This is a genomic window from Klebsiella sp. JN_Kp121 (assembly GCF_040062145.1).
Classification (GTDB): Bacteria; Pseudomonadota; Gammaproteobacteria; order Enterobacterales; family Enterobacteriaceae; genus Klebsiella; species Klebsiella aerogenes.
The window spans coordinates 1-56,895 of record NZ_JBEAHX010000001.1 but is presented as its reverse complement, the minus strand read 5'-3'; the positions used below and the strand labels follow the sequence as shown (position 1 = coordinate 56,895).

At 55.3% G+C, this 56,895-nt stretch carries 54 protein-coding genes, 2 tRNA genes and 2 rRNA genes; 31 read left to right on the top strand and 27 right to left on the bottom strand.

All coding sequences use genetic code 11. The annotated features are described in order from the left end of the window. Positions 1-6: 6 nt before the first annotated feature. The 4 genes from gabD to csiR all read left to right on the top strand — a co-directional run bounded on the left by gabD (position 7) and on the right by csiR (position 5,005). Positions 7-1,455, top strand: coding sequence for an NADP-dependent succinate-semialdehyde dehydrogenase (gabD, locus tag ABLU86_RS00290; protein WP_015368063.1), 1,449 nt, complete (start codon positions 7-9; stop codon positions 1,453-1,455). Between the two features lie 14 nt (positions 1,456-1,469). Then, entirely contained in the window at positions 1,470-2,753 is a 1,284-nt protein-coding gene (gabT, locus tag ABLU86_RS00285; protein ID WP_163282124.1) for a 4-aminobutyrate--2-oxoglutarate transaminase, read from the top strand. 113 nt (positions 2,754-2,866) lie between these two features. Further along, positions 2,867-4,267 carry a GABA permease gene (gene gabP / locus ABLU86_RS00280; protein WP_015704496.1) on the top strand — a complete coding sequence of 467 codons (1,401 nt, stop codon included), beginning with the start codon at positions 2,867-2,869 and terminating at the stop codon, positions 4,265-4,267. A gap of 45 nt (positions 4,268-4,312) precedes the next feature. Continuing rightward, the gene (gene csiR / locus ABLU86_RS00275; protein ID WP_015368060.1) at positions 4,313-5,005 is read left to right on the top strand and encodes a DNA-binding transcriptional regulator CsiR; all 693 of its coding nucleotides are present in this window, start codon (positions 4,313-4,315) and stop codon (positions 5,003-5,005) included. A 1-nt stretch (position 5,006) separates the two neighbouring features. Here the strand turns inward: csiR and ABLU86_RS00270 are convergent, their stop codons facing one another. Beyond that, complete coding sequence (locus ABLU86_RS00270) at positions 5,007-5,375, bottom strand: hypothetical protein (protein WP_023325096.1); 369 nt, start codon at positions 5,373-5,375, stop codon at positions 5,007-5,009. A gap of 108 nt (positions 5,376-5,483) precedes the next feature. Next, complete coding sequence (locus tag ABLU86_RS00265; protein ID WP_015368059.1) at positions 5,484-6,377, bottom strand: LysR substrate-binding domain-containing protein; 894 nt, start codon at positions 6,375-6,377, stop codon at positions 5,484-5,486. A gap of 149 nt (positions 6,378-6,526) precedes the next feature. On the opposite strand from ABLU86_RS00265, the gene ABLU86_RS00260 reads away from it, so the two are divergent. The 16 genes from ABLU86_RS00260 (at position 6,527) to ABLU86_RS00185 (ending at position 23,176) form a co-directional block, all read left to right on the top strand. Continuing rightward, the gene (locus tag ABLU86_RS00260) at positions 6,527-7,537 is read left to right on the top strand and encodes an aldo/keto reductase (protein ID WP_045413104.1); all 1,011 of its coding nucleotides are present in this window, start codon (positions 6,527-6,529) and stop codon (positions 7,535-7,537) included. Between the two features lie 44 nt (positions 7,538-7,581). Then, positions 7,582-8,379 (top strand): SDR family oxidoreductase, encoded by a 798-nt coding sequence (locus ABLU86_RS00255; protein WP_032713939.1) that lies wholly within the window; start codon positions 7,582-7,584, stop codon positions 8,377-8,379. A 32-nt stretch (positions 8,380-8,411) separates the two neighbouring features. Next, entirely contained in the window at positions 8,412-8,828 is a 417-nt protein-coding gene (locus ABLU86_RS00250; RefSeq protein ID WP_015368056.1) for an SRPBCC family protein, read from the top strand. 157 nt (positions 8,829-8,985) lie between these two features. Continuing rightward, entirely contained in the window at positions 8,986-9,198 is a 213-nt protein-coding gene (locus ABLU86_RS00245) for a DUF1471 domain-containing protein (RefSeq protein ID WP_015368055.1), read from the top strand. 371 nt (positions 9,199-9,569) lie between these two features. Further along, the gene (locus ABLU86_RS00240; RefSeq protein WP_015704489.1) at positions 9,570-10,973 is read left to right on the top strand and encodes an undecaprenyl-phosphate glucose phosphotransferase; all 1,404 of its coding nucleotides are present in this window, start codon (positions 9,570-9,572) and stop codon (positions 10,971-10,973) included. Next, a complete protein-coding gene (locus ABLU86_RS00235; RefSeq protein ID WP_015704488.1) occupies positions 10,963-12,249 on the top strand; it encodes an outer membrane beta-barrel protein in 1,287 nt (428 codons plus the stop codon). Before ABLU86_RS00240 ends, ABLU86_RS00235 begins: the two co-directional genes overlap by 11 nt. Then, positions 12,246-12,800, top strand: a complete 555-nt coding sequence (locus ABLU86_RS00230) for a polysaccharide biosynthesis/export family protein (protein ID WP_015368052.1) — start codon at positions 12,246-12,248, stop codon at positions 12,798-12,800. Before ABLU86_RS00235 ends, ABLU86_RS00230 begins: the two co-directional genes overlap by 4 nt. Position 12,801: 1 nt before the next feature. Further along, complete coding sequence (locus tag ABLU86_RS00225; RefSeq protein ID WP_045413107.1) at positions 12,802-14,889, top strand: polysaccharide biosynthesis tyrosine autokinase; 2,088 nt, start codon at positions 12,802-12,804, stop codon at positions 14,887-14,889. A gap of 5 nt (positions 14,890-14,894) precedes the next feature. Further along, the gene (locus tag ABLU86_RS00220; protein ID WP_015704485.1) at positions 14,895-16,112 is read left to right on the top strand and encodes a capsular polysaccharide biosynthesis protein; all 1,218 of its coding nucleotides are present in this window, start codon (positions 14,895-14,897) and stop codon (positions 16,110-16,112) included. Beyond that, the gene (locus ABLU86_RS00215) at positions 16,103-17,485 is read left to right on the top strand and encodes a hypothetical protein (protein ID WP_020079551.1); all 1,383 of its coding nucleotides are present in this window, start codon (positions 16,103-16,105) and stop codon (positions 17,483-17,485) included. The genes ABLU86_RS00220 and ABLU86_RS00215 overlap by 10 nt, the downstream gene beginning before the upstream one ends. Continuing rightward, complete coding sequence (locus ABLU86_RS00210; protein ID WP_015704483.1) at positions 17,478-18,503, top strand: glycosyltransferase; 1,026 nt, start codon at positions 17,478-17,480, stop codon at positions 18,501-18,503. Before ABLU86_RS00215 ends, ABLU86_RS00210 begins: the two co-directional genes overlap by 8 nt. Continuing rightward, positions 18,484-19,698 carry a glycosyltransferase family 4 protein gene (locus ABLU86_RS00205; RefSeq protein ID WP_020079552.1) on the top strand — a complete coding sequence of 405 codons (1,215 nt, stop codon included), beginning with the start codon at positions 18,484-18,486 and terminating at the stop codon, positions 19,696-19,698. The genes ABLU86_RS00210 and ABLU86_RS00205 overlap by 20 nt, the downstream gene beginning before the upstream one ends. Continuing rightward, positions 19,695-20,795, top strand: a complete 1,101-nt coding sequence (locus ABLU86_RS00200; protein ID WP_015704481.1) for a glycosyltransferase family 4 protein — start codon at positions 19,695-19,697, stop codon at positions 20,793-20,795. Before ABLU86_RS00205 ends, ABLU86_RS00200 begins: the two co-directional genes overlap by 4 nt. 11 nt (positions 20,796-20,806) lie before the next feature. Then, the gene (locus ABLU86_RS00195; RefSeq protein WP_015704480.1) at positions 20,807-21,220 is read left to right on the top strand and encodes a hypothetical protein; all 414 of its coding nucleotides are present in this window, start codon (positions 20,807-20,809) and stop codon (positions 21,218-21,220) included. A gap of 7 nt (positions 21,221-21,227) precedes the next feature. Further along, positions 21,228-22,643, top strand: a complete 1,416-nt coding sequence (locus ABLU86_RS00190; RefSeq protein ID WP_348796059.1) for a DUF4832 domain-containing protein — start codon at positions 21,228-21,230, stop codon at positions 22,641-22,643. 11 nt (positions 22,644-22,654) lie between these two features. Beyond that, positions 22,655-23,176, top strand: coding sequence for a serine acetyltransferase (locus ABLU86_RS00185; RefSeq protein ID WP_348796060.1), 522 nt, complete (start codon positions 22,655-22,657; stop codon positions 23,174-23,176). 87 nt (positions 23,177-23,263) lie between these two features. Here the strand turns inward: ABLU86_RS00185 and crl are convergent, their stop codons facing one another. The 3 genes from crl to gpt all read right to left on the bottom strand — a co-directional run bounded on the left by crl (position 23,264) and on the right by gpt (position 25,530). Continuing rightward, entirely contained in the window at positions 23,264-23,662 is a 399-nt protein-coding gene (gene crl / locus ABLU86_RS00180; protein WP_015368042.1) for a sigma factor-binding protein Crl, read from the bottom strand. 57 nt (positions 23,663-23,719) lie between these two features. After that, positions 23,720-24,964 carry an esterase FrsA gene (gene frsA, locus ABLU86_RS00175; protein WP_015368041.1) on the bottom strand — a complete coding sequence of 415 codons (1,245 nt, stop codon included), beginning with the start codon at positions 24,962-24,964 and terminating at the stop codon, positions 23,720-23,722. Positions 24,965-25,071: 107 nt separating this feature from the next. Then, positions 25,072-25,530, bottom strand: coding sequence for a xanthine phosphoribosyltransferase (gene gpt / locus ABLU86_RS00170; RefSeq protein WP_002889733.1), 459 nt, complete (start codon positions 25,528-25,530; stop codon positions 25,072-25,074). A 257-nt stretch (positions 25,531-25,787) separates the two neighbouring features. Between gpt and pepD the strand changes: the two genes are divergently transcribed. Next, the gene (gene pepD / locus ABLU86_RS00165) at positions 25,788-27,245 is read left to right on the top strand and encodes a cytosol nonspecific dipeptidase (RefSeq protein ID WP_015368040.1); all 1,458 of its coding nucleotides are present in this window, start codon (positions 25,788-25,790) and stop codon (positions 27,243-27,245) included. 19 nt (positions 27,246-27,264) lie between these two features. Continuing rightward, the gene (locus tag ABLU86_RS00160) at positions 27,265-27,402 is read left to right on the top strand and encodes a hypothetical protein (RefSeq protein ID WP_072205692.1); all 138 of its coding nucleotides are present in this window, start codon (positions 27,265-27,267) and stop codon (positions 27,400-27,402) included. Positions 27,403-27,826: 424 nt separating this feature from the next. Here ABLU86_RS00160 and ABLU86_RS00155 read toward each other — a convergent pair whose 3' ends face one another. After that, on the bottom strand, positions 27,827-28,288 hold the full coding sequence (locus ABLU86_RS00155) for a GNAT family N-acetyltransferase (protein ID WP_348796061.1): 462 nt from the start codon (positions 28,286-28,288) through the stop codon (positions 27,827-27,829). A gap of 2 nt (positions 28,289-28,290) precedes the next feature. Beyond that, entirely contained in the window at positions 28,291-29,346 is a 1,056-nt protein-coding gene (gene dinB / locus ABLU86_RS00150; RefSeq protein WP_015704475.1) for a DNA polymerase IV, read from the bottom strand. A gap of 159 nt (positions 29,347-29,505) precedes the next feature. Here dinB and ABLU86_RS00145 point away from each other — a divergent pair, with 159 nt between their 5' ends. Continuing rightward, complete coding sequence (locus ABLU86_RS00145; RefSeq protein WP_348796062.1) at positions 29,506-30,366, top strand: glycerophosphodiester phosphodiesterase family protein; 861 nt, start codon at positions 29,506-29,508, stop codon at positions 30,364-30,366. Between the two features lie 56 nt (positions 30,367-30,422). On the opposite strand, the gene nqrM is transcribed toward ABLU86_RS00145, so the two are convergent. Genes nqrM through ABLU86_RS00110 form a run of 7 tightly spaced genes read right to left on the bottom strand, consistent with a single transcriptional unit; the run spans position 30,423 to position 36,486 of the window. Next, positions 30,423-30,638 (bottom strand): (Na+)-NQR maturation NqrM, encoded by a 216-nt coding sequence (gene nqrM / locus ABLU86_RS00140; RefSeq protein WP_015368113.1) that lies wholly within the window; start codon positions 30,636-30,638, stop codon positions 30,423-30,425. Between the two features lie 2 nt (positions 30,639-30,640). Beyond that, the gene (nqrF, locus tag ABLU86_RS00135; protein WP_015368114.1) at positions 30,641-31,864 is read right to left on the bottom strand and encodes an NADH:ubiquinone reductase (Na(+)-transporting) subunit F; all 1,224 of its coding nucleotides are present in this window, start codon (positions 31,862-31,864) and stop codon (positions 30,641-30,643) included. A gap of 12 nt (positions 31,865-31,876) precedes the next feature. Then, positions 31,877-32,473: an NADH:ubiquinone reductase (Na(+)-transporting) subunit E gene (nqrE, locus tag ABLU86_RS00130; RefSeq protein WP_015368115.1), complete on the bottom strand. Its 597-nt coding sequence runs from the start codon at positions 32,471-32,473 to the stop codon at positions 31,877-31,879. A 6-nt stretch (positions 32,474-32,479) separates the two neighbouring features. Next, positions 32,480-33,118: an NADH:ubiquinone reductase (Na(+)-transporting) subunit D gene (locus ABLU86_RS00125; RefSeq protein ID WP_002889716.1), complete on the bottom strand. Its 639-nt coding sequence runs from the start codon at positions 33,116-33,118 to the stop codon at positions 32,480-32,482. Next, entirely contained in the window at positions 33,111-33,905 is a 795-nt protein-coding gene (locus tag ABLU86_RS00120; protein ID WP_015704472.1) for a Na(+)-translocating NADH-quinone reductase subunit C, read from the bottom strand. Before ABLU86_RS00120 ends, ABLU86_RS00125 begins: the two co-directional genes overlap by 8 nt. Then, on the bottom strand, positions 33,898-35,136 hold the full coding sequence (locus ABLU86_RS00115; RefSeq protein ID WP_015704471.1) for an NADH:ubiquinone reductase (Na(+)-transporting) subunit B: 1,239 nt from the start codon (positions 35,134-35,136) through the stop codon (positions 33,898-33,900). Before ABLU86_RS00115 ends, ABLU86_RS00120 begins: the two co-directional genes overlap by 8 nt. A gap of 3 nt (positions 35,137-35,139) precedes the next feature. Then, the gene (locus ABLU86_RS00110) at positions 35,140-36,486 is read right to left on the bottom strand and encodes a Na(+)-translocating NADH-quinone reductase subunit A (RefSeq protein WP_348796063.1); all 1,347 of its coding nucleotides are present in this window, start codon (positions 36,484-36,486) and stop codon (positions 35,140-35,142) included. Between the two features lie 409 nt (positions 36,487-36,895). Here ABLU86_RS00110 and dpaA point away from each other — a divergent pair, with 409 nt between their 5' ends. Beyond that, positions 36,896-37,636: a peptidoglycan meso-diaminopimelic acid protein amidase gene (gene dpaA / locus ABLU86_RS00105; protein WP_015704469.1), complete on the top strand. Its 741-nt coding sequence runs from the start codon at positions 36,896-36,898 to the stop codon at positions 37,634-37,636. Here dpaA and ABLU86_RS00100 read toward each other — a convergent pair. Continuing rightward, positions 37,607-38,374: a class II glutamine amidotransferase gene (locus tag ABLU86_RS00100; RefSeq protein WP_015368120.1), complete on the bottom strand. Its 768-nt coding sequence runs from the start codon at positions 38,372-38,374 to the stop codon at positions 37,607-37,609. The two genes, dpaA and ABLU86_RS00100, sit on opposite strands and share 30 nt — an antisense overlap. A gap of 96 nt (positions 38,375-38,470) precedes the next feature. Next, complete coding sequence (lpcA, locus tag ABLU86_RS00095; RefSeq protein WP_004099149.1) at positions 38,471-39,052, bottom strand: D-sedoheptulose 7-phosphate isomerase; 582 nt, start codon at positions 39,050-39,052, stop codon at positions 38,471-38,473. Between the two features lie 240 nt (positions 39,053-39,292). On the opposite strand from lpcA, the gene fadE reads away from it, so the two are divergent. Then, positions 39,293-41,737, top strand: coding sequence for an acyl-CoA dehydrogenase FadE (fadE, locus tag ABLU86_RS00090; RefSeq protein ID WP_015368121.1), 2,445 nt, complete (start codon positions 39,293-39,295; stop codon positions 41,735-41,737). Positions 41,738-41,906: 169 nt separating this feature from the next. Beyond that, positions 41,907-42,677, top strand: a complete 771-nt coding sequence (locus ABLU86_RS00085; protein WP_042895758.1) for an amidohydrolase — start codon at positions 41,907-41,909, stop codon at positions 42,675-42,677. Positions 42,678-42,707: 30 nt separating this feature from the next. Here ABLU86_RS00085 and eamB read toward each other — a convergent pair whose 3' ends face one another. After that, positions 42,708-43,298 (bottom strand): cysteine/O-acetylserine transporter, encoded by a 591-nt coding sequence (eamB, locus tag ABLU86_RS00080; RefSeq protein ID WP_032707488.1) that lies wholly within the window; start codon positions 43,296-43,298, stop codon positions 42,708-42,710. A 103-nt stretch (positions 43,299-43,401) separates the two neighbouring features. Here eamB and ABLU86_RS00075 point away from each other — a divergent pair, with 103 nt between their 5' ends. Beyond that, positions 43,402-44,283, top strand: coding sequence for a LysR family transcriptional regulator (locus ABLU86_RS00075; RefSeq protein ID WP_348796064.1), 882 nt, complete (start codon positions 43,402-43,404; stop codon positions 44,281-44,283). A gap of 60 nt (positions 44,284-44,343) precedes the next feature. Here the strand turns inward: ABLU86_RS00075 and ABLU86_RS00070 are convergent. Both ABLU86_RS00070 and dnaQ read right to left on the bottom strand, forming a co-directional pair. Further along, positions 44,344-44,420 (bottom strand) — tRNA-Asp (locus tag ABLU86_RS00070). A gap of 133 nt (positions 44,421-44,553) precedes the next feature. Next, entirely contained in the window at positions 44,554-45,285 is a 732-nt protein-coding gene (gene dnaQ / locus ABLU86_RS00065; RefSeq protein WP_015368125.1) for a DNA polymerase III subunit epsilon, read from the bottom strand. Between the two features lie 64 nt (positions 45,286-45,349). On the opposite strand from dnaQ, the gene rnhA reads away from it, so the two are divergent. After that, positions 45,350-45,817 carry a ribonuclease HI gene (rnhA, locus tag ABLU86_RS00060; protein WP_015368126.1) on the top strand — a complete coding sequence of 156 codons (468 nt, stop codon included), beginning with the start codon at positions 45,350-45,352 and terminating at the stop codon, positions 45,815-45,817. Here rnhA and ABLU86_RS00055 read toward each other — a convergent pair. Beyond that, positions 45,814-46,536 carry a class I SAM-dependent methyltransferase gene (locus ABLU86_RS00055; protein WP_015704466.1) on the bottom strand — a complete coding sequence of 241 codons (723 nt, stop codon included), beginning with the start codon at positions 46,534-46,536 and terminating at the stop codon, positions 45,814-45,816. The genes rnhA and ABLU86_RS00055 overlap by 4 nt on opposite strands. A 33-nt stretch (positions 46,537-46,569) precedes the next feature. On the opposite strand from ABLU86_RS00055, the gene gloB reads away from it, so the two are divergent. Both gloB and mltD read left to right on the top strand, forming a co-directional pair. Further along, entirely contained in the window at positions 46,570-47,325 is a 756-nt protein-coding gene (gloB, locus tag ABLU86_RS00050) for a hydroxyacylglutathione hydrolase (RefSeq protein ID WP_032712668.1), read from the top strand. A gap of 71 nt (positions 47,326-47,396) precedes the next feature. Beyond that, the gene (gene mltD / locus ABLU86_RS00045; RefSeq protein WP_032705449.1) at positions 47,397-48,764 is read left to right on the top strand and encodes a murein transglycosylase D; all 1,368 of its coding nucleotides are present in this window, start codon (positions 47,397-47,399) and stop codon (positions 48,762-48,764) included. A gap of 54 nt (positions 48,765-48,818) precedes the next feature. Here mltD and ABLU86_RS00040 read toward each other — a convergent pair whose 3' ends face one another. The 3 genes from ABLU86_RS00040 to ABLU86_RS00030 all read right to left on the bottom strand — a co-directional run bounded on the left by ABLU86_RS00040 (position 48,819) and on the right by ABLU86_RS00030 (position 51,767). Further along, complete coding sequence (locus ABLU86_RS00040; protein WP_045366732.1) at positions 48,819-49,589, bottom strand: class I SAM-dependent methyltransferase; 771 nt, start codon at positions 49,587-49,589, stop codon at positions 48,819-48,821. Positions 49,590-49,675: 86 nt separating this feature from the next. Beyond that, positions 49,676-50,473, bottom strand: coding sequence for an endonuclease/exonuclease/phosphatase family protein (locus tag ABLU86_RS00035; protein ID WP_015704463.1), 798 nt, complete (start codon positions 50,471-50,473; stop codon positions 49,676-49,678). A 103-nt stretch (positions 50,474-50,576) separates the two neighbouring features. Continuing rightward, entirely contained in the window at positions 50,577-51,767 is a 1,191-nt protein-coding gene (locus ABLU86_RS00030; RefSeq protein ID WP_101739275.1) for an MFS transporter, read from the bottom strand. 104 nt (positions 51,768-51,871) lie between these two features. Here ABLU86_RS00030 and yafC point away from each other — a divergent pair, with 104 nt between their 5' ends. Further along, positions 51,872-52,774 (top strand): DNA-binding transcriptional regulator YafC, encoded by a 903-nt coding sequence (gene yafC, locus ABLU86_RS00025; RefSeq protein ID WP_045413152.1) that lies wholly within the window; start codon positions 51,872-51,874, stop codon positions 52,772-52,774. Between the two features lie 48 nt (positions 52,775-52,822). Here yafC and dkgB read toward each other — a convergent pair whose 3' ends face one another. From dkgB to ABLU86_RS00005, 4 genes are all read right to left on the bottom strand, one after another. Then, a complete protein-coding gene (dkgB, locus tag ABLU86_RS00020; RefSeq protein ID WP_032712664.1) occupies positions 52,823-53,626 on the bottom strand; it encodes a 2,5-didehydrogluconate reductase DkgB in 804 nt (267 codons plus the stop codon). A 167-nt stretch (positions 53,627-53,793) separates the two neighbouring features. Further along, positions 53,794-53,870: transfer RNA gene (locus tag ABLU86_RS00015), tRNA-Asp, on the bottom strand. Between the two features lie 56 nt (positions 53,871-53,926). Beyond that, a 5S ribosomal RNA gene (gene rrf, locus ABLU86_RS00010) occupies positions 53,927-54,042 on the bottom strand. A 93-nt stretch (positions 54,043-54,135) separates the two neighbouring features. Then, positions 54,136-56,895 (bottom strand): 23S ribosomal RNA (locus tag ABLU86_RS00005); the annotation flags it as partial.

Genomic DNA, 56,895 nt, shown 5'->3' with positions numbered 1-56,895 from the left:
GCGATTATGCAACTTAAAGATGCAACTCTGTTTCGCCAGCAGGCGCTAATTGATGGCCAGTGGCGCGATGCGCAAAACGGCGACGTGATTGCTGTGACCAACCCCGCCAACGGCCAGCAGCTGGGTAGCGTGCCGAAAATGGGCGCCGACGAAACCCGCGAAGCGATTGAAGCCGCCAACCGCGCCCTGCCAGCCTGGCGTGCCCTGACCGCCAAAGAGCGCGCCACGCTTCTGCGCCGCTGGTTCGATCTGATGATGGAGAACCAGGACGATCTCGCCCGTCTGATGACCCTCGAACAGGGGAAACCGCTGGCGGAAGCCAAAGGCGAAATCAGCTACGCCGCCTCCTTTATTGAGTGGTTCGCCGAAGAAGGTAAGCGCATTTACGGCGATACCATTCCCGGCCATCAGGCCGACAAGCGCCTGATCGTCATCAAGCAGCCCATCGGCGTTACCGCCGCCATCACCCCGTGGAACTTCCCGGCGGCGATGATCACCCGTAAAGCGGGCCCGGCGCTGGCCGCCGGCTGCACTATGGTTCTGAAACCGGCGAGCCAGACGCCGTTTTCCGCGCTGGCGCTGGCCGAACTGGCGAATCGCGCCGGTATTCCCGCCGGGGTATTTAACGTGGTCACCGGCTCTGCCGGGGCTGTCGGCAACGAACTGACCAGCAACCCGCTGGTACGCAAGCTCTCCTTCACCGGCTCGACCGAAATTGGCCGCCAGCTGATGGAACAGTGTGCGAAAGACATCAAAAAAGTGTCGTTAGAACTCGGCGGCAACGCGCCGTTTATCGTCTTTGACGACGCCGACCTCGATAAAGCCGTCGAAGGGGCGCTGGCGTCGAAATTCCGCAACGCCGGGCAGACCTGCGTCTGCGCCAACCGTCTGTATGTACAGGACGGCGTCTATGACCGTTTCGCCGAGAAACTGCAGCAGGCGGTGGAAAAGCTGCGCATCGGCGACGGCCTGCAGGACGGGGTCACCACCGGCCCGCTGATCGATGATAAAGCGGTAGCTAAGGTCGAAGAACATATTGCCGACGCCCTTGCGAAAGGCGCGCGCATCGTCACCGGCGGCAAACCGCACGCGCTGGGCGGCAACTTCTTCCAGCCCACCATCCTGGTCAACGTCCCGAGCAGCGCCAAAGTGGCGAAAGAAGAGACCTTCGGCCCGCTGGCGCCGCTGTTCCGCTTTAAAGATGAAGCCGATGTCATTGCCCAGGCCAACGATACCGAATTCGGCCTCGCCGCCTATTTCTACGCCCGCGACCTGAGCCGCGTCTTCCGTGTCGGCGAAGCGCTGGAGTACGGCATCGTTGGCATCAATACCGGCATTATCTCCAACGAAGTCGCGCCATTCGGCGGTATTAAAGCCTCCGGTCTGGGCCGCGAAGGTTCGAAGTACGGCATCGAAGATTATTTAGAAATCAAATATATGTGTATCGGCCTTTAACAGGAGAGCAGGACATGACCAGCAATAAAGCGTTAATGCAGCGCCGTAGCGACGCGGTGCCGCGCGGCGTCGGACAGATTCACCCTATCTTTGCCGACCGTGCGGAGAACTGCCGGGTATGGGACATTGAAGGCCGTGAATATCTCGATTTCGCCGGCGGTATCGCGGTGTTAAATACCGGCCACCTGCATCCTGAGGTGATCGCCGCGGTGGAAGGCCAGCTGAAGAAGCTGACCCACACCTGCTTCCAGGTGCTGGCCTACGAGCCCTACCTGCAGCTTTGCGAAATGATGAACCAGAAAGTGCCCGGCGATTTCGCCAAGAAAACCCTGCTGGTGACCACCGGTTCGGAAGCGGTGGAAAACGCGGTCAAAATCGCCCGCGCGGCGACCGGGCGTAGCGGCACCATCGCCTTTACCGGCGCCTATCATGGCCGTACCCATTACACCCTGTCGTTAACCGGTAAAGTGAACCCTTACTCCGCGGGTATGGGGTTAATGCCGGGCCACGTTTATCGCGCGCTCTACCCGTGCGCGCTGCACGGCATCAGCGATGATGACGCGATCGCCAGCATCCATCGCATCTTCAAAAATGACGCCGCGCCGGAAGATATCGCCGCTATCGTCATTGAACCCGTCCAGGGCGAAGGCGGTTTCTACGCCGCCTCCCCGGCCTTTATGCAGCGCCTGCGCGCGCTGTGTGATGAGCACGGCATCATGCTGATCGCCGATGAAGTCCAGAGCGGCGCGGGCCGTACCGGCACGCTGTTCGCAATGGAGCAGATGGGCGTGGCGCCGGATATCACCACCTTTGCCAAATCCATCGCCGGCGGTTTCCCGCTGGCGGGCGTCACCGGACGGGCGGAAGTCATGGACGCCATCGCACCGGGCGGATTGGGCGGCACCTATGCCGGCAACCCGATTGCCTGCGCCGCCGCGCTGGCGGTACTCAAGGTTTTCGAACAGGAAAACCTGTTGGAAAAAGCCAATCAGCTCGGCGACAAGCTGCGTAAAGGCCTGCTCAATATCGCCGAAACACATCGCGAAATCGGCGACGTCCGCGGCCTGGGGGCGATGATCGCCATTGAACTCTTTGAAGAGGGCGATCACAGCAAACCCAACGCCAAACTGACGGCGGATATCGTCGCCCGCGCGCGGGATAAAGGCCTGATCCTGCTCTCCTGCGGGCCGTACTACAACGTGCTGCGTATTCTGGTGCCGCTGACTATCGAAGATGCGCAGATCGCGCAGGGACTGAAGATTATCGCCGACTGTTTTAACGAAGCTAAACAAGGCTAACACTCCTGCACCGGATGGCGACGCTCACGCGCCCCGTCCGGTTGCCTGTCGGTCGGATTGGGCGCAATCGCCATCCGACAAACGGTGCCAAAAAACAATAAAAGGGGTTAATGATGGGGCAACTGTCGCAATCACATGATTTAGGGGGCGGGCTGAAATCACGCCACGTCACCATGTTATCTATTGCCGGCGTTATCGGCGCAAGTTTGTTTGTCGGTTCCAGCGTCGCCATTGCCGAAGCGGGCCCGGCGGTGCTGCTCTCCTACCTGTTCGCCGGGCTATTGGTGGTGATGATTATGCGTATGCTGGCCGAAATGGCCGTCGCCACCCCGGATACGGGCTCCTTTTCGACCTACGCCGACAAAGCGATCGGCCGCTGGGCGGGTTATACCATCGGCTGGTTGTACTGGTGGTTCTGGGTCCTGGTGATTCCCCTGGAAGCCAATATCGCCGCCATTATTCTCAACTCGTGGATCCCCGGCGTACCGGTATGGCTATTCTCGCTGGTCATCACCCTTGCCCTCACCGGCAGTAATCTGCTGAGCGTCAAAAACTACGGCGAATTCGAGTTCTGGCTGGCTATCTGCAAAGTTATCGCCATTCTGGCCTTTATCGTGCTGGGCGCGGTGGCCATCACCGGCTTCTATCCCTATGCCGAAGTGAGCGGGATTTCGCGTCTGTGGGATCACGGCGGCTTTATGCCTAACGGCTTCGGCGCGGTGCTCAGCGCGATGCTTATTACCATGTTCTCATTTATGGGCGCGGAGATCGTCACCATTGCCGCCGCCGAATCGGATACCCCGGATAAACATATCGTTCGCGCCACAAATTCCGTAATCTGGCGCATCTCTATCTTCTATCTGTGCTCCATTTTCGTGGTCGTCTCGTTGATTCCGTGGAACATGCCGGGGCTGAAGAACGTCGGTTCATACCGTTCGGTACTGGAGTTACTGCATATCCCCTACGCCAAACTGATTATGGACGGCGTGATCCTGCTGTCGGTGACCAGTTGCCTGAACTCGGCGCTGTATACCGCTTCGCGAATGCTCTATTCCCTGAGCCGCCGCGGCGATGCGCCAGCCATAATGGGCAAAACCAACCGCAGTAAAACGCCGTATGTGGCGGTGCTGCTCTCCACCGGCGCGGCCTTCTTAACCGTAGTGGTGAACTACTATGCCCCGGCGAAGGTCTTTAAATTCCTCATCGATAGCTCCGGCGCCATCGCCCTGCTGGTCTATCTGGTCATTGCCGTATCTCAGTTGCGGATGCGCAAAATCCTGCTGGCGAAAGGCGGTGAAATTCGCCTTAAGATGTGGCTCTATCCGTGGCTCACCTGGCTGGTTATCGCCTTTATCACCTTCGTACTGGTAGTGATGCTGTTCCGTCCGGCGCAGCAGCTGGAGGTCATTTCCACCGGCGCGCTGGCGATCGCTATCATCTGTACGGTGCCGATTATGTCGCGCTGGAAAAAGCTGCTATTGTGGCAAAAACTGCCGCTACAAAATACGCGTTAACCCTGTTCCCGGCGCAGGCCGGGAAATGTATTCAGGAGCAAGACTATGACCGCCATTCCCCAAGCGACGGCCATTGATGGATACCGCTGGTTGAAGAACGACATCATCCGCGGCGTTTATCAGCCTGATGAAAAACTGCGTATGAGCCTGCTGACGTCGCGCTATGAGCTTGGCGTCGGGCCGCTGCGAGAAGCGCTCTCGCAGCTGGTGGCCGAGCGGCTGGTGACGGTGGTCAATCAAAAAGGCTATCGCGTCGCCTCGATGTCCGAGGCGGAACTCCTCGATATTTTCGATGCCCGCGCCAATATGGAAGCCATGCTGGTGCGCCTCGCCATTGAGCGCGGCGGCGATGAGTGGGAAGCCGAGCTGCTGGCCCGCGCGCATCTGCTTAATAAGCTGGAATCCAGCGAAGCAAGTGAGCGCTTACTCGATGAATGGGATCAGCGCCATCAGGCGTTTCATACCGCCATTGTCGCCGGCTGTGGTTCGCAGTATTTACTGCAGATGCGCGAACGGCTGTTCGATCTGGCGGCGCGCTACCGCTTCATCTGGCTGCGCACCACGGTGCTGTCGGTAGAAATGCTGGAAGATAAACATGTCCAGCACCAGACGCTGCTGGAAGCCATTCTGGCGCGAGATGCCGAGCGAGCCAGCGCGCTCATGCGCGAGCACTTACTTACCCCCATCCCGATTATCCAACAGGCGATGGCCGGCAAACTGCTGTCGCAGCAATCCTGATTCAGGCAGCGGGCTTTTTATAATACGGCAGTTGTGTGACCGGATACTCGTAGTGTTCCTCCACCACGCAACGGTCCGGCGTCGCCATTCCCGAGTAGAAGAAAAAGTACTCCTGACTGTCCGGGAAAAAGACCAGATCGTCGCCGTTGCGAAAGCTGGTTACCCGATAGGGAATATGATTTTTGGTCTGCGCCTGACGCATGCCGGAAGCCACCTGGAAATGGTCGCCCCACTTCATGGTCGATAGCTGGTAATGGAAACGCGAGATGGTCACATTTTTGCGTAAAGAGCAGGACAATTTTACCGCTGTGCCGGCGAAAGCCGGAGAAAGAAAGAAGCTTAATAAACTGATAGATAATAGAAATTTCATGAAGGTCTTATAATTTTAGGGTCAATATTTGACGGTAACATGATTTTCCTGCGCAGGCAGGGATCGCGGCGGATTTTCTTGCCGCCGCGCCCTATTCCAGGAATATTCCTAATTATTCTCGCCGCGTAGCACCTCGCGAAAGTGCATCACCAGCGGGCGCTGGTTGGCTTTGTGCCATACCGCCCACAGCTGGGTCGAATAGCTCATCCACGGAATTTCCCGCAGCACGACCCCCTCAGGGGCGTTATGCCGCAGGCTGTGCTGGATCAGCGCCACGCCCAGTCCCGCCGCCACCAGCCCCAGGGCCGTTAATGGCTCTCCGGCTTCCAGACGAATATCCGGATTAAAGCCCGCACGCACGCAGGCGGCGACAAAATCATCGCGCGAATGGGCATCGTCGTTATGGATAACCGCGATCCACTGCTGATCGGCCAGCTGCGCCGGCTGCAAGTTTTCCGCCGCGGCCAGCGGATGATTCTGCGGCAAAGCCAGCAGCATCCGGTCATCAAGTACCTGGGTATACTCCAGATCCTGTTCGCCCGCCGAAGGCGGCATGTCCACCAGCGAGAAGTCCAGGCTGCGCTGGCGCAGGCCCTCAATCTGCGTGGCGGGCGGCTGGCTATACAGCGCAATATGCACGTCCGGGCGCGACGTTCGCAGGGTGCGCAGAGCGGTAGAAAGCACGCCCGAGTGCATGGCGTTTTCGATATAACCGATACACAACCCGCCATCTTCGCCGCGCCCCAGCCGTTTACCTAATGATTCGAGACGGTTGGCGTGGGTCAGCAACGAGCGCGTTTCGGCCAGAAACGTCTGCCCGTCCGCCGTCAGACGAATACGCTGCTGGTTACGTTCAAACAGCATCAGCCCTAGGCGCTCCTCCAGCTGGGCTATCTGGCGGCTGAGCGGCGACTGTGAAATATGTAAGCGTTCGGCGGCACGGCCAACATGCTCCTCTTCCGCTACCACCACAAAGTACTTCAACTGGCGTAAATCAATCATGTGAGACCTCAAAGGACTTAAGTCAGACGAATTATGTCCTATCAAGTCATAACACCGCAAGGTATTGTGATCTCCGTCACAGGGCGACAGCACAAATCGCCCGCACAGAACCCTTCCCAGACGGGAACTCAATATTGAGGACATCTTAGATGAGCATCAAACATATTCTGCCAGGCAACATTGGTTTAGGCGGCGCGCCGCTGGGTAACATGTTCCGTAACATCCCGGAAGACGAGGCGCACGCCACCGTCGCCGCCGCCTGGGATCTGGGCGTTCGTTACTTCGATACCGCACCGCTGTACGGGTCCGGTCTTTCTGAAATCCGGATGGGCGAAGCGCTCTCGCAATACCCTCGCGACCAGTTCGTTCTGAGCAGCAAAGTCGGCCGCATCATGCTTGATGAAATGGAAGACCCGGCGACGCGTGATTTTGGTGAGAAAGGCGGTCTTTTCGAATACGGCCTGAAGAACAAAATCCTCAACGACTACTCGGCCGACGCCACCCTGCGTTCTATTGAAGACAGTTTAAAACGGCTGAAAACCGACCATCTCGACATCGTATGGATCCACGATCCGGCGCAAGATTTCTACGGCGACAGCTGGCTGGAGCAGTTCAACATCGCCCGTACCGGCGCCTTCCGCGCGCTGACCCGCCTGCGTGAAGAAGGCGTAATAAAGGCATGGGGGCTGGGCGTGAACCGCGTCGAACCTTGCGAATTGACCTTAGCGCTCGACGAGCCGAAGCCTGATGCGTTCCTTCTGGCTGGCCGCTACTCGCTGCTGGACCACAAACGCGCCCTGCAGCGCCTGATGCCGGAAGCGCTGGAACAGAATGTCGATATTGTCGTCGGCGGCCCTTACAGCTCGGGCGTTCTCGCCGGCGGTGAACACTTCGAATACCAGAAAGCCTCTGCGGCGATCCACCAGCAGGTGGCACAGATCAAGGCCATTGCCGCCCGTCATCAGGTGGATGTGAAAGCCGCTGCGCTGCAGTTTGCCCTGGTTCATCCGGCGGTGGCCGCCGTAATCCCAGGCTCCAGCCGTCCGGGCCGTATGGCGGAAGAGCTGGCCGCGCTGAAAGCGACCATCCCAGCCGCTTTCTGGGATGAGATGCGCAGTCAGAATCTGGTGGCTGATAACGCGCCGCTGCCGATTCGTTAATTTTAGCGGGGCCGCAGGGCCCCTCTTAAAACAAGAGAGACACCATGAAACTGGATCTAACTCATAAAGTCGCCGTGGTGAGCGGCTCCACTTCCGGCATCGGGCTTGGCATCGCTAAAGGCCTTGCTCAGGCGGGCGCGACCGTGGTCATCGTCGGCCGTCAACGGCGCGGTGTTGATACCGCCATAGCGGCGATTAATGCCGAATACCCCGATGCGCAACTGCGCGGAGTGGTCGCCGACCTCAGCACTGAAGAAGGCGTCAGCGCCCTGCTCGCCGCCGAGGCGCATGCTGATGTGGTGGTTAACAACCTCGGCATCTTTAACGATAAAGATTTCTTTAGCGTGCCGGATAGCGAGTGGCTGCACTTTTATAACGTCAACGTGCTTTCCGGCGTGCGCCTGTCGCGCCACTACGCGCAGGGGATGATCGATAACGGCTGGGGACGCATTATTTTCGTCTCCTCGGAATCCGGCGTCGCGATTCCTGCCGACATGATCAACTACGGCGTGACCAAAAGCGCCAACCTCGCGGTCTCCCACGGACTGGCGAAACGGCTCGCCGGTACCGGCGTCACCGTTAACGCCATTCTACCTGGCCCCACCTTCACTGAAGGTTTGCAGGAGATGCTGGCGGAGGCCGCTACGCAATCTGGCCGCAGCCCGCGTGAGCAGGCTGATGAATTTGTGAAGACCGCACGCCCAAGCTCGATTATCCAGCGGGCGGCGGACGTCGACGAAGTGGCGAACCTGGCGGTATATCTCGCCTCGCCGCTCTCGTCGGCCACCACTGGCGCGGCGCTGCGCGTCGATGGCGGCGTCGTCGACACCCTGGCAATGTAATTCTAATTATCTGAAATAAAGAGAGAAATAAAATGGCTACTACCACTGTATCTATCGAAATCCCGGCTTCTGTCGACCAGGTTTGGCAACTGATGGGCGGCTTTGACTCGCTGCCCGACTGGCTGCCGTTCATCCCGAAAAGCGTGGTGAGCGAAGGGGGACGCGTGCGTACGCTGACCACATCCGATGGCGGCACGGTCATTGAACGTCTGGAAGCGTTTGATAACCGCCAGCGCAGCTATAGCTACTCGATCATCCAGGCGCCGTTCCCGGTCGTGGATTACCTCTCCACTATCGCGGTAGTGGCAACTGCCGATAGCAATATCACCCGCGTTGAGTGGTCCGGCAGCTTCACGCCGGTTAACGTCAGCGACGCGGATGCCGAAGCGCTGTTTAGCGGTATTTATCGCGACGGCCTGCAGGCGTTGAAAAATAACTTTAGCGCCTGATTGTTGTCAGGAATGGCCAGGCCATTCCTTTTATGAACAAAAGAAGAAAAGTCTATTGCCCGTTGCCCTCTTTTTCAGACAACGGGCGGGACCTATCCTTTACGCCATCACGTTGCAACGGGCAACGTTAACGAAACAACTTAACAGGATTATGAACATGAAAACCGTATCGACTATTTTTTCCGCAGCTGCACTTTCACTTTTTGCCTTTACCGCTTCCGCGCATAGCGTGACTGCAACCGGTAATACCCTTGACTCCGCTGAAGCGGTGATTGCCAAAAAAGCGAAAGAGCTGAATGCGACTGATTATAAAATCACCAGCGCCCATATGGGGAATAAGGTGACGATGAGCGCGGAACTGTACAAGTAAAGTCGGGTCCCCTTCAGAACCCCGGCGACTCAGCATCTTGAGTTGGCCGGGGGCTAAGAATTCTCACTCTCCAGCCGCCGATTGTTTCACTTGCAATTAACCCTGTCCCTTGCATTCCTCTCTGCGTTTACGCTCATCAACAAATAATACTTCGGTATTAATCCCCCTCTATACCGCTTAAATAAGTCTCATAAAGAACATTAAAAAGCAGTTTTATTTTTAAACTGAGATTGGTCGACACTACTCAACTCATAGTCTACAATGATGATTGATAACCATTTATTGCAAATGTGAATGATTATCAGGCTTTCCAGTTAGTTTAAAAAAATAGCATAACGATGTTTAAATAACTCATTTTAAACGAGCAAAAAATGGCAGATAACAATATAAAAATTTATCATTCCCGTTATAGCAAGTTGATAAAACTACTGGACTTTCTCACCGTCAACGTTTTGATTTTTATCTATTTAAAATATTTTTATACTGAACCCACAACCGCTTCCGCGCTCGTTGGAATTATCTATTCATTAGTATTTATAAGAATTAATGAGTATTTTCATTTGTATTCAGGGCAATTTAAAGGGCACTATTTCACAAAATCAGCAGCGCTTATTTTAAGCGTATGCCTGAGCAGTATTGTTTCATTCTTATTTTTCGTCGTCGCCGAGTGGTTAATTAATACGCAATCAGTCGTTAATTTTATTCCGCTGGCCGCCAGTCTGGCGAAATGCTCAATATTTATATTTCTCATTGTCTTCGTGGTGCGGGCAATCACTGCCCATTATCTGTTTAACTCGGTGTTACGGGTCGCGATTCTCGGTATTACGCCCGCGGGCCTGGCCATTGAGCAGGCTTTACAAAAAGAGTACTCACAACGCGGTATCATCATCAGCTATTTTGAAGACCGCAACAACCAGCGAGATAGCCGGCTGATGAGTATTGAAAGAAAAGGCAACTCGCGCGATCTGCTGGCTCTGGCGAAGACAGGCGACGTTGATGAAATTTATATCGCGCTCCCCATGGTTGCACAGCAGCGCATTAAGCAATTTCTCAATGAATTCTCTGACACAACCGTCGATGTATTCCTGGTACCGGACCTGTTCTCTTACAGCTCACATATTTCCCAGCTGCGCATGTTCGGCAATCTGCAAACTATCAGTATCTTCACTTCGCCTTTTGATGGCGAAGGGGCAATCATCAAGCGTATTGAAGATATCATTCTCGGTTCTTTCTTTACCTTAATTAGCCTGCCGGCGATGCTGTTTGTGGCGATTGGTATCAAGCTCACCTCTCCGGGGCCGATTTTATTTAAACAGAATCGTTATGGCCTCAACGGTAAACAAATAGAAGTCTGGAAATTCAGAACCATGCGGGTCATGGAAAATAGCGCCGTGGTCACTCAGGCGACTCGCAACGATCCACGCATCACCAAATTCGGCGCGTTTTTGCGTAAAACCTCACTGGATGAACTGCCGCAGTTTTTCAACGTGCTACAGGGGCGGATGTCGATCGTCGGTCCCCGCCCGCACGCGGTGGCGCATAACGAGCAGTACCGCGTGCTGGTGGAGAACTACATGATTCGCCATAAGGTTAAACCAGGTATCACCGGACTGGCGCAGATTAACGGCTTCCGCGGTGAGACCGACACACTGGACAAAATGGAGAAGCGAATTCAGTACGACCTGGCCTACATCCAGTCGTGGTCGCTGTTCCTCGATCTCAAAATCGTCTTTTTGACTTTCTTCCGGGGCTTTGTTGGCAAAAATGCGTTCTAGGTTCGCCGTTCTGGCCGGTTTGCTGTCTGTGCCTTATGCACACGCAGACCTGCAGGCAAAACCGCATACCGGGGTTGCCGGCATCGATTTCGAGAGCCAGTTGGGTTATGACATCGGTTACGATGACAACGTGACCTGGCAGCGTTACGACCAAAATAAAATCGGCTCCAGCTACCAGAATATTAAGCCTGTCGTCAAAGCTATCGGCGAACGTTATGAAGACCGCTACCTGTTGATGTATTCCGGCGATTACCGCAACTATGGCAACGATAGCGCAGATAATCGCAACAACCATTTTTTTATGTTTAACGGCAAGTGGCGATTTGGCAGCATGCACGGGCTGTCGCTGGATCTCGATGAGACGCTGGGTCATGAAGAGCGCGGCCGCGACACCACCGAAGGCTTTTTGCCCGAGCAGTTTAAAGAGTTTGGCATCAACAAGCCGATCGGCACCCGCTTCTTTAACAGCGAGCTGCGTTACAGCTACGGCGCGCCGGAAGGGCGCGGTAAAGTTGAAGTCGCGCTACTGCATAAACAATTGCGCTTTCGCGACCTCGACAGCATCAAAGACGCCAGCGATGACTTTAACTATTACATGCACGATCAGGAGTGGCATGAAAACAGCCTGGTGGCCGAAGTGTTTGACCAGAAAGCCAAAACGCTGCGCTACCGCTATAGCTTTATCACCAACCAGCGCCGCTACGAGCTGAATCCGTTAAAAGACAGCAATGAGTATTATCTACTGGTCGGCATGAAGAATCGCCTGTCGGGTAAAACGGAGATTAACGGTAACGTCGCCTGGCTCTACAAAGACTTTATCCATAACCCGGACTCACAGGGTTTTAACGGCCTGAACTGGGATATCAACGCCGACTGGAAACCGCTGGAACAAATGAAAGTTAACCTACACAGCTCCCAGCGCATCAAGGACCCCACCGACTCCGGCGGCTATATCCTGGTGTCGAATTTCGGCGTCGGCTATGAACATCACTGGCTGGTGGATCGTTTCTCAACTCTGGTCGATTATTCATATATCACTGAAGACTATAAGCATCAGAGTAATAAGCGCAAAGATAAGTCTAATCTGCTGTCGCTGACCTTTAACTATGATTTCCGACCATCGGTTAACTTTAAGCTGAAGCTGCAATGGAACACCATGCACTCAAATAAAGATACGGACACTTTTTATATTGGCCCGGACTACTCGCATGCGGTTGACCGCACCCTGGGCTACGACGATTCGGCCATTATTTTTATGACGCAGGTACAACTATGACCTTTTTAAACAGGACACTGGTGATGCTTCCGCTGCTGGCGCTACTGCTGGCGGGCTGTTCAACGCCGCCGCAGACCATTAAAACGCCGCCGGACGCCGTCTACCTTTTGGACCAGGGCGATGAAGTCAATATTGCGGTCTCCGGGGAGCAGGATCTGACGATGCGGGTAAAAATCGATAATAGCGGCAGCATTGATTACCCCTATATCGGATCGCTGCTGTTAAAAGGCAAAACGCCTGAACAGGTGAGTAATGAAATCGCCGATAAACTGCGCGGTAACTACCTACAGGCGCCGATGGTCACGGTGAGCATCGCCGAATACCGCAAAGTTTATCTGCTCGGCGAAGTGAAAAAACCGGATGGTTATGCCTGGGAGCCGGGTTTAACGGCGGAAAAAGCCATCGCCCTGGCCGGCGGTTTCACCGACCGCGCCGATCGTCATGATATTCAAATTCGACAGGCCCGCGGCGGAAGGCTGCTGGAAAATGTCGCCGCCGACTCCTCCGTGCAGGCAGGAGATACCATCATTATTGGCATGAGTTTCTTCTGATATGGCAATTTCACTGGTCGAAAACGCGAAAAAGAAAGAAGGCTTTATCGACTTCACGCCTTATTTCAACAAAATTAAGCACAAGCTTATCTGGTGCCTGGCGGTGGTGATTGTCGCCGCCGTGGCGTCATTTATTCTGACGCGCTTTATGTCTTCCAGCTACACGGCGACCGCTACCGTACTGTTCAAAGCGCAGTCGCAGGACGTCTCTCCTCTGCCGCGACTGGAAAACTACGATTCCACGCGCAGCGATTACTACGAGACCAAGTACGCGTTAATGGGGTCACGAGTAGTGCTCGATGCCGCGGTGCGTAAATTAAAGCTGGAGCAGGATAACGAATTTAACGGCGGCGATAATCTCGACGAAACCGCGCGTATTAATAATGCTATTCAGGCGCTGCAAAAAAGCCTGACCATTTCCGGCGTGCGCACCACCCAACTGGTTGCCGTATCGATGGAAGCGAAATCACCGCAGAAAGCCGCCGATATCGCCAACGGCGTCGCCCAGGCCTTCATCGATTACAGCCTGCAGCAGAAGCAAAACACCTTGCTTCAGGCGCAGGGCTGGAACGAAAAAATGATGGACGACCTGAAAACCAAAATGGATCAGCAGAAGGCGGACATCGATAACTTCCTCAAGCAGAACGGATTACTAACCTTCCGCAGCATGGATGGTTATGAGACCGAGCGGCTGGGGATTGTGATTAACCATCTGGCCGACGCCACCCAGCGCCGCCTGAAAGCGCAGACGGTATGGGACAAGGTCCGCCGCCAGCAGGGTAAACCGGTAGAACAGATTATCTCGCTGCCGGAAATCTCCGGCCATCCGCAGGTGCAGGATTTACGCATTGCGCTCATCCAGACGCGGCGCAATCTTTCCGAAGCGGCCAAACACTACGGCCCGCAGCATCCGAAATATCTGCAGGCCCAGGCGCAGCTGCAGGCGGTGAATGCCCAGCTCGGCCAGGTATTGGGCGAGCTGTTTAACGGCCTGCGCCAGCAGTATCAAATCGCCCTCGACGATGAGCAGCACTACCAAAAAATGCTCAACGATCAGAAGGCCGATTTCCAGGCGCTCGGCGCCAAGCGCGACCAGTACAACACCATGACCACCGCGCTGAATAAAACCGAAGAGCTTTATAAATCACTGTACCAGCGCGCTAACGAGCAGAAATTGTCAGAGACCTTCTCGGTACCGGATGAAGTCATTTACGACGCCGCCGTACCGCCGGCTCGTCCATCTAAACCCCAGCGCGGCCTGTTGATCGTGATGATTACCCTGATGGCGCTGGCGCTGTATATCATGTACCTGATAGTCAGTACCGCGCTGGATAAAACGGTGAATAGCCTCAGCGAGCTCAAAGCGAAAACCGCCCTCGATGCCAGCGGCGAATTTCCGCTACTGGCGCATCTGGAAAACGCGCAGCAGATTTTCCATAACGTGCTCTACGCCGATATGATCCACAGCCTGCGGCTGGCGTTGCTCAATCAGCGCGATAAACCCGCCACCATCCTGGTGACTTCGGTACAATCCCGCTCCGGCAGTTCGTATATTGCCGAACTGCTGGCCTGCTCAGCCAGCAAATCGCGTAAAACGCTGCTGATTGACCTCGACTACCTGGCCACTCAGGGATTATCGGCGAAATTTCCGCAACATAAACAGGGCTTCAGTCAATTGCTGAACGGCGAGTGCATGCCGGAGCAGTCCATCGTCAAACTGGATGATCAACTGGACTTTATGCCCCGCGGCAAACTCAACGATTCTTCGCTGCTATTGCTCACTTCTGAGCGCCTGCCGGCGCTGCTGGCAACGTTGCATCAAACTTACGATACGCTAATCATCGACGCCCCGGCGCTGAACCAGGCTCAGGATAGCCTGCTGTTGGCGGCACAAAGCGATATTACTCTGATGGTGGTGAAGGCCGGCGAGCAGGCTCCGCGGATCCGCAAAGCGGAACAACGTCTGCAGAGCGCGGGTAGTAGCCGGGTGGCGAGCGTGCTTAACCAGGTGCGCGAAGAACACCTGGAAACGCAGGAAGGTAAACGCCTGCTTGAGCGCCAGATGCACGAACTCATTGCTCCGAAATAGCGCCTATGAATCTGATTAAGAGTATTTCATCCATCGCCAGTTCATCGGTGCTTTCGCAGCTGATCGGCGCCTTTTCGGTCTGGCTTATCTCTCATCGCTATGGGATGGCGGAGGTCGGCCATTACGCGATGATCTACAGCAATGTACTGATCGGCGCGCAGGTCTGTACCTTTGCCTCGCAGTTGCTAATCCCCCGTCAGGAGGATCACGAGCTTGGGCAAAACGTGGTGTTCTGCCTGCTGCAGAGTCTGCTGATGGCCCTCCCCTGGGCGGTCATCACCGGGCTTATCTTCGAACTTAACATTGCGTTTCTCTATTTGCTGACCTTTGGCTATGCGCTGGTGCTGGTGGCGGAAAACCTTTCCCTGCGCGGCGGTAACTATCCTTTCCTGACCTTCCAGCGCATTGCGGTGTCGCTGGTGGTCGCTATTGCGCTGCTGGTGATGCCCAACCCAACGCTGTTTTATCTGGCGTGGATGGTCGGCATCCTGCTGCTGCTGGTCGCCTGCCTGATTCGCCTGTTTAACTTCAAAAGCTTAACGTTGCGCCACTTTTCGATTGCGACGAATGTACGTTTTTTACGCGAGCACTGGCAGCATATCAGCCGCGTCGGCAGCGCCGAGGTACTGGCGATGGCCAGTAATAACCTGCCGACGATGCTGATTAACATCTGGTTCTCGCCGCTGGTCGCCGGCTACTTTTCGGTGGTCAGCCGTTTCTGCCTGTCGCCGGTGATGATTATCGGTAACGCCGTGCGCAACTCCATCTTTTCTAAATGGTCGATGGATTTTCGTAACCGCACCTTTAACTATCCGGAATATAAAAAAGTTCGCCTGCTGCTGCTGGGCGCCGCCGCGGTTTGCATCCTTGGTATCTGGATTTTCTATCCGCTGGTGATGCGCCTTGGCTTTAGCGAGGAGTGGCTGAATTCGATCCCCACCTCGCGCTACATGCTGCCTTATCTGTTCGCCGCGCTGGCGGTCAGCCCGCTGACGGTGATCGAACTGATCTTCGGCTCCCGGCGCTACTTTTTGCGTATTCAGATTGAGCAGTTGCTGATTATCGTCATCGCCTTCATCGCCTTGCCGTACTTTGGCGTCAGTTATGAAATCGCCCTGCTGGCCTTCTCGTTCCTGACCTTCGCGCGTTACTTGTTCATTTTGCTCAAAATGAATCAGCGGGCGAAAACGCTTTCGCTGCAGGAGCAGAAAATATGCAGCTAAACACCGGCCGCTATCTCGAAGCCTATGCCCTGATGACGCTGGTGTTCTGCGGTACGGTCCAGTATTTCACCGGTATCGCGGCCGTGCTGTGGCTGCCATTTTTTCTGGTGCTGGTGATGGCGGTGCTGCTCCTGATGCAGAGCCGCCCGCAGCCGCTGGCGCTCACCGGGCGGGAAAAGCTAATACTGGCGCTGTATCTGACCTTTATCGTACTCGGACTGGTCTCAACGGTACTACAGTCAGGGGTCGTCACCGCCATCGTCGGCTTTAAAAACGAGCTGGCGCTCTCGCTGCTGATGTTTTGCATGCTGCTGGGGATGTTTAGTGAATCACAGCTGTACCGTCTGACGCGGCTTTTCTACTGGATCTACTATGTGCAGATCCCGGTCGCTATCTATCAGGTGATTTTCGTGGTGCCTAAACGGGTGGCATTTCGCGGCGAAGATGAGAAATGGGACTCGGTGGTCGGCACTTTCGGCGGCGACCCGATGGGCGGCGGCAACACCGCGGCGATGGGGATGTTCTGTCTGCTGATCATGCTCATGAAAGTGTCAGAGTTTAAGCACGGCATCTGCTCATTTAAATCGCTGGTGATCCACATCGCGCTGGGTTTCTTCCTCTGCGTGGTGGGGGAAGTAAAATTCGTCATTCTACTGTCACCGTTCCTGCTGGCCCTGCTGTGGATCCTGCCCGGCTACGTGAGCGGCGTGAGTAAAGTTAGCCTGCGATCGCTGCTGATCATCGCCGCCGGCATGGCGCTATTAATTTTTGTCGCCATTACCGTGTTGGCCTCCAACTATTCCTCGGCCTTCGGCGGCGACCCGACCAAAAGCGCGCTGTCGGTGTTTATCGATTCACTGGGCTATATTTTTGATACTAACTACATTATGCCCAGCGGCGAACTGGGGCGTTTTACCACCCTCTTCTTCTGGCTGCAGCATAACGAACTATTTGGTCCTGGCGGCATGCTGTTTGGTTACGGTCTTAACGCCACCAACAGCGGCAGTACCGTCTCGCCGGGCTATATCGGCGTCTGGTATCACCTGATCCTCGATTCCACCGCCTTAAGCATGCTGCTGTGGGAAGTGGGGATTATCGGCATCATTCTGTTCATTGGCACCATCGCCTCCATCCTGGTCGCCATGCGGCCGAAAGAGACCTTTTCGCGCCACGATCTCAAGCTTGAGGATCTGCAACTCCTTAGCGCGGCGCCGGCGTTCTACGTTTTTGTTATCGGCTGTCTGCTCAGCCTGCCCTACAGCCAGATCCTGATGATCATTCCCATGCTACAGTTTTTATTATGGTTATCCCTTGGGGCGCTGATTGTCATCCACCGCGCTGTCCGTCTTAACTCCGGTACCCACTATGAATAAAACGCCATCCATTACCGTCAGCATCAAGACCCTGAACGAAGCGCAGGGCATCGAGAAAACGATCGATAGCGTGCGCAAACAGCTGCAACCGTACCCGCATCAAATCATCGTCGCCGACAGCTTATCAACGGATAACACCCGCGAACTGGCTATCGCGAAAGGCGCGATGGTGGTGTGTCTGGATAACGCCGCCGACCGCTGCTGCGGTATCGGCCACCAGCTGGGCTGGCTGTATAGCGAAGGCGATTATCTGCTGCTGCTGGATGGCGATATGGAGCTGGAGCCGGGCTTTCTGGATACCGCGGTCGAATTCCTGGAAACGCATCCGGAGTACGCGGGAGTCGCCGGCAGCGTCGAGATGGATGATGCCTCTAACTATGAGTTCAAATCGCGCAAGCAGCGCCTGCATCTGATCTATCCACAGGGCGACACCGATCATCTGGGCGGCGGCGGCCTGTATCGTCGTGAAGCGATCGCGAAAATCGGCTATCTGACCAACCTCAACCTGCACGGCTACGAAGAAGCGGAGCTGGGCATTCGTTTACAAGCAGCAGGTTACAAACTGCATCGCCTGGCGGCACCCTACTTTAGCCACGCTTCTTACACCATGCCAACCTTTAAAATGCTGGCCTACCGTTGGAAGAACGGCTTTCTGTGGGCGCCGGGCGAGTTGCTCCGAAACTGCTGGGGTAAAGCCCATTTCCCGGCGGCGCTGCGGATTGTACGTAATGAGCTGCTCTTCACCCTCTATCTGCTGGTTTTACTGATTTGTCTACTGACCTTCAATGGCAAGGTTATCGCCATTGCCCTGCTGCCGCTGCTGGCGTTTATCGCTCTGAAGGCCATTAAAAATAAATCGCTGCGCGATGGCGTGCAGAGCGCGATTAACTTATCGCTATTTTCAGCGGGGCTGCTGCGCGGGGTGATTAATTCAGTGCGCGATCCGATGAAACGCCCGGCGGTGACCGTCTCGAATCCACAGCATATTGATACTGAAAATGAAAATTCTCTTCGTTAACAAATTCTTCTTTATCAAAGGCGGCGCGGAAACCGTTTATTTTCAGGAGCGCGACGCGATGCTGCAAGCCGGCTACCAGGTGGTCGACTTCAGCATGCTGCACGCGGAAAATAAACCGTCGCCGTGGGAGGAATTTTTCGTCCATAACGTCGATTACCACGACAGCCACGGCCTGATGAGCAAAATCAAAGCTGGGGTGGACTTTATTTATAATGCCGAGGCCTGCGCGAAGCTCAACACGCTTTTGTTGCGCGAGCGGCCGGATATTGTTCATTTTCATAATATCTATCATCAGCTTACGCCTGCCGTTATCGGCGTGGCGAAACGCTTTGGCTGCAAAACGGTACTCACCGCCCACGATTACAAAATCGTCTGTCCTTCGTACACCATGCTGCGCGATGGTCATGTCTGCGAAGAGTGTCTGACCGGGTCAGTGATCAACGCTTTTCGTCACCGCTGCCAGCAGGGCGATACTTTCAAAAGTCTGCTGCTATCGTTGGAAGCCTACTGGCAGAAGTTCGCCAAAAATTACGCCATGCTCGACTGTATCATCGCTCCAAGCGAGTTTATGCGCCAGACCCTGCTGCGTAAGCTGCCCGACGCCCGCATTGAAGTGATCGTCAACGGTATTGATGCCAATAGCACCATGCCCGGCGAAACTGCGGGCGACTATTTTCTTTATATTGGCCGTCTGAGCCGGGAAAAAGGCGTACCGACGCTGGCGCAGGCGCAGCAAAAAATGCGGGAGGCGATGCCGCTTAAGATTGTCGGCGACGGCCCATTGGGCGCAGACCTGCGCGCGCGTTTCAGCGGCCCGCAGTTCCTTGGCTATATGAAACACGGCGAGGAGCTGAATAACCTTATTCGCGGGGCCCGCGCGGTAGTCGTCCCCTCTGAATATTATGAAAACTGCTCCATGTCGGTGCTCGAAGCCATGGCTTTTGGCCGCCCGGTGATCGGCGGCAATATTGGCGGTATCCCGGAACAGATCCGTGACGGCGTCGACGGCTATCTGGTTGAACCCGGCAATAGCGACGCGCTGGCGCAACTGATGGACAAACTGGCTGCAGACCCTGAGCTGGCCCGCAATATGGGAATTAACGCCCGCCAGCGGCTGGAAGAAAAATACGATCTCGCCCGCCACATGCAGGTGCTGCAGGCGCTTTATGAACAACTTGTCGGGGAGAAAAAATGACCATCAACGTCACGGTATTAGGCACGCGCGGGATCCCCGATGTGCAGGGCGGCGTCGAAACTCACTGCCAGAATTTATACCCGGAAATCTATCGCCAGGGCAGCGCGGAAGTCTGCGTGATCGCCCGCTCGCCCTATGTGAACTACCGACGTAGCGAATATCAGGGCGTTAAACTCAAGAGTCTGTGGGCGCCGAAAAGCCGTAAATTCGAGGCTATTATTCACTCGGCGCTGGCGGCGTTCAGTACCTTATTCGACGGCTCCAACGTGGTTCACGTTCACGCCGTCGGCCCCGGCCTGGTGGTGCCGTTGCTGCGTCTGCTGGGAAAACGCGTCGTCTTTACCCATCATGGCCCGGATTACGATCGGCAGAAATGGGGCCGGATGGCCAAAGAGATGCTGCGCCTTGGCGAAAAATGGGCGGTGAAATACGCCAATGAAGTGATCGTCATTTCCGAGGTCATCAATAATCTGATTAAGCACAAGCATGGCCGCCATAACGCCCATGTTATCTACAACGGCGTGCGCCAGGCCGACCTGCCTCCTGCGGATCGGCAGGCGGAGATCCTCGATAAATACGGTCTAAAACCGGGCCAGTATATCGTTGCCGTGGCCCGTTTTGTCGAAGAGAAAGGACTGCACGATCTCGTTGCCGCCTATGCCGCCGCCGGGTGTTCGGTACCGCTGGTGCTCATTGGCGATGCCGACCACGCCGATGAATATAGCGAACGCCTGAAGCAACAGGCGACCGCCACGCCAAACGTCATCCTCACCGGCTTTATCAGCGGCGCGCCGCTGCATACGCTGTTCTCGCAGGCCGGGCTATTCGTGCTGCCCTCTTATCATGAAGGATTGCCGATCGCGCTGCTGGAGGCCATGTCGTGGTCACTGCCGGTGGTGGTCAGCGACATTCCGGCCAACCTTGAAATTGGCCTGCCGCCAGCGGACTACTTTCCCGTCGGCAACGTTCCGGGTCTGACGCAGAAACTGCAACAATGGGTCGCAGGAGAAAAAGCGGATTACAGCCAGTTTATGCCAAAGTACCGCTGGCCGGAAATCGCCGCGCAAACCGCGCAAGTCTATCAGCGCTTAACGTAAGCAGGTTACTCGTGCCGAAATCTACAGCAGAACTGGTGGTCGAGCGCTTCTATGCCGCGCTTGACCAGGAGGTTGAAACCTCATTAACCGCGGAGCAGAAACGGGGAATCGAGCAGGCGTTGGTGCGCGCCAACCTGGCGTCACGCCATCGCATCGATTTTCGCCACAGCTTTCCCTTCCTGCATCGCCGCTATTTCGTGGTATTTCTTTTTGGTCGGGATCTGCGCAAAGTTTCGCGCGAAAGCACTCTGTTCGGACGCATCTTCGCGACGCTGCTGATTACGCTTGGCGTGGTGTTCGCCCTGCTGTCGATCCTACTGGCGCTCTATATGTTGAAATCAGCGTTAGGCATTGATGTATTTAAAAATTTCCACGTCGGTATCTGGACGTGGTTTGTTAATCTTCATGACCACATGACAAAGTGAATTGAGTATGGCGATATTATCTCTGCATAGCGCTCCTCTGTTTCGCGCCCTGCTACTGGCCAGCGCGCTGGCGTCAGCATCCGTTGGCGCGCAAACCACGGTCATCACCCCGCCTCCTTTCGATGGCCTGCTCACCAATCCGGGCATCGGCGTCGCCAGCTTTCATGATGGCTATGGTGAAAAACCGACCCGCGCCGAGTATCCCGATACTGGTTTTGAGTACGATCGCTTCTACTGGAGCGAGCTGGAACCACAGGAAGGTATCTACAATTTCGCGCCGATCGATAATGCTTTTAGCGTCGCCGCCAGCCATCAGCCAACCATGAACGTCGGCCTGCGGGTAATGGCGCTCGACGAGCCGCAAACGGGATCGAAAATTCCCGACTGGCTGATCGCCAAAGGGATCAAAGGACAGTGGGTCGCCGACGGTAAATCCTTCGTGCCGGATCTCAGCGATCCAACTTTTATCACCTATGCGCAGAAACTGCTGAATGCCCTCGGTCAGCGCTATGACGGCAATCCGGAACTGGCCTTTATCGATATCGGCATGGTCGGCTCCTGGGGCGAATGGCACAACTCCAACTTTAGCGAGATTCCGCCGTTAATGGAGAAGTACACGCCGGAGCAGCTCAATCGCTATGTTGATATGCATTTCGATAGCTTCCCGAAAACGCCGAAAGTCATGCTGATTAGCGGCGGCGATTCGCTGGCCTGGGCCAGCCGCCGCGGCGCGGGCTGGCGGGCGGACTGCTGGGGCGACTGGCATAACTTCTCCAGCGAATGGAGCCATATGCGCGATGATTATCCGCAGCGTCTGGCCGCCGCTGAGGCCGCGGCGCCGGGGTTTGTCGATAGCTGGAAACGGGCGCCCGTCAGCCTTGAGATCTGCGGCTATATGAGCGAATGGCAGAGCGTACAGCACTACACGCGTGAAGAGGTGCAGGCCACCTTCGACTGGGCGCTACAGCAACACGCCAGCAGCCTGAACCTGAAATCACGACCGATTCCGCCGGAATACCGCGATATTGTCGATAAAGCCTTACTGCGAATCGGCTACCGTTTCCGGGTCAACAAACTCGCCTTCGAAACGCCGGTTAAGGCTGGTAAGCCGTTAGCGGTCAGTGTTACCTGGCGTAATGATGGCGTCGCCCCAGCCTACCTGTTCTACCCGGTACAATGGCGCGTGGTCAACGCCGCCGGCGCCACGGTTACCCAGGTAAAAACCCAGGATGACGTGCGCCGCTGGCTGCCGGGGGAGATGCAAAGCACTGTCACTCTGACGCTACCCGCCTCGCTACCCGCCGGCGATTACACGTTGCAGACCGCCATTACCGATGCCCAGGGCAAGCCGCGGCTGCTGCTGGCCAACCAGGGTAAAACCGCCGACGGCTGGTATCAACTGACCACCTTTTCCCTTAAGTAAACGGAGAATTCATGCCTAATGCCATCAGCCAGGTCCGCCGCGAGATCAAACATACCGGCAGTATGAAGGCGAAAATCGCGATTCTGCTCTATCGCCTCGCGACGATGTATCGCAGCCGCAACCCGTTTTACAAGCTGCTCGGCATGCCATTCGTTATTCTCAATAAACTGATTAACGAGTGTCTGTTTTGCGTCGAACTACCGTGGCAAACGCGGATCGGCTACGGGTTGAGGCTGTTCCATCCACACTGCATCGTCCTCAACCGCGGCACCGTCATCGGTGAAAACTGTATCCTGCGTCAGGGAGCCACCATCGGCAGCCTGACGGATAGCGAAGGCCGCGAAGGGGCAAGCCCGGTGATTGGCAATAACGTCGAATTCGGCGCCCACGTGGTGGTCATCGGCCCGGTGACGTTGGGTGATAATGTCAAAATTGGCGCGGGTACCGTGGTGACGAAAGATCTGGCCGCCGGGCAGGTAGTGGTCGGCCAGCCATTCCGGGTGTTGTCAACTCATCGCGAAGTGCAGGAATAACGGCTGAAGCGCCGTGACCTGATGTCAAGTATCATCGTTGGCGGTCATCCGCTTCCCGCGGCAGGAAGCGGATGCCAAAAGCCGGGTTTACGCGCGCAGGCGAACCGGTTCGCTGAAATCGTCAGCCGGTTCGAGTTTCAGATTGAACGTTGCCAGCAGAGCCGCAGCGCGCTCGTGGAACTCACGCAGCGTTTTTTCGAGTCTTTCACGAACCTCGGGATCGTCGATGTCGACCGCTTGCCAGTCACCCTCTTTATCAAACAGGCCGAACTGGTAGCTATAAGTGAAACGAGATTCCTGTGCTTCCATTTCCATCCACCAGCCCCAGAATTCACGCTTCTCCGGCGCTGGTTTAACGTTGACGCAAACTGCCAGGCAGTCGAAAAAAAAGCGGTTCTCTTCACACTGCCCTTCACGGATATAGGGGCCTAGCGCCGTGAATTTTTTAATCAGCTTACTTTTCAGGTGTCCACTCGGTAACGTCATTGCGATCTCCTTTAGTGATGCAACTGTTTTACCAAACCAATAAAATTTAGCAATATATTAACCAAATCTATGGTTGATCCAGCGGGCAATCTGACGCAATGCGTGATCGAAATTACGGTAAACCGGCTTAAACGGTATCTCCAGCAGCTTGCCATCCGCCGAGGAGGAGGTGATTAACCGCGACTCCTCTTCGGGGCTAAAGGGATCGTCTTTCCAGTAGCCGGAGAGCATCGGCGTAGGGCAACGGCGGCCCAGCAAGCCCTGAGTTTTTAATGAATAACGGTTAAGTTCGACGCGCAGCGCTTCGTCGGAAGCATCGTGCATGCCAAGACGCGATGCCAGCACATCGAGGAACATCTCCGGCACCCGCGCCATCAGCTGCGGATCCACCAGCAGGTTGTGCACCACCGGCCCCAGACAGGCCACCGCCTTCAGCCGCTGCGACTCCAGATACCCCAGACGAACCGCAATATTGGCGCCGAAGCGGAAACCAAATGCCGCCACCCGGGTATGGTCAACCCAGGGGACATTCTGCAGATGCTGTAGCACGTACTGATGCAGCATGCTGGTGTCCTGGCTCAACGTCCACTTGGTTGAGAAACCGATGGACGGCATGTCCAGCGTCAGCATGGCGATCCCCAGCGGAGCAAAATACTTCTCATACAGGCTGTAATAATCGGTTTGCAGCGAATCCAGACCGCCGCACATCAGCACCGTCGGAAACGGGCCTTCGCCTTTCGGCATATGCAGGAAGCCCGTCACCGGGGCGCCGCCGGGGATAGCGAATTCCAGTTCCCGCAGCTCGCCCGGCAGACGTTGCGCCGCCTCTTCATAGGCGCGATTGGCCAGCGTCTGCGCCTGATCGGCCAGCCCATCGCCCTTGATATGCGGGTAGGCGGCGATGCTATAGAGGTTGGAGGCGTGCAACCAGTGGCGACCGCTCTGCAAAGGATCGGCTTCCTGAGTCGCTTTTTGCTGCCACATCATCGCTTGTTTAGTCCACTCATACACCCAGTTGCCGCCGCGATAGCCAATCACCGTATCGTAGAGCTCCGGGTCAGAGCGCTCGGCATCGCTCATCACGATGCGCGCCTGGACATCCCATATCTCCTGCGGCGAGACGCCGCGCCAGATCCACATCAGGCGATTGATTAAGCGATACCAGTGATCGACGTGATTACCGCTCAGCGCGGTCTGCATGCCCTGATGCTGGCCGGATGAAAACCGACGGACCAGCGTTGAGGTTTCCGGGTATTTGAATCGGGGTTTAAACAACGTTTCGCTAAGGTTAGCCTGTGACATGTGCCGCCTCCATCATGTTGCTGCTTTCGCTATTGTAACCCGCGTCAGGGTAAAAAAAACCACGCCCGGCATAACCGGGCGTGGTAATTATTCACGATTGGCGGGAATTAACGGCCAGCGATTGGCGGGACGAAGACGACGCCCATATCCCACGGCTGTTCAATCCAGGTATCCTGCGGGATATCAACCACATAATCATCAACCAGCGGACGGCCCGCCGGCTTAGCGAAAATGGTGACAAAGTGTGCTTTAGGATACATTTCGCGAATAGCGACGGCGGTGCCGCCGGTATCGACCAGGTCATCAATAACGATGAAACCTTCGCCATCGCCTTCAGCGCGCTTCAGTACTTTCAGTTCGCGCTGGTTGTCGTGATCGTAGCTAGAGATACATACGGTATCAACATGACGAATACCCAGTTCACGCGCCAGTAAAGCTCCCGGTACCAGACCGCCACGGCTAACGGCAATGATGCCTTTCCATTGTTCAACCGGCAGCAGACGGCTTGCCAGTTTGCGGGCGTGAATCTGCAACATGTCCCAGGTGACGACGTATTTTTCGCTCATGTGAATTGTCCCAGCCTGTGTATAACGGCTTAAATATTGTTCGAGGGGGAAAATGGTTGCGCGAGATTATAGAGACCTGACGCGCTAAAAACCAGTATTAAGCGCCTCCGGCAACGCTTTTTGCGTGCTTTACACTAGCAGAGCGCGCGGAAAGTGGTATTCTCAACCACATCGCGCAAGCCCGAGCTTGTAGTGAATCTTATTGCTAACCCTCGACCTGTAAACGACTTTTGCAGGTGACTGTAAGGAGACTCATCGTGTCTGAATTGTCTCAATTATCCCCGCAACCGCTTTGGGATATTTTTGCCAAAATTTGCTCCATCCCACACCCGTCCTATCACGAAGAACAGCTCGCCGAGCACATCATGGGTTGGGCAAAAGAGAAAGGCTTACACGCGGAACGCGACCAGGTTGGCAACATTCTGATTCGTAAAGGCGCGACTGCCGGTATGGAAAACCGCAAGCCGGTAGTTCTGCAGGCGCACCTCGATATGGTGCCGCAGAAAAATAACGATACCGTCCACGACTTCACTAAAGACCCGATCCAGCCGTACATCGACGGCGAATGGGTCAAAGCGCGCGGCACCACCCTGGGCGCGGATAACGGCATTGGTATGGCCTCCGCGCTGGCGGTGCTGGCCGACGATAGCGTTGCCCACGGCCCGCTGGAAGTGCTGCTGACCATGACCGAAGAAGCCGGTATGGATGGCGCGTTCGGTCTACAGGCCAACTGGCTGCAGGCGGATATCCTGATCAATACCGATTCGGAAGAAGAAGGCGAAATCTACATGGGTTGCGCCGGCGGTATCGATTTCACCTCTAACCTGGCGCTGACTCGCGAAGCGATTCCAGCCGGTTTCCAGAGCTTTAAACTGACCCTGAAAGGCTTAAAAGGCGGCCACTCCGGCGGTGAAATCCACGTCGGCCTGGGCAACGCTAACAAGCTGCTGGCGCGCTTCCTGGCGGGCCATGCCGATGAACTGGATCTGCGTCTGGTCGATTTCAACGGCGGTACGCTGCGTAACGCTATCCCGCGTGAAGCCTTCGCGACCGTCGCCGTCGCCGCGGACAAAGCGGATGCGCTGAAAGCGCTGGTGAATACTTACCAGGATATCCTGAAAAACGAACTGGCGGCCAAAGAGAAGAATCTGGTCGTCCTGCTGGAAGCGGTCGCGAACGATAAAGCGGCGCTGACTCAGGCTTCCCGCGACGGTTTCGTGCGCCTGCTGAACGCGACGCCGAACGGCGTGATCCGCAACTCCGACGTCGCCAAAGGCGTGGTTGAAACTTCGCTGAACGTCGGCGTCGTCACCATGACCGACGACAACGTACAGATCCACTGCCTGATTCGCTCGCTGATCGACAGCGGTAAAGACTATGTCGTCAGCATGCTGGATTCGCTGGGCAAACTGGCCGGGGCGAAAACCGAAGCCAAAGGCGCTTACCCAGGCTGGCAGCCGGATGCCAACTCTCCGGTTATGCACCTGGTGCGCGAGACCTATCAGCGTCTGTTCAACAAGACGCCGAACATCCAGATTATCCACGCTGGCCTGGAATGCGGTCTGTTCAAAAAACCGTATCCGGATATGGACATGGTCTCCATCGGCCCAACCATTACCGGCCCGCACTCCCCGGATGAGCAGGTTCATATCGAGAGCGTCGGCCAGTACTGGACGCTGCTGACCGAACTGCTGAAAGCTATTCCGGCTAAGTAAGCCCTATACCGGCGGCGCTATGCCGCCGGTTGTGCCTCCGGCCCCGGTGATGACCTGTTTTGTCGGGTGGCGGCTAACGCCTTACCTGACCTACGCCGGCTACAGTAATGTGCAGTTTGGTAGCCCGGATAAGGCGCAACGCGCCGCCGGGCAATAACCGCGGGTAAAGAGCCACTTTCGCGCCGGATGGCGGCTACGCCTTATCCGGCCTACGGTTCGTGGCCTCTACCCTGTACCCGTGGCTACTGAAACTGCCGGTGTTGGTGGCCTCAAAATCGCTGAGACGTTCCCGGCAGGCCGGGGCAGCCCGCATGGATGCGGGCTGAGGGCCGTGTTTTGCACGGACGCTGCCTCGGCCCGACCCGAAGCCTGCAGGGATAAGTCGAAGGTACCACGAAGTGGCGATTTTGGTGGCCAGAGCCCGGGGGTACAGGCGGCGGCGGCGACTGGCCGCCCCCTGTGCGCTCCCTGCGCCAGGAAAGCCATAACGCAGAAGAAATATCGGGAGCGCAATGTGCTCTGAATTAACACAAAACACGTGTTTTTCCCGGACCAAAAAAGTCGCAAACCGATAACAGTATCTATTCAGCCTTACCCGAACCGCGTTTTTCCATTCGATAGTTGGTGAACCTCTCTCCACGCGATTCTACTCGCTGCTCAGCGACGACACGAAATCCCTGACGAAGAAAACTGGATCGTGCCGTTATGCTCGCATCAACCGACAATATCTTTCCCGAAAGGCTGGCGCAGACCGCCCCGATGAGCGCATGACCGATTCCACGACGGGTATAATCCGGCGAGACGAAAAAGAGGTCGATATAATCATTAACAACAGTGATAAATCCAACCGGCTGATTATCAATAACCGCCACCAGCACTTGCGAATCGGCAAGTTTCTGCCGCCAGCGGGATTCATCAACCTGCGCCCAGGCGGCAATTTGCGCGGGAGAATAATCCCGGCTGGCGGTCTCTTTAACCGCACGCAAAAAAATGGCGCACAGCGCCGGAAAATCATCTTCTAAATACGCCCTGATCGTTAACATCGTTAAAGTCCAAGTACCAGTTGTCGTTCGAGCTGTGGGTCGAGCAGCGTCACGTGTAACCCCACCAGCCGCACGCCGCGGCTGCCCCGACGCTCAAGCCAGGCGTTGCGCGCGGTCGCGATTAAATCCTCTTTGTTTAACCGCGGCCAGACGTGCTCCTGAGTAGTGAGCTGGAAATCGTTAAACTTCAGTTTGATGCCCTGACGCGCGATCAGTAGATCCGGTTTTACCTTCGCCAGACGGCGTTCCAGCTCGGGATAGAGATTTTCGATAATCGCTTCGCAGTCTGACCACTCGTGAATATCTTCCGCCAGAGTGCGCTCAACGCCGACCGATTTACGCTGACGATCGTTATGGATTTCGCGCTCGTCAATGCCGTGGCTGCGCTCCCACAGGATACGGCCAAACTTACCAAAACGTTTAAGCAGCATCGCCAGATCGCTGTTTTGCACGTCGCCACAGGTACGCAGCCCCATATTTTCCAGCTTCGCCGCCGACACCTTCCCGACGCCGGGAATTTTCGCCAGCGGCAGAGACCGCACAAACTCCGCCACCTGATGCGGGGCAATGACGAACTGGCCATTCGGCTTGTTCATATCTGAGGCAATTTTAGCGAGGAATTTTACCGGCGCCACGCCCGCTGAAGCGGTGAGATTCAGTTCACGCTCGATGGTCTGGCGGATCTCCTGGGCCATCAGCGTGGCAGAGCCGTGGCAGTGTACGCTGTCGCTCACGTCAAGGTAGGCTTCATCCAGCGACAGCGGCTCGATTAACGAGGTATAGCGGGAGAAAATTTCGCGGATGTGGTTCGAGGCTTCTTTGTAGGCATCAAAGCGCCCCGGCAGCAGCGTGAGGTGCGGACACAGTTTAAGCGCCGTCGCCGTCGGCATCGCGCTGCGCACGCCAAACTTACGCGCAGGATAGTTCGCGGTACTAATCACGCCACGTTGTACCCGACTGCCGCCGATTGCAATGGGGATATCGCGCAACGCCGGGTTGTCACGCATTTCCACCGCTGCGAAGAAGCAGTCCATATCGACATGGATAATTTTACGCATCGCCTTGCCCAACACTGTATACCCATACAGCATAGCAAAACTACACGCAAATTTTATTCTTTTTTTAATTCAACCGCCAAAAAAGCTGTTACAACATAAAAGTGAAACAAATCACCTTTATTTTCATACATTTAAATAATGAATCAGGAAGATACAATCATGAAGAAAATACTCACGGTACTCTGTCTGCTGGCGACCGGCAGCGTTTTCGCCAATCCGCAGCTGATTGCCCACCGCGGCGGTACCGGCGATGCGCCGGAAAACACCCTACCGGCCATCAAACTGGCGCTGGAAAACCACGCGCAGGCCATCTGGGTCACGGTACAGCTAAGCCGCGATGGCGTACCGGTACTCTATCGCTCAAGCGATCTCTCCGCCCTGACCAACGCCGAGGGCAAGGTCTCAAGCTTAACCGCCGCCGAGCTGGCAAAAGTCGATGCCGGCTGGAAATGGGGCGATGACAACCATCCGTGGCGCGGCAAGCAGGCCACGATCCCGACCTTACAAAGCGTGCTGCAGCAGTGGCCGCAGACCTTCTTCTACATCGATATAAAATCACCGGATGCCGATCCGGCGGTGATGGGCGAACGCCTGCTGGAGGTGTTAAAAAATACCCATAGCCTCGACCGGGTACGGGTTTATTCCACCGAAGACCGCTATATCGCCGCTCTGCCGCAACCGATCCCCCGCTTTGTTAGCCGCAGCGAAACCCGAACCAGGCTTGCAAACGTTTCGCTCAGCCACCAGTGCCAGCAAGACAGCCAGCGCGACGGCGATAAGTGGTACGGGCTGGAACTAAAGCGCAAGGTGGAGGTAGTCGAGAAGTTTACCCTTGGTGAAGGTGTTTCTCCGGCGACGCTCACCTGGGATAAAGAGGCGATGGATTGCTTCCGCTCGCAGGGCCAGGCCCACATCATTTTCTTCGGCATCAATAGCGCGGAAGATTATCGAACGGCGAAAGAATTAGGCGCCGACGGCGTGATGGTGGATTCTCCGGCGCAGGCGAAAAACTGGCAGTAAGATAAAAAAGGCCGCGAAAGCGGCCTGAAAAACGCAAGCGTAGCGCCGTCGGCGCATTAGAGAATGCGCTGCTGCTGGCGCTGCGCCTCGCGGGCGAGACGTTTCTTACGCGCATCGCACGGTTCCGGACAGTCGCAGACTTTCTCCAGCCCCAGCGAGGAGATCCCGCCGCAGCTGCCTTGAATACTCTTACGCTTCACCAGGTAGCCCAGGGACATGCCGAGGATCACCAGCGCAAAAATCACAAAGGTCGCGACAAATACCGTCCACATCATCAGCCTCCAAAGTCGTCGAGCATGATGTTCTCATCTTCGACGCCCAGGTCTTTGAGCATTTTAATCACCGCGGCGTTCATCACCGGCGGCCCGCACATATAGAACTCGCAATCTTCCGGCGCCGGATGGTCGCGCAGATAGTTTTCATACAGAACATTATGGATAAAGCCCGTATGCCCGGTCCAGTTATCTTCCGGCAGCGGATCGGAGAGCGCGACGTGGAAGGTAAAATTGGGGTTTTCGCGCGCCAGCTGTTCAAACTCATCGTCATAGAACATTTCACGCAGCGAACGCGCGCCGTACCAGAAGCTGATTTTACGCGTGCTGTGCAGGCGCTTAAGCTGGTCAAAGATGTGTGAACGCATCGGCGCCATGCCCGCGCCGCCGCCGATAAACACCATCTCGGCGTCGGTCTCTTTGGCGAAGAACTCGCCAAACGGCCCGGAAATCGTCACCTTATCGCCAGGCTTCAGCGACCAGATATAGGACGACATAATCCCCGGCGGCGCATCCGGTACCTTCGGCGGCGGCGTGGCGATACGCACGTTGAGCATAATGATGCCCTCCTCTTCCGGGTAGTTAGCCATCGAGTAGGCGCGCAGGGTCGGCTCTTTCACCTCAGAGACATAGCGGAACAGGTTGAACTTGTCCCAGTCTGAGCGATATTCATCGGGAATATCAAAGTCGGCATAGGCCACTTTATGCGACGGGCATTCGATCTGAATATAACCGCCGGCGCGGAACGGCACCGCTTCACCATCCGGCACCCGTAATTTGAGCTCTTTAATGAAGGTCGCTTTGTTATCATTAGAGATAACCTCGCACTCCCATTTTTTCACGCCGAAAATCTCTTCCGGCAGCTCAATTTTCATATTCTGCTTCACCGCCACCTGGCAGGCCAGGCGGCACCCTTCTTTGGCTTCGCGTTTGGTGATATGCGAAAGCTCTGTCGGCAGAATATCGCCGCCGCCTTCTTTGATGGTCACCCGGCACTGGCCGCAGGAGCCGCCGCCGCCGCAGGCGGAAGAGACGAAGATACCGTTGCTGGAGAGCGTGTTCAGCAGTTTGTCGCCCGCCGGCGTGCGGATCTGTTTATCCGCTTCGTTATTGATTTCAATAACCACGTCGCCCGCGTTCACCAGCTTCGAGCGCGCCACCAGGATAAGCCCCGACAGGACCAGCACGATCAGCGTGAACATCACCACGCCAAGAATAATTTCCATACTTTTCCGCCCTTATAGCTGCACACCGGAGAATGACATAAAGCCGAGCGCCATCAGTCCGGTGGTGATAAAGGTGATCCCTAACCCGCGCAGACCGGCGGGCACGTTGGCGTACTTCATTTTTTCGCGGATTCCCGCCATCGCGACAATCGCCAGCATCCAGCCGATGCCGGAACCAAAGCCGTAAACAATCGATTCCGGGAAGTTGTAATCGCGCTGCACCATAAACGACACGCCGCCGAAAATGGCGCAGTTAACGGCGATAAGCGGCAGGAAGATCCCTAACGCGTTATAGAGTGCCGGGAAGTACTTATCGAGGATCATCTCAAGTATTTGCACCAGCGCCGCAATCACCCCGATAAAGGTAATGAAGTTAAGGAAACTGAGGTCTACGCCTTCCATCAATGCGCCGTCGCGCAGCACCAGGTTATAGACCAGGTTGTTGATCGGTACGGCAAGACCCAGCACCACCGTGACCGCAACGCCGAGGCCAAACGCGGTGGAGACCTTTTTCGACACCGCGAGGAAGGTACACATCCCGAGGAAGAAGGCCAGCGCCATGTTCTCAACGAACACCGCGCGGACAAACAGGCTAATGTAATGAGCCATGATCGGTTACTCCTTTTCCTGCTGTTCAGGCTTCCAGCTACGCAGGGCCCAAATCAGCAAACCGATAATGAAGAACGCGCTCGGCGCCAGCAGGAACAGGCCGTTCGGCTGATACCAGCCGCCGTTCTGCACCGTTTCCAGTACGGTGATACCGAACAGCTTACCGCTGCCGATAAGCTCGCGCAGGAAACCGACGATAATCAGGATCGCGCCGTAACCGAGACCGTTACCGATACCATCCATAAAGCTGGCCAGCGGCGGCGATTTCATGGCATAAGCTTCGGCACGCCCCATCACGATACAGTTCGTGATGATAAGCCCGACGAACACCGACAGCTGCTTAGAGGTCTCATAGGCGAAAGCCCGCAGCAGCTGATCCACCACGATAACCAACGAGGCGATGATCGCCATCTGCACGATGATGCGCACGCTATTGGGAATATGGTGGCGAATCATAGAGATAAACATGCTGGAGAACGCCGTTACCAGCGTCACCGCAATGGTCATCACGAAGGCGGTTTCCAGTTTGGTGGTCACCGCCAGCGCGGAGCAGACGCCGAGCACCTGCAGGGCGATGGGGTTATTGGCGATAAGCGGCCCCACCAGCACGCGCTTCACCTCTTTCATATCGCTCTGTTCAGCCATTATTCAGCTCTCCCTCACGAACCTTTTTCAGGAACGGACCAAAGCCCAGTTCGCCCATCCAGAAATCAAAGCTATGCTGCACGCCGTTTGACGTCAGCGTGGCGCCGGATAAACCGTCAACCGCGTGGAGATCGCCTGCGCGCGCGCCGCCTTTTACCACCTTCAACGACGGCATGCCGTTGTCATCCAGCACCTGCTTACCGACAAACTGCTGACGCCAGTTCGGGTTTTCCACCTCGCCGCCCAACCCCGGCGTTTCGCCCTGATCGTAGTAAGTAATGCCTTTCACCGTACGCCCATCGACGTCCAGCGCCACGAAGGCGTACATCATTGACCACAGGCCATTGCCATAGATAGGCAGCACGACTTCCTGAATCTGCTGCTGCGCGTCACGCACCAGGTAAATTTCCGCCAGGTTGCTGCGGCGTTTAATCCCGGCCGGATCCTGGCTGGCGTCGAGCGCGATACTCTGCTGCGGATCTTTCAGCGCCTGAGCCTGATTAAATTTGCCCGGGTCTTTATCCAGCAGTTCGCCGGTCGCCAGATTGACCAGCCGAGGGGTAATGCGCGCGGCGAAGGTTTCCGCCACCGCGTCAGCATCCATCCCCTGCTGCATCAGGCCGGCGACGGCCAGGATATTGCGCTGTTTATCCAGCGCGCGTTGTTCCTGCTGACGTGACTTGAGGCCCACGGCGGAACCAGCAACCACAATGGAGCACACCAGACAAAGCACCAGCACCACCAGCAGCGTTTTGCCGATGCTATCGTTACTTTTCTTCTCAGCCACGCGACTTCCTCCGCTTGATATTGGCCTGCACCACCAGGTAATCGAACAGCGGCGCAAAGAGGTTGGCGAACAGAATCGCCAGCATCATCCCTTCCGGATAGGCCGGGTTGACAACGCGAATCAGCACGCACATCACGCCAATCAGCAGGCCGTAGCTCCATTTACCTTTATCGGTAAAGGAAGCCGATACCGGGTCAGTCGCCATAAACATCATGCCGAAGGCGAAACCGCCGAGCACCAGATGCCAGTACCACGGCATCGAGAACATGGGGTTGGTATCGGAACCGATGAAATTAAACAGCGTGGCGGTGGCGATCATACCGACCATCACCCCGGCGACGATGCGCCAGGAGGCGATACGGGCAAAGATAATGAACGCGCCGCCGATGAGGATCATCAGCGTCGACACTTCGCCAATCGAGCCGGGAATATTGCCAAGGAAGGCGTCCATCCAGCTCACCGGGATGCCGGTGGCGACGTTAACCAGCGCTTCACCGCCGCCGCTGGCCCACTGGGAGAGCGGCGTCGCGCCGGAAAAACCGTCCGCCGCCGTCCATACCAGGTCGCCGGAAATCTGCGCCGGGTAGGCAAAGAACAGAAACGCGCGCCCCGCCAGCGCCGGGTTGAGGAAATTGCGCCCGGTGCCGCCGAAAATTTCTTTGGCAATCACCACGCCGAAGGAGATCCCCAGCGCCGCCTGCCATAGCGGCATCGTTGGCGGCACAATCAGCGCGAAGAGAATCGAGGTAACGAAAAAGCCTTCGTTGATCTCATGTTTGCGCACAATCGCGAACAGCACTTCCCAAAAACCGCCGACGATGAATACGGTCAAGTAGATAGGCAGGAAAAATACCGCCCCCAGCGTCATCATGCTGAGCCACCCGGCATCGGCGCTGAAGCTCACCCCTAACCACTGGGCAACGCTATAGTGCCAGTTGTTGGCAATCACCTGCTGTAACTGTTCGGCGCCGTAAAGCTTGTGCAGCGCCGGAATCGTCTGCAAGCCGACGTTATACATGCCCCAGAACATCGCCGGGAACACCGCAAACCAGACGAGGATCATCATCCGCTTGAGGTCGATGGCGTCACGTACGTGCGCCGCGCCGCGGGTGACTAAACCCGGGGTGTAGAAGATCGTCGCCGCCGCTTCATACAGCGGGTAATATTTTGCTAACTTGCCGCCGTGCGTGAAATGCGGCTCAAGTTTCTCAATCAGGTGCTTTAAGCCCATCTCTTATCCTTCCTGCTCAATCTGGGTTAACACGCTGCGCAGCGCCGGGCCGTATTCATATTTGCCCGGACAAACGTAGGTGCAGAGCGCCAGATCTTCTTCATCCAGCTCCAGACAGCCCAGCGCCTGGGCGCTATCGCTATCGCCGGCAAGCAGATCGCGCAGCAATATGGTGGGCAGAATATCCAGCGGCATTACCCGCTCATAGTTGCCGATCGGCACCATCGCCCGCTCGCCGCCGTTAGTATCAGTGGAGAAATTAAAGCGCTTGCGCTTAAAGAAATGACCAAGGGTGGTACGGGTAATCGAGAACTTCTCTTTGCCCGGCATCACCCAGCCAAATAGCTCTTTTTCGCGGCCTTCTCTGACGACGCTGACCTGCAAATGGTAGCGCCCGAGGAAGGCGTGAGGGCCGCAGGCGTGAGTGCCGCTCAAGACTGAACCGGAAATTACCCGGTTTTCATCATCCACCAGCTCGCCCACCAGCAGTTCATCGAGGCTGGCGCCAAGACAGGTTTGCAGCAGCCGCGGCTGTTTTACCTGCGGGCCGCCAAGGGCAATGACGCGTTCGCTGTACAGCTCGCCGTCGAGGAACAGTCTGCCGATGGCGATGACCTCCTGATAGTTGAGATGCCAGACCTGTTTGCTCAGGCTGACCGGCTCAAGGAAGTGAATGTGCGTACCGGCAAGCCCTGCCGGATGCGGGCCACTAAACTGGTTGAATGTCACCTGCCCGGCGGGATGGCCGCCCAGCTTGCCGCCGCTGGCCTGACAGACGTGGACTTTACCGTCCGTCAGGTGCGTTAGCACCGTCAGACCGGCATCAAAGGCTTCACGCTGGGCCAGGATAATCGGCTGCGGTTCAGCCGCCAGCGGGTTGGTATCGATAGCAGTGACGAAAATAGCCGCCGGAACGCTACCCGGCGCGGGAATTTTGCTGAAAGGACGGGTACGAAACGCCGTCCACTGCCCGGAGTCCAGCAGCTGTTGCTGCACCGCTTCCCGTGGCAAATCATTAAGATCTTCTAATGCATAGCGGGTAAACGACACCGCCTCATTGCTGCCGTCGATATCAATCACCACCGATTGCAGCACCCGGCGCTCGCCGCGATGAATGGCGCTGACCACCCCACTGGCTGGCGCGGTAAAACGTACCCCGGCGTTCTTTTTATCTTCGAACAGCACCTGGCCTTTTTGCACCCGATCGCCTTCGCTCACGGCCATCGAGGGGCGCATGCCGACGTACTCCTCGCCGAGCAGCGCGACGCGTTTCACCGCAGGCCGGGGCGAGATCTGCTGTAATGGCATGCCAGCTATGGGCAAATCCAGCCCTTTCGTGATTTTAATCATATCGTTAGCAGGTATCCGTAACCTAAACCCCGGCTCAAGCCGAGGCCAGCATTATTGATGGAATATCAGAATAAGAAAGGAATAGCGGTGCCTCGGGGGCACAAGACGGGAGAGAAGCATCCTTTCTTACCCTGGTCATAAACGGCGGGAGTGTAACATTTTGTGAGTGGCAGAAGTAGGAAAAGCGCCAATAAGTGCTTCTAAAATGCGAGCTATTGCGCAAAGTTCTCACTGCGCTTTGCGGCAATATTCGCTATAAAGGAACATTAAATTGTAAACGCAGCCACACCGTGCTTGCGAAAAACTGCCGTGATGCTAATGTGAGCGCTCTAAATCCAGAAAACTCTGATTTCGGGTATCTCTTGCCGTCCTGGCATGTGGTTTTTTGTTTTATCAAGGAACAAGCAGTATGCGCAAAATCGCATTCTTTATTGCGATGCTTCTGTTGCCGTGCGTGTCATTTGCTGGGTTACTCAGCAGTAACAGCCCGACAACGCCGGTTAGCAAAGAATATAAACAGCAGTTAATGGGCTCTCCCGTTTATATCGAGATCTTCAAAGAAGAGCGGATGCTCGATCTCTACGTCAAAATGGGCGAAACCTACCAGCTTCTCGATAGCTACCGGATCTGTAACTACTCCGGCGGCCTCGGGCCGAAGCAACGCCAGGGCGATTTTAAAAGTCCGGAAGGATTTTATAACGTCTCGCGCAGTCAGCTAAAACCAGACAGCCGCTTTTATAAAGCGATCAATATCGGCTTCCCGAATGCCTACGATCGCGCGCACGGCTATGAAGGTAAATACCTGATGATCCACGGCGCCTGCGTTTCCGTCGGCTGCTACGCGATGACCGATACCGGCATTGACGAGATCTTCCAGTTTGTCACCGGCGCGCTGGTATTTGGCCAGCCAAGCGTGCAGGTCAGCATCTACCCGTTCCGCATGACCGACGCCAACATGGCGCGACATAAGTTCTCGTACTATGCGGATTTCTGGAAGCAGCTGAAGCCAGGCTATGACTACTTCCAGCAGACCCACAAACCGCCGGTGGTTTCGGTGATGGATGGCCGCTATATCGTCAGCAAGCCGCTCAGCCACGAGGTTATCCAGCCGCAGCTGGCCTCAAACTATACGCTCCCCGAGGCAAAATAACGCCCACTCGCCTGGCATGATTTTATTCCAGGCCTCATTGCCGGTCAGCGGCTGAGTGGCGATAACGGAGACCACATCGTTTGGTGTGGTCTCACGTTGAAAATCAATTTCCACATCCTGATCCAGCAGCTTCGCCACGCCAAACGGCGCCCGACGGGTGATCCAGTACAGGTTGGTTGAACAGTACGCCATCACATAGCGCCCGTCCGATAACAGCATATTAAACACGCCCTTCTCGCGCATTTCGCCCGCCAGCGTCGCGATGTATTTAAACACGCCGACCATATTGCCAGGCGTGCGCGGATAGCGCTCGGTTAAACGGTGCAACAGCCAGCAGAAAGCCGTTTCGCTGTCGGTCTCGCCCACCGGGCGGAAATTTCCCGTCTTCAGCGATTTATAACCCTTGAGCTGCCCGTTATGGGCGTAGGTCCAGTGGCGGCCCCACAGTTCGCGGGTGAACGGATGGGTGTTCTCCAGCGCCACTTCGCCGCGGTTGGCCTGACGGATATGGGCAATGACGGAACAGGATTTGATGGGATAATCCTGTACCAGTTTGGCTATTGGCGACTGAAAGCTCGGCTGCGGATCTTTAAATGTGCGACACCCTTTCCCTTCGTAAAAGGTAATACCCCAGCCGTCTTTATGCGGCCCGGTGCCGCCCCCGCGCTGAACCAGCCCGGAGAAGCTAAAACAGATATCGGTCGGCACATTGGCGCTCATCCCGAGCAATTCGCACATAGATCACCTCATACCACTGCACAAAATATCCTGCCGCTAAAGCCTTGTCGCCGCGGCTCCTCAACATGGAAGCCACGGCGCCGTCATCATGGCAAGTTAAGCTTTAACCATCTCTTTTTCGATCAACATAATCAGAATATGAATCACCTTAATGTGAATCTCCTGAATGCGATCGGCGTAACCGAAATGCGGTACGCGGATTTCCACATCGGCGGAACCCGCCATTTTGCCGCCGTCTTTACCGGTCAGGGTGATCACTTTCATACCCTGCGCGCGCGCGGCTTCAATCGCTTTGATCACGTTGCCGGAGTTGCCGGAGGTGGAAATGCCCAGCAGAACATCGCCTGCGCGGCCAACCGATTCAACATAGCGGGAGAAGACATATTCATAGCCAAAATCATTACTCACGCAGGACAGATGGCTGACGTCAGAAATAGCGATCGCCGGATAACCAGGGCGGTTCTCGCGATAACGCCCGGTCAGCTCTTCCGCAAAATGCATCGCATCGCAATGAGAACCGCCGTTGCCGCAGGAAAGCACTTTACCGCCAGCTTTGAAGCTATCCGCCAGCAGTACCGCCGCGCGCTGGATAGCGTGAATGTTGGCCTCGTCCTGCAGAAAGTTGGCCAGCGTTTCCGCGGCTTCGTTCAGTTCGTTACGAATAAGATCCTGGTACATGAGGATAATCCTTCAGTATTGGTTGGAATAACCCTGGCAGTGTACCGGATAGCCGCCGAAGCGAGAAGCAGCAGGCAACGTTATCCCTCGTCCTTTTGATTTTACGTGCCGCTTTTCCAGCCAACAATGTGAGCAAGGTTGTAATTATTTTGTAAACACATTGCTAAAACAAATTACATCCACTACAACCAATACATCACAAGTGGTCAGACCTCCTACAAGATAAGGGAGCATTTCTCTATGATGATTTTGAGTATTGTTGCAACCGTAGTGTTACTCGGCGTGCTCTTCTATCACCGAGTCAGCCTGCTTCTCAGCAGCGTGATTTTGCTCGCCTGGACCGCGGCGCTCAGCGTGGCGGGGCTGTGGAATATCTGGCTGCTGTTGCCGCTGGCGATTATCCTGCTGCCGTTCAACTTTGCGCCGATGCGTAAATCCCTTTTCTCCGCCCCGGCATTCCGCGCCTTCCGCAAAGTAATGCCGCCGATGTCGCGTACGGAAAAAGAAGCCATCGATGCCGGCACCACCTGGTGGGAAGGCGATCTGTTCCGCGGCAACCCGGACTGGCACAAGCTGCATAACTATCCGCAGCCGCGCCTCACCGCCGAAGAGCAGGCTTTCATCGACGGCCCGGTAGAAGAAGCCTGCCGCATGGCGAACGACTTCGAAATTACCCATGAAATGGCGGATCTGCCGCCGGAGCTGTGGGCGTACCTGAAAGAGCATCGCTTCTTTGCGATGATCATTAAGAAAGAGTACGGCGGCCTGGAGTTTTCCGCCTATGCCCAGTCTCGCGTACTGCAAAAACTGTCCGGCGTTTCCGGGATCCTGGCGATCACCGTCGGCGTGCCTAACTCCTTAGGGCCGGGCGAACTGCTGCAACATTACGGTACCGAAGAGCAGAAAAATCACTACCTGCCGCGCCTGGCGCGTGGTCAGGAGATCCCATGCTTCGCGTTGACCAGTCCGGAAGCGGGCTCCGACGCCGGCGCGATCCCGGATACCGGCGTAGTCTGTATGGGCGACTGGCAGGGTCAGCAGGTGCTGGGGATGCGCCTGACCTGGAACAAGCGCTATATCACCCTCGCGCCAATCGCCACCGTACTGGGCCTGGCTTTCAAACTCTCAGACCCGGACCGTCTGCTGGGCGGCGAAGAAGAACTCGGTATCACCTGCGCGCTGATCCCTACCTCAACGCCGGGCGTGGAAATTGGCCGTCGTCACTTCCCGCTGAACGTGCCGTTCCAGAACGGCCCCACTCGTGGTAAAGATATTTTCGTACCGATCGATTACATCATCGGCGGTCCGAGCATGGCCGGCCAGGGCTGGCGTATGCTGGTTGAGTGCCTGTCCGTGGGTCGCGGTATTACTCTGCCGTCCAACGCCACCGGCGGCCTGAAATCCGTCGCTATGGCGACCGGCGCCTACGCCCACATTCGCCGTCAGTTCAAAATCTCGATTGGTAAAATGGAAGGGATCGAAGAGCCGCTGGCGCGTATCGCAGGCAACGCCTACGTAATGGACGCCGCCGCTTCGCTGATTACCTACGGGATTATGCTTGGCGAGAAGCCGGCGGTGCTGTCGGCAATCGTTAAATATCATTGTACCCACCGCGGCCAGCGTTCAATCATAGACGCTATGGATATTACCGGCGGTAAAGGCATCATGCTGGGCGAAGGCAACTTCCTTGCCCGCGCTTATCAGGGCGCGCCGATCGCCATTACCGTTGAAGGGGCGAATATCCTCACCCGCAGTATGATGATCTTTGGTCAGGGGGCGATTCGCTGCCATCCGTATGTACTGGATGAGATGGCCGCCGCGCAGAACAATGACGTTAATGCCTTCGATAAGCTGCTGTTTAAACATATCGGCCATGTCGGTAGCAACAAAGTACGCAGCTTCTGGCTGGGCCTGACTCGCGGCCGCACCAGCAGCGCGCCGACCCGTGATACTACACGTCGCTACTATCAGCACATGAATCGCCTGAGCGCCAACCTGGCCCTGCTGTCGGATGTATCAATGGCGGTACTGGGCGGCAGCCTGAAGCGTCGCGAACGTATCTCCGCGCGTCTCGGCGACGTGCTGAGCCAGCTTTACCTGGCATCGGCGGTGCTGAAACGTTATGACGATGAAGGCCGTAATGAAGCGGATCTGCCGCTGGTCCATTGGGGCGTGCAGGATGCGCTGTATCAGGCAGAGCAGGCTATCGATGACCTGCTGAAAAATTTCCCGAACCGCTTTGTCGCCGGCGCGCTGCGTCTCGCCATCTTCCCGACCGGCCGTCACTACGATGCGCCGTCCGACAAACTGGATCATAAAGTGGCGAAAATTCTGCAGGTTCCGAGCGCGACCCGCTCCCGTATCGGTCGCGGCCAGTACCTGACGCCAAGCGAACATAACCCGGTTGGCCTGCTGGAAGAGGCGCTGCTGGATGTGATGGCGGCGGACCCAATCCACCAGCGCATCTGCAAAGAGCTGGGTAAAAATCTGCCGTTCACCCGCCTGGATGAGCTGGCCACTAATGCCCTGGCCAAAGGGTTAATTAATCAGGAGGAAGCCTCGATTCTGACCCGTGCGGAAACCAGCCGTCTGCGCAGTATTAACGTTGATGATTTCGCAGCGGATGAACTGGCGACCAAACCGGTAAAGCTGCCGGAAAAAATCCGCAAGATTGAAGCGGCATAATAAAAGCAATACTGCACATCACGACGAAGGCGGGGAATTTCCCCGCCTTTTCTTTTGTTACTCCCCCGCCAAAGTAGCATTTTTTTAACAAAATATTCCATGCCGCCTCCCGCTGCTGATATGGTATTAAAATTATCTAAACGCCCTCTTTATAATGGAGTTCACCACTGTGCCTGGCTTGAAAATTACGCTGTTGCAGCAACCGCTGGTGTGGATGGATGGTCCCGCCAACCTGCGCCATTTCGATCGTCAGCTGGAAGAAGTGAGCGGGCGCGACATCATTGTACTACCTGAGATGTTTACTACCGGTTTTGCCATGGAAGCGGCGAAGCAGTCGATGCCGCAGGAAGAGGTCGTTGAGTGGATGCAGGCGAAAGCGGAGCAGACCAACGCGCTGATTGCCGGTAGCGCGGCATTGCAGACCGAACGCGGCCCGGTGAACCGCTTTCTGCTGGTAGAGCCCGGCGGTAAAACGCATTTTTACGATAAGCGTCACCTGTTCCGCATGGCGGATGAACATCACCATTATGAGGCAGGAACCGAACGAGTGGTCTTTGAATGGCGCGGCTGGCGGATTCTGCCGCTGGTGTGCTATGACCTGCGCTTCCCGGTATGGTCGCGTAACCACAACGATTACGACCTGGCCCTGTATGTTGCTAACTGGCCTGCCCCGCGTTCGCTGCACTGGCAATCGCTGCTGGTCGCCAGAGCTATTGAAAACCAGGCCTACGTCGCCGGCTGCAACCGCGTCGGCACCGATGGCAACGGCCACCACTATCGGGGTGATAGCCGTATCATCAGCCCGCAGGGAGAGATTATCGCCACCGCCGAACCGCATCAGGCGACGCGGCTCGATGCCGATCTGTCGTTGGCCGCGCTGCAGGAGTATCGCGAGAAATTTCCGGCCTGGCAGGATGCCGATCCTTTCACGATCGGCTAAACACTTTTCGGGAGCCGCTGCGCTCCCTTTTTATTCCACCACGATCCGCAAAGCGCAGTAGACCAATAACGCTGCCAATACCCAGTTCAGTTGCCGCCCGTACAACAAAAACAGGCGCTGAAACAGATGCCCCGCCAGCGCCCAGCACAGATTTCCCAGCGCACCAATCGCCGCCAGCAGCAGACTCACGCTAATGAGCCAAATCGGCTCGCGGGTAACGGGCAGGACAAAGGTAGAGAGCGCGGTGATGCCATACAGAATAATTTTTACGTTGACGAACTGCAGGCCCAGGCTCGCCCAGAAACCCACCGGCTCTGTACTCAGCGCACCTGCCCCCGGTTTGCTTTTGGCTATCTGCCAGGCCAGCCACAGGATATACGCCGCGCCAATCCATCCCAATATCCGGGTAAATCGCGAGTCGAGTTCCACCAGCGAAAAGGTTAAAGCCGCGCAAATCAGCATAGTGATAATAAAACCAATGCTCATCCCCGCCAGCACCCGCAGGCTGCGGCGTAAGCCATGGGCGGTGACGCTGCTGAGGGCAAGAATATTATTGGGGCCGGGAGTCAGCGCGGTTATCAGGGTATAAGTCAAAAAAGCACTAATCAAAGCTGGGGTCACTTGTCTTCTCCTTCGTTTTGGCAGACAGTACCCGAAGCTATTCATTTAAAAAAATGAATGTTTTCTGATTCTGAATTCGATAATTTCGATAGTTGGTGGCGAAATGGATCTGCGGCGTTTTATTACTCTCAAGACGGTAGTGGAAGAAGGCTCGTTTTTACGCGCGGCGCAAAAACTATGCTGTACGCAATCCACCGTGACCTTTCATATTCAACAGCTTGAGCAAGAACTTGCCGTTCAGCTGTTTGAAAAAATAGGCCGCCGCATGTGCCTGACCGAATCCGGTAAAAAGGTGCTGCCGCACGTCCATGAACTGGCGAGGGTGATGGAAACCATTCGTGAGGCGGCTCGCGAGGATAGCGAACCGGCTGGCGAGCTGCGCGTTGCCTGTGGGGAAACCCTGCTGGCCTATAAAATGCCGCAGGTGCTACAGCGCTTTAAACAACGAGCGCCGCAGGTACGCTTATCATTGCAATCACTTAACTGTTATGTCATCCGTGATGCGCTACTCAACGATAGCGCCGATTTGGGCGTGTTTTATCGGGTTGGCAACGATGACGCGTTAACCATGACAAGCTTTGGCCAGCAGCCGCTGACGCTGGTCGCCTCGCCGCAGCATCCGGCGGTCGATTTTACCCGCTGCGGGCAACATATCCCGCTGAGCTTTGTTATCAATGAGCCACAGTGCGTATTTCGGCAAATTTTTGAAAGCACGCTGCGCCAGCGCGCCATTACCCTGGAAAATACCATTGAGCTCTGGAGTATCGAAAGTATTAAGCAGTGCGTGGCGAGCAATCTTGGCGTCAGCTATCTGCCGCGTTTCGCCGTTGAGGAAGAGCTTAAGCGCGGTACGCTGGTTGAACTCCCGTTCAGCGATATTCCACTCACTATTAACGCGATATGCGCTCATCACGCCGGTAAAGTAGTTAGCCCGGCAATGCGGGTATTTATGCAGTGTGTTGAGGAGGCGTTAGGGGCGGATTAAATGATAATTCCCCCAAACGACGAAGGCCTGAATCATTTCTGATTCAGGCCTTCTGAATAGTGGCGGAACGGACGGGACTCGAACCCGCGACCCCCTGCGTGACAGGCAGGTATTCTAACCGACTGAACTACCGCTCCGCGTTGTTGTTCCGTTGGGAACGAGGCGAATATTACGGTTTCCCTACATCGCCGTCAACGCTTTTTCTTCACTTTTGAATCGTTTGCTGCAAAATTAGCCCGCCCGCCTATTTTTAGCGCATATTACCGGCAATCAGGCGCGCCACAGGCAGCTTCCGCCCTTCTTTTGCACCAGGTCGAGACGCGATTCATGGTCCGCCAGCTCGCTATCAGAGGCATAAACCACGCGTAATTTACTGGCGGCGCGGACAACGCGCTGTATTCCAATATCGCCGGCCTGCTGTTGGCCTTCTCCTTCCATCGAAAACGCCATGCTGGTCTGCCCACCGGTCATCATCAGATAGACGTCAGCCAGAATCTGGGCATCGAGCAACGCGCCGTGCAGCGTACGCTTGCTGTTGTCTATTTCATAACGTGAACAGAGCGCATCAAGGCTGTTACGCTTGCCGGGGAACATCTTACGCGCCAGCGCCAGGCTATCGGTGACCTTACAAAAGGTTTCCGTTTTCTCAATGCCGCGGTTCAGCTTTTTGAATTCATAATCCATAAAGCCGATATCGAACGATGCGTTATGGATGACCAGCTCCGCGCCGCGGATATACTCCATGAACTCATCGGCAACGTCGGCAAATGTCGGCTTATCCATGAGGAATTCATCGGCAATACCGTGAACGCCGAAGGCTTCAGGGTCCACCAGCCGGTCGGGCTTCAGGTAAACATGGAAGTTATTACCGGTGAGGCGACGGTTGATCACCTCTACGGCGCCGATCTCGATGATCTTATGCCCTTCATAGTGGGCGCCGATCTGGTTCATACCGGTGGTTTCGGTATCGAGAACAATCTGTCGTGTAATTGCAGTGCTCATAGCGGTCATTTATGTCAGACTTGTCGTTTACATATCGATTTCAATTACAGGAAGTCTACCAGAGATGCTCAAACAGGTAGAAATTTTCACCGATGGTTCTTGCCTGGGGAATCCAGGGCCTGGCGGCTACGGCGCTATTATGCGCTATCGCCAGCATGAAAAAACCTACAGCGCGGGCTACCGCCTGACGACTAACAACCGCATGGAACTGATGGCTGCCATCGTCGCTCTCGAAGCGCTTAAAGAGCACTGCGAAGTGGTGCTAAGTACCGATAGCCAGTACGTCCGCCAGGGGATAACCCAGTGGATCCATAACTGGAAGAAACGCGGCTGGAAAACGGCGGACAAAAAGCCGGTTAAAAATGTCGATCTGTGGAAACGCCTTGATGCCGCTCTCGGCCAGCATCAGATTAAATGGGAATGGGTCAAAGGCCATGCCGGACACCCGGAAAACGAACGCTGCGACGAACTTGCGCGCGCCGCTGCGTCTAACCCCACGCTGGACGACGTCGGCTACCAGCCGGAAAGCTAATTCCCCCCGTCGCGCCACTGCCTGGTGGCGCCAACGGCCGGACGCAGCTGCGTCTTCGCCTTCCCGGACTTCATCGGATTTAGCGTCAACGGAATGGTTCTTTTCCGCGCGACGATCATTTGCAAACATCCCAAAGCAGGCAGATGAGTACTTAGCATTTTTCCCCCCTGCTTCGACCAGGGCAGCACCTGATAGCGACCGTAGTGCAGCACCTCAAAATTGAGCAGCGCCAGCCAGTCAAGCTGTCGCGTCATGGTAAACATCCGGCTGTTATAGGGGATAGTTTTTCGCAGAACCGGCGTCACTTTGCGCAATCCAATCAGGCTCAGCGGGTTAAAAGCAGTCAAAATCATCCAGCCATCGTCAATCAGCACGCGGTCAGCTTCGCGCAACAGCCGGTGCGGATCGCTGCACCATGGCAAAGTATGCGCCAGTAAACAGGCATCCACCGATTTGGCGGCGAAAGGAAGAGACAGCGGGTCGGCTTTGACCTGGATCGGACTTCCCCCCAGCGAAACGTTCACCTGATGGGAGATCGCGCAGGCTTCGGTATTGATTTCCGCGCTCAGATTGCCAATCTTAAGTAGATGAAAGCCATATAATTTAGCCAGCCACGGTTTCATATGCCGTTCCAGCGACTCGCGATAGTATTCACCCCACGGCATACTGGACCAATGCTCTGGAGCTGTAATTGTATGAGGTATCCTTGCCGGCTTCATCGCAACCTTCCGCAACGCTTTGAGAGGTAATTTATGAATCTTATCAGTATTCCTGCATTTCAGGACAACTACATCTGGGTTGTTAGCGACGATAGCCGTCGTTGTGTGATAGTCGATCCCGGTGAAACCGCGCCGGTACTCGCGGCCATTGAAGAAAACAACTGGCAGCCAGAAGCGATTTTGTTAACCCACCACCACCATGATCATGTTGGCGGCGTGAAAGAACTGCGGCAAAAATTTCCGCAACTTGTGGTTTACGGGCCGGCAGAAACCCAGGATAAGGGAAGCACGGATATTGTATCTGATGGCGATAGCATTACTCTTTTGGGTCACGAATTTTCTATTTTCGCCACGCCAGGTCACACATTAGGACATATCTGTTTCTACAGCAAACCTTATCTATTTTGTGGCGATACAATGTTTTCCGGCGGCTGCGGCAGGCTGTTCGAAGGTACAGCAGATCAAATGTATCAATCATTTATGAAAATAAATGCCCTTCCCGCTGACACCCTAATTTGTTGCGCACATGAGTACACTTTAGCAAACATGAAGTTTGCATTGAGTATCCTGCCAGATGATATGGATATAAAGGATTACTACCATAAAGTTAAGGAGTTACGCGCAAAAAACCAAAAGACACTACCCGTTACTCTGAAAAATGAACGCCGTATAAATTTATTTTTACGTACGGATGACAATGATTTAATTAAAGAAATATCCAAAGAAACAAATTTGCAACACTCAGCGCAAAGATTTGCATGGTTAAGGTCAAAGAAAGATGACTTCTGAGATTTAACGCTTGTCATCCTCGGCCTTCACCGTTATCCTTGCTCGTCTTTTAAGCAACTATTGACACACACATGAAGGCACGAGCGATATTACTCGCCTCTGTCCTGCTGGTAGGGTGCCAGGCGTCGAAGCACGACGGCACCGTAGAACAGCGAGCACAGAGCCTTTCTGCAGCTGGTCAAGGGGAAGCAGGCAAGTTCACAAGTCAGGCGCGATGGTTAGATGATGGAACCCTCTACGCGCAAGACCAGGATCTGTGGACTTCCATAAGCGACGAGCTAAAGATGGGAATTCCGGAAAACCCCCGGATTCGCGAACAGAAACAGAAGTACTTACGTAATAAGAGCTATCTCCACGATGTAACTTTACGGGCTGAACCGTATATGTACTGGATAGCCGGGCAAGTTAAGAAACGTAACATGCCAATGGAACTGGTATTACTACCCATAGTGGAGAGCGCTTTTGACCCACACGCGACGTCTGGCGCCAATGCCGCAGGCATTTGGCAGATCATTCCGAGCACAGGGCGCAATTATGGTTTAAAACAGACCCGCAGTTACGATGCGCGTCGTGATGTCGTTGCGTCTACTACCGCGGCGCTGGACATGATGCAACGTCTGAACAAAATGTTCGACGGCGACTGGTTACTGACCGTCGCGGCATATAACAGCGGCGAAGGCCGGGTAATGAAGGCCGTGAAGGCGAACCGTTCGCGTGGTAAACCCACCGATTTTTGGTCGCTCTCGCTGCCGCGTGAAACCAAGGTCTACGTGCCAAAAATGCTGGCTTTGAGCGATATTCTCAAAAACAGCAAGCGTTACGGCGTGAAGCTGCCAACGGCTGATGAAAGCCGTGCGCTGGCGCGCGTTCGCCTCGATAGTCCGGTTGAGATTTCTCAGCTAGCGGACATGGCAGGAATGCCGGTTAGCAAGCTGAAAACCTTCAACGCTGGCGTAAAGGGATCAACGCTTGGCGCTAGCGGGCCAAAGTACGTCATGGTGCCTCAGAAGCACGCTGCTCAACTGCGTGAGTCTCTGGCCTCTGGCGACATTGCCGCCGTACAACCGACGCAGCTAGCTGACAATACGCCGCTGACCAGCCATAGCTACAAGGTACGTTCTGGCGATACGATTTCCGGGATTGCTTCGCGTCTCGGCGTCACCACCAGGGATCTGCAGCAGTGGAACAACCTGCGCGGTTCAGGGTTGAAAGTTGGACAGAATCTGGTTGTCGGCGCAGGCAGCAGCGCGCAACGTCTGGCGAACAACAATGATAGCATCACCTATCGTGTTCGTAAGGGCGACTCGCTATCGAGCATCGCAAAACGCCACGGCGTCAATATCCGCGACGTTATGCGCTGGAACAGCGATACCGATAACCTGAAGCCTGGGGATCAGCTAACGCTGTTTGTGAAGAACAACGACAGACCTGAATCCTGATTTCAGAATAACGAGAAAGGCACCGATTCCCCGGTGCCTTTTTTATTGCCAGCGCTACACTGCTTTATGCGCTTCAAACATGATGGTATCGCTGGTAAACGATCCATCCTGCTGTAATTCGAAGTAGGCTTTAACCTCCGCCGATGCGCTCTGCTGATATAAGCGAATCGCCTCCGCCAGCGCTTCTGGCGTGCGCATCCGCGCGACCCAGGAGCTAAATTCCAGCGACAGACGATCGGTCAATAAATGATTGATCGCCAGCCCTGCGTCGTTGGCCAGCGCCAGCCACTCGCCGCTGGAGTAATTACGCACGTGCGAGGTATCGCGCAGCGCTTCCACGGTTTGCAGCCAGACATCACGTACCGGATGTCCCGGAGACATTACGTCCATGATGATCATCACCCCGCCCGGCTTCAATACGCGTTTCACCTCGCGCAGCGCCTGGCCGACATCATGCCAATGGTGAGCAGAGTAGCGGCTAATCACCACATCAAAACTGGCGTCGGCAAACGGCAGCTTTTCAGCATACCCCTGCTGAGTGACGATGTTGGTAAAGCCTTTGTCTTTTGCCGCCTGAGCGACAACCTCCAGCATCTGGCTCGATAAATCATACGCGGTAACCTGCGCTACCTGGCCTGCGGCGGTAAAACTGGCGTGCCCTGCCCCGCATCCCATATCCAGCAACGTTGCCTGCGGGAAATCCGCCAGCCGTTCCGCCAGACGCTGCAGATCGCGCCCGGAGGCGTGTACGGCGCTGGTCAGATAGGCGCTTGCCTGTGAGCCAAACTGCTTTTCGACGTTGTCATGATGAGAGCGTGTTGTCATTGTGTTGTCCTTCGGTGGTTTGAGTAATAAAGGGCAGCATCGTGCTGAACGCAGACCTGCCCGATGGCAGGCCTGACATACCTTAATTAATCAGGCTTGCCGGGACTGAATTCGACTAGTAGCGGGTTGTGATCGGAAGCGCGGGTCACCAGCACGGAGGCATCGTGCACGCTTAAGCCGCGGTAGAACACAAAATCGAGCGGGCGACCAAACGCGCGGCGGCGCTGATCGTCAGAGAAACGAACTTCGCGTAACGACATCTCACGCGCAAAGCGGTACAGCGCGTTCATCCGCGGGCGGCTCCAGGCGTTGAAATCACCAGCCATGATTACCGGCCCGCTGTGATGGGCAATCTGATCGCCAATTGGCAGCAGCTGTTTACTATAGACATCGACGCCAAGACTAAAATTAACCGCATGGATATTCACCACCATTAACAGCCGCGCATCGGGCAGCGGATAAACGGTCACTAACGCCGATTTAGGCAAACGTAAAATAGGTTCGCGCTCGCGCAAGGGACAGCAATAGATGGGGTGAGCGGAGGCCAGCGTCATCACGCCGGAAGGATGCTGCGGCAATACCAGCGCCGGCACCTGATCGGCGGCCAGATAGTTTGAAGTCGCGAACCTGACCAGTTCTGGGGTGGTTTGCGCCTCCTGCAACAGGACTAGATGCGCGTCTTTGCCGAAATTTTTGAGCACTGACTGCCATTCTGCACGCTGCTGCTTAAAGATATTCCACACCAGCACGCGAATTTTCTCATCGCTGCTTAATGGCGCGCCGGCGGGATAAACCGGACTGACGCCCGCAAACGCCCCCGGAGGCAAGATTCTCTCCGCGGGTTGTCCGGCGACATAGCGCATGGCATAGGTATTCTTTCGCAATTTGGGCATTCAACCTCGATAACAGGAAACCAGCCCGACTGCGGCTGGTTCTTCTGTTATAGGGATTTTCCCATACACTTTCAATGCAATTTGCGAGAAAGCCTTATCCTTCGAGAGAAACGGCTGCCGAACGGCGTGGAGATTTATCTAAACGACCGCTCAGTACGACCAGTAGCAAAGCAACCAGCACAATCAGCGCGCCAATCCACGGCGTCTGCGCCAGACCGTACAGCTCGACCGTCTGTCCACCAATGACCGAACCAAGGGCAATACCGATATTAAAGGCTGCGATGTTCAAACCAGAAGCAACATCAACGGCGCCCGGCGTGTATTGTTCAGCCTTTTGTACCACATAGACCTGCAGACCCGGAACGTTGCCGAAGGCGAAAATGCCCATCACCAGTACCGTTGCCAGAGCGGCGTAGTGCAGATTGGCCGTGAACTGGAAGACCAGCAACAGCACCACCAACGCAGCGAAGATAAATTTCAACGCGGCGACAGCGCCATGTTTATCGGCGAGCTTACCGCCCCATACGTTACCGATAGCGACGGAGATACCGTAACCCAGTAGGATCCAACTGACCGCAGACGGGCTAAAGCCAGCCAGCTCCTGCATCATCGGCGCGAGGAAAGTAAATGCGGTAAACACGCCGCCATAGCCCAGCGCGGTAATCGCGTAGATCATCAACAGGCGCGGATGGGTCAAGACTTTCATCTGATCGCGCAGGCTGGTGCCGGCGCGGCCCGGAATATTATTCGGCACCAGGATCAGGCTGCTGATAAGCGCAATGACGCCCAGAATCGATACCGCGAGGAACGTTTCCCGCCAGCCAAAATGCTGACCGATGAACGTCCCGAAAGGCACCCCGGTTACCAGCGCGACCGTCAGGCCGCCGAACATGATAGCAATGGCCGAGGCGGCTTTCTCTTTTGGCACCAGGCTGGTGGCAATCGTCGAGCCGATAGAAAAGAATACGCCATGCGCCAGGCCGGTCAGCAGGCGGGCCATAATCAAAGTGCCATAACCCGGAGCCTGCCACGCTAGCAGGTTACCGGCGGTAAACAACACCATTAACGCCAGCAGGAGCTGTTTACGCGGCATACGCCCGGTTAACGCGGTCAGCACCGGGGCACCAATCGCCACGCCTAGCGCATAGATGGAAACCAGCAGGCCCGCAGACGGCAGCGAGATAGCCAGTTGTTCGGCGATGGTCGGTACCAGGCCGACGATCACAAATTCGGTAGTGCCAATAGCAAAGGCACCGATGGTTAATGCAAGTAGCGCCAGTGGCATAATTTACTCCGTAGCATCAGGATTAAGATGACACGTAGTATGAAGGGATGTTTAAATAACAAAAACAATCAAAATCTCAATAGAATTTTGCTATAGGTGCAACAATGAGAGCCACGTCAGAAGAGATCGCTATCTTCGTCGCCGTAGTGGAAAGCGGCAGTTTTAGCCGGGCGGCCGAGCAGCTCGGGCAGGCAAACTCTGCCGTCAGCCGGGCAGTCAAAAAGCTGGAATCAAAGCTAGGCGTTAGTTTGTTAAACCGGACCACGCGCCAGCTGAGCCTGACAGAAGAAGGCGAGCGTTATTTCCGCCGCATGCAGGTAGTGTTGCAGGAGATGGCGGCTGCTGAGAACGAGCTTCTGGAGACGCGCACTACCCCTCGCGGATTGCTTCGCGTTGATGCCGCCACCCCGGTGATGCTGCATTTTTTAATGCCGCTGGTAAAACCGTTTCGCGAACGTTATCCAGAAATGACGCTCTCGCTGGTCTCCTCGGAAACCTTCATTAATCTTATAGAGCGTAAAGTCGATGTCGCGATCCGCGCGGGTACCCTAACCGATTCCAGCCTGCGCGCCCGCCCGCTGTTCAATAGTTATCGCAAGATCATCGCCTCGCCTGATTATATCGCCCGCTACGGCACCCCGGTGAATGCGGAAGATCTTGCGGATCATCTCTGCCTGGGGTTCACCGAGCCTGTCTCGTTAAATACCTGGCCTATTGCCGCCAGCGATGGCCAATTACTGGAAGTCGGTTGCGAAATTACCTCTAACAGTGGCGAAACGCTAAAACAGCTCTGTCTTGGCGGCAATGGTATTGCCTGTCTATCGGATTATATGGTGGATAAAGAGATTGCCAGCGGGGAGTTTGTGGAGCTACTTGCCGACAAGCGCTTGCCGGTGGAGATGCCTTTCAGTGCGGTGTATTACAGCGACAGAGCCGTCAGCACGCGTATCAGGGCATTTATTGACTTTCTGAGTGAGCACGTCAAACAGCTCCCGAAGGAGCTGTAAGAAACTATCGTCCGGCAGCGGCGTCAACCGCCTGCCGGAATCGGTGGATTAATCCCACTTCGGCGCCAGACCTTCCGGGCTTACCAGACGGTCGTTGCAATCCAGCGCGGCAATCGCTTTACGATCTTCATCATCCAGCTTCAGATCCAGCGCTTTCAGGTTGCTCGCCAGATTTTCACGCTTGGTGGAAGATGGAATAACCGCATAACCTTCGCCCATCGCCCACGCCAGAATAACCTGTGCCGGGGTCGCATTATGTTTCGCCGCGATACGGGCAATCACTTCATCTTTCAGCGCCTTACCGTAGGCCAGCGTCATGTAAGAGGTGATATGGATACCGTGTTCACGCGCCCAATCGACCACTTTACGGTTCTGCAGGTACGGAGACAGTTCAACCTGGTTGGTCGCGATATTTTCAGCGCCAACGGCAGCGATCGCACGTTCCATCAGTGGAATAGTGAAGTTAGAGATACCGATCTGTCGGGTCAGACCCAGCTTCTTCGCTTCCATCAGCGCAGCCATAAACTCTTCAACAGCAACCGCATCGTTCGGCGACGGCCAGTGAATCAGCGTCAGATCAACATAATCGGTGCGCAGCTTCTGCAGGCTCTCTTTCAGGCTGGCGATCAGCTTGTCTTTACTCAGGTTTTCGATCCAGATTTTGGTGGTGATGAACAGTTCATCACGCGGCACGCCGCTTTCCGCGATAGCCTGGCCAACAGCGGCTTCGTTTTCATAGATCTGTGCGGTATCGATAGTACGATAGCCCAGCTCCAGCGCCATTTTTACAGAGTTGATGACTACGTCGTCTTGCAGACGGAAAGTGCCAAGACCAAATGCAGGGATTGTCATGATTGATGTTCCTCGTTAATTATTCGTTTCGCTTAACTGAGGCCATTATGGGTGAAGGTTGGGTTGGGAAAAAGATCGATAAATGCAGAGGATTTTTGCTGATTTAGCAATAATTAGAATGGAGAAAACAAAAAAGCCCTGAGCAAATGCTCAGGGCTTTTAATAAGTGGCGGAACGGACGGGACTCGAACCCGCGACCCCCTGCGTGACAGGCAGGTATTCTAACCGACTGAACTACCGCTCCACCGAATTTTTTCTACATCTACCGGTTTAATGCCCCGGTTTTACTGCAAATTTGATGCCTGGCAGTTCCCTACTCTCACATGGGGAGACCCCACACTACCATCGGCGCTACGGCGTTTCACTTCTGAGTTCGGCATGGGGTCAGGTGGGACCACCGCGCTATCGCCGCCAGGCAAATTCTGTTTTCAACACGTCCTCAGGACGCATCGAGTAATCTGTATCACGCTGAAAATCATCTCAAATCGCCAAAACACCTTCGGCGTTGTAAGGTTAAGCCTCACGGTTCATTAGTATCGGTTAGCTCAACGTATCGCTACGCTTACACACCCGACCTATCAACGTCATCGTCTTTAACGTTCCTTCAGGAGACTTAAAGTCTCAGGGAGAACTCATCTCGGGGCAAGTTTCGTGCTTAGATGCTTTCAGCACTTATCTCTTCCGCATTTAGCTACCGGGCAATGCCATTGGCATGACAACCCGAACACCAGTGATGCGTCCACTCCGGTCCTCTCGTACTAGGAGCAGCCCCCCTCAATTCTCCAGCGCCCACGGCAGATAGGGACCGAACTGTCTCACGACGTTCTAAACCCAGCTCGCGTACCACTTTAAATGGCGAACAGCCATACCCTTGGGACCTACTTCAGCCCCAGGATGTGATGAGCCGACATCGAGGTGCCAAACACCGCCGTCGATATGAACTCTTGGGCGGTATCAGCCTGTTATCCCCGGAGTACCTTTTATCCGTTGAGCGATGGCCCTTCCATTCAGAACCACCGGATCACTATGACCTGCTTTCGCACCTGCTCGCGCCGTCACGCTCGCAGTCAAGCTAGCTTATGCCATTGCACTAACCTCCTGATGTCCGACCAGGATTAGCTAACCTTCGTGCTCCTCCGTTACTCTTTGGGAGGAGACCGCCCCAGTCAAACTACCCACCAGACACTGTCCGCAACCCCGATAAGGGGCCAACGTTAGAACATCAAACATTAAAGGGTGGTATTTCAAGGTTGGCTCCACGCAGACTGGCGTCCACGCTTCAAAGCCTCCCACCTATCCTACACATCAAGGCTCAATGTTCAGTGTCAAGCTATAGTAAAGGTTCACGGGGTCTTTCCGTCTTGCCGCGGGTACACTGCATCTTCACAGCGAGTTCAATTTCACTGAGTCTCGGGTGGAGACAGCCTGGCCATCATTACGCCATTCGTGCAGGTCGGAACTTACCCGACAAGGAATTTCGCTACCTTAGGACCGTTATAGTTACGGCCGCCGTTTACCGGGGCTTCGATCAAGAGCTTCTCCTTACGGATAACCCCATCAATTAACCTTCCGGCACCGGGCAGGCGTCACACCGTATACGTCCACTTTCGTGTTTGCACAGTGCTGTGTTTTTAATAAACAGTTGCAGCCAGCTGGTATCTTCGACTGATTTCAGCTCCACCCGCAGGGGCTTCACCTACATATCAGCGTGCCTTCTCCCGAAGTTACGGCACCATTTTGCCTAGTTCCTTCACCCGAGTTCTCTCAAGCGCCTTGGTATTCTCTACCTGACCACCTGTGTCGGTTTGGGGTACGATTCAATGTTACCTGATGCTTAGAGGCTTTTCCTGGAAGCAGGGCATTTGTTACTTCAGCACCGTAGTGCCTCGTCATCACACCTCAGCGTTAAAAGGTACCGGATTTACCTGGAACCTCCGCCTACATGCTTAAACCGGGACAACCGTCGCCCGGCTAACATAGCCTTCTCCGTCCCCCCTTCGCAGTAACACCAAGTACAGGAATATTAACCTGTTTCCCATCGACTACGCCTTTCGGCCTCGCCTTAGGGGTCGACTCACCCTGCCCCGATTAACGTTGGACAGGAACCCTTGGTCTTCCGGCGTGCGGGCTTTTCACCCGCATTATCGTTACTTATGTCAGCATTCGCACTTCTGATACCTCCAGCAACCCTCACAGGCCACCTTCGCAGGCTTACAGAACGCTCCCCTACCCAACAACACATAGTGTCGCTGCCGCAGCTTCGGTGCACAGTTTAGCCCCGTTACATCTTCCGCGCAGGCCGACTCGACCAGTGAGCTATTACGCTTTCTTTAAATGATGGCTGCTTCTAAGCCAACATCCTGGCTGTCTGTGCCTTCCCACATCGTTTCCCACTTAACTGTGACTTTGGGACCTTAGCTGGCGGTCTGGGTTGTTTCCCTCTTCACGACGGACGTTAGCACCCGCCGTGTGTCTCCCGTGATAACATTCTTCGGTATTCGTAGTTTGCATCGGGTTGGTAAGTCGGGATGACCCCCTAGCCGAAACAGTGCTCTACCCCCGAAGATGAGTTCACGAGGCGCTACCTAAATAGCTTTCGGGGAGAACCAGCTATCTCCCGGTTTGATTGGCCTTTCACCCCCAGCCACAAGTCATCCGCTAATTTTTCAACATTAGTCGGTTCGGTCCTCCAGTTAGTGTTACCCAACCTTCAACCTGCCCATGGCTAGATCACCGGGTTTCGGGTCTATACCCTGCAACTTAACGCCCAGTTAAGACTCGGTTTCCCTGCGGCTCCCCTATACGGTTAACCTTGCTACAGAATATAAGTCGCTGACCCATTATACAAAAGGTACGCAGTCACACCCGAAGGTGCTCCCACTGCTTGTACGTACACGGTTTCAGGTTCTTTTTCACTCCCCTCGCCGGGGTTCTTTTCGCCTTTCCCTCACGGTACTGGTTCACTATCGGTCAGTCAGGAGTATTTAGCCTTGGAGGATGGTCCCCCCATATTCAGACAGGATACCACGTGTCCCGCCCTACTCTTCGAGTTCACAACCTGTGCATTTTGGTGTACGGGACTATCACCCTGTACCGTCGGACTTTCCAGACCGTTCCACTAACACACAAGCTGATTCAGACTCTGGGCTGCTCCCCGTTCGCTCGCCGCTACTGGGGGAATCTCGGTTGATTTCTTTTCCTCGGGGTACTTAGATGTTTCAGTTCCCCCGGTTCGCCTCGTTAACCTATGTATTCAGTTAACGATAGTG

What these genes read in the sequence shown, in the direction of transcription:
- ABLU86_RS00145 (WP_348796062.1), top strand. Translation starts at nt 29,506, where the DNA reads ATGAAGAAAATACTCACGGTACTCTGTCTGCTGGCGACCGGCAGCGTT.
- ABLU86_RS00110 (WP_348796063.1), bottom strand. Translation starts at nt 36,486, where the DNA reads ATGATTAAAATCACGAAAGGGCTGGATTTGCCCATAGCTGGCATGCCA.
- rnhA (WP_015368126.1), top strand. Translation starts at nt 45,350, where the DNA reads ATGCTCAAACAGGTAGAAATTTTCACCGATGGTTCTTGCCTGGGGAAT.
- ABLU86_RS00190 (WP_348796059.1), top strand. Translation starts at nt 21,228, where the DNA reads ATGGCGATATTATCTCTGCATAGCGCTCCTCTGTTTCGCGCCCTGCTA.
- crl (WP_015368042.1), bottom strand. Translation starts at nt 23,662, where the DNA reads ATGACGTTACCGAGTGGACACCTGAAAAGTAAGCTGATTAAAAAATTC.
- ABLU86_RS00260 (WP_045413104.1), top strand. Translation starts at nt 6,527, where the DNA reads ATGAGCATCAAACATATTCTGCCAGGCAACATTGGTTTAGGCGGCGCG.
- ABLU86_RS00210 (WP_015704483.1), top strand. Translation starts at nt 17,478, where the DNA reads ATGAATAAAACGCCATCCATTACCGTCAGCATCAAGACCCTGAACGAA.
- gloB (WP_032712668.1), top strand. Translation starts at nt 46,570, where the DNA reads ATGAATCTTATCAGTATTCCTGCATTTCAGGACAACTACATCTGGGTT.
- ABLU86_RS00100 (WP_015368120.1), bottom strand. Translation starts at nt 38,374, where the DNA reads ATGTGCGAATTGCTCGGGATGAGCGCCAATGTGCCGACCGATATCTGT.
- dnaQ (WP_015368125.1), bottom strand. Translation starts at nt 45,285, where the DNA reads ATGAGCACTGCAATTACACGACAGATTGTTCTCGATACCGAAACCACC.
- ABLU86_RS00255 (WP_032713939.1), top strand. Translation starts at nt 7,582, where the DNA reads ATGAAACTGGATCTAACTCATAAAGTCGCCGTGGTGAGCGGCTCCACT.
- ABLU86_RS00040 (WP_045366732.1), bottom strand. Translation starts at nt 49,589, where the DNA reads ATGACAACACGCTCTCATCATGACAACGTCGAAAAGCAGTTTGGCTCA.
- ABLU86_RS00125 (WP_002889716.1), bottom strand. Translation starts at nt 33,118, where the DNA reads ATGGCTGAACAGAGCGATATGAAAGAGGTGAAGCGCGTGCTGGTGGGG.
- ABLU86_RS00225 (WP_045413107.1), top strand. Translation starts at nt 12,802, where the DNA reads ATGGCAATTTCACTGGTCGAAAACGCGAAAAAGAAAGAAGGCTTTATC.
- nqrE (WP_015368115.1), bottom strand. Translation starts at nt 32,473, where the DNA reads ATGGCTCATTACATTAGCCTGTTTGTCCGCGCGGTGTTCGTTGAGAAC.
- ABLU86_RS00235 (WP_015704488.1), top strand. Translation starts at nt 10,963, where the DNA reads ATGCGTTCTAGGTTCGCCGTTCTGGCCGGTTTGCTGTCTGTGCCTTAT.
- ABLU86_RS00230 (WP_015368052.1), top strand. Translation starts at nt 12,246, where the DNA reads ATGACCTTTTTAAACAGGACACTGGTGATGCTTCCGCTGCTGGCGCTA.
- gabD (WP_015368063.1), top strand. Translation starts at nt 7, where the DNA reads ATGCAACTTAAAGATGCAACTCTGTTTCGCCAGCAGGCGCTAATTGAT.
- ABLU86_RS00030 (WP_101739275.1), bottom strand. Translation starts at nt 51,767, where the DNA reads ATGCCACTGGCGCTACTTGCATTAACCATCGGTGCCTTTGCTATTGGC.
- ABLU86_RS00265 (WP_015368059.1), bottom strand. Translation starts at nt 6,377, where the DNA reads ATGATTGATTTACGCCAGTTGAAGTACTTTGTGGTGGTAGCGGAAGAG.
- dpaA (WP_015704469.1), top strand. Translation starts at nt 36,896, where the DNA reads ATGCGCAAAATCGCATTCTTTATTGCGATGCTTCTGTTGCCGTGCGTG.
- yafC (WP_045413152.1), top strand. Translation starts at nt 51,872, where the DNA reads ATGAGAGCCACGTCAGAAGAGATCGCTATCTTCGTCGCCGTAGTGGAA.
- ABLU86_RS00245 (WP_015368055.1), top strand. Translation starts at nt 8,986, where the DNA reads ATGAAAACCGTATCGACTATTTTTTCCGCAGCTGCACTTTCACTTTTT.
- ABLU86_RS00215 (WP_020079551.1), top strand. Translation starts at nt 16,103, where the DNA reads ATGCAGCTAAACACCGGCCGCTATCTCGAAGCCTATGCCCTGATGACG.
- gabT (WP_163282124.1), top strand. Translation starts at nt 1,470, where the DNA reads ATGACCAGCAATAAAGCGTTAATGCAGCGCCGTAGCGACGCGGTGCCG.
- nqrM (WP_015368113.1), bottom strand. Translation starts at nt 30,638, where the DNA reads ATGTGGACGGTATTTGTCGCGACCTTTGTGATTTTTGCGCTGGTGATC.
- frsA (WP_015368041.1), bottom strand. Translation starts at nt 24,964, where the DNA reads ATGTCACAGGCTAACCTTAGCGAAACGTTGTTTAAACCCCGATTCAAA.
- fadE (WP_015368121.1), top strand. Translation starts at nt 39,293, where the DNA reads ATGATGATTTTGAGTATTGTTGCAACCGTAGTGTTACTCGGCGTGCTC.
- ABLU86_RS00155 (WP_348796061.1), bottom strand. Translation starts at nt 28,288, where the DNA reads ATGTTAACGATCAGGGCGTATTTAGAAGATGATTTTCCGGCGCTGTGC.
- gpt (WP_002889733.1), bottom strand. Translation starts at nt 25,530, where the DNA reads ATGAGCGAAAAATACGTCGTCACCTGGGACATGTTGCAGATTCACGCC.
- ABLU86_RS00205 (WP_020079552.1), top strand. Translation starts at nt 18,484, where the DNA reads ATGAAAATTCTCTTCGTTAACAAATTCTTCTTTATCAAAGGCGGCGCG.
- ABLU86_RS00220 (WP_015704485.1), top strand. Translation starts at nt 14,895, where the DNA reads ATGAATCTGATTAAGAGTATTTCATCCATCGCCAGTTCATCGGTGCTT.
- mltD (WP_032705449.1), top strand. Translation starts at nt 47,397, where the DNA reads ATGAAGGCACGAGCGATATTACTCGCCTCTGTCCTGCTGGTAGGGTGC.
- csiR (WP_015368060.1), top strand. Translation starts at nt 4,313, where the DNA reads ATGACCGCCATTCCCCAAGCGACGGCCATTGATGGATACCGCTGGTTG.
- lpcA (WP_004099149.1), bottom strand. Translation starts at nt 39,052, where the DNA reads ATGTACCAGGATCTTATTCGTAACGAACTGAACGAAGCCGCGGAAACG.
- ABLU86_RS00055 (WP_015704466.1), bottom strand. Translation starts at nt 46,536, where the DNA reads ATGAAGCCGGCAAGGATACCTCATACAATTACAGCTCCAGAGCATTGG.
- gabP (WP_015704496.1), top strand. Translation starts at nt 2,867, where the DNA reads ATGGGGCAACTGTCGCAATCACATGATTTAGGGGGCGGGCTGAAATCA.
- ABLU86_RS00240 (WP_015704489.1), top strand. Translation starts at nt 9,570, where the DNA reads ATGGCAGATAACAATATAAAAATTTATCATTCCCGTTATAGCAAGTTG.
- ABLU86_RS00200 (WP_015704481.1), top strand. Translation starts at nt 19,695, where the DNA reads ATGACCATCAACGTCACGGTATTAGGCACGCGCGGGATCCCCGATGTG.
- nqrF (WP_015368114.1), bottom strand. Translation starts at nt 31,864, where the DNA reads ATGGAAATTATTCTTGGCGTGGTGATGTTCACGCTGATCGTGCTGGTC.
- ABLU86_RS00115 (WP_015704471.1), bottom strand. Translation starts at nt 35,136, where the DNA reads ATGGGCTTAAAGCACCTGATTGAGAAACTTGAGCCGCATTTCACGCAC.
- ABLU86_RS00250 (WP_015368056.1), top strand. Translation starts at nt 8,412, where the DNA reads ATGGCTACTACCACTGTATCTATCGAAATCCCGGCTTCTGTCGACCAG.
- dinB (WP_015704475.1), bottom strand. Translation starts at nt 29,346, where the DNA reads ATGCGTAAAATTATCCATGTCGATATGGACTGCTTCTTCGCAGCGGTG.
- ABLU86_RS00185 (WP_348796060.1), top strand. Translation starts at nt 22,655, where the DNA reads ATGCCTAATGCCATCAGCCAGGTCCGCCGCGAGATCAAACATACCGGC.
- ABLU86_RS00160 (WP_072205692.1), top strand. Translation starts at nt 27,265, where the DNA reads ATGCCGCCGGTTGTGCCTCCGGCCCCGGTGATGACCTGTTTTGTCGGG.
- ABLU86_RS00075 (WP_348796064.1), top strand. Translation starts at nt 43,402, where the DNA reads ATGGATCTGCGGCGTTTTATTACTCTCAAGACGGTAGTGGAAGAAGGC.
- dkgB (WP_032712664.1), bottom strand. Translation starts at nt 53,626, where the DNA reads ATGACAATCCCTGCATTTGGTCTTGGCACTTTCCGTCTGCAAGACGAC.
- ABLU86_RS00270 (WP_023325096.1), bottom strand. Translation starts at nt 5,375, where the DNA reads ATGAAATTTCTATTATCTATCAGTTTATTAAGCTTCTTTCTTTCTCCG.